Origin of the sequence: Citrobacter sp. wls706 (assembly GCF_005281305.1) — a bacterium.
In the GTDB taxonomy this organism is placed as follows: Bacteria; Pseudomonadota; Gammaproteobacteria; order Enterobacterales; family Enterobacteriaceae; genus Citrobacter; species Citrobacter werkmanii.
Genome location: NZ_SZXG01000038.1, coordinates 1 through 57,671 on the forward strand (window position 1 = coordinate 1; position 57,671 = coordinate 57,671).

Below are 57,671 nucleotides of genomic sequence, written 5' to 3' on the forward strand. Positions count from 1 at the left end.
GCCGGGTTGGTGATGGAGTCATCGTTGTTCAGTGTCCCGTTGCTATTGCTGAAGAACGTTGAGGCCATACTCAGGTGCGCTTTGGTGTTTTCGTTGGTTGTGCCACAGTCTACGGTAATATAGAACGGTTCTGGCTGAATACCGACGGCACTGCTCTGTACGCCAGGATCAGCTGCGATGGCTGACGTCTGGGCGGTGTTCAGTTGAACCTGCCCATCCTGGCTGCCGCCGTTAACATGTGGCGTACAGGTGTTGTCGCTCACCAGACCGGCAAAATCTACTTGCCCGCCATCAAGGGCGAATGCGGATGTTGAGAGTAGTACGGCAGAAAAAACGGTCGACAAGGCGATGATTTTTTTCTTCATGAGAATACCCTTATATCAAGTTACGGCAGTTAAATATGGGGTGAACCATATATTAATTCCGGGTTATTAGACCTTAAATATTCAGCTTTTGTAAAATTCATAGCGGATATGATTATTCGTCCATTTATTTTTATTATATATATTATATGATGGTTTTATTTGTGATGTTGAGGGCTTATTGATATATTATTTTATGAGGTTATTAATTTTTATCGCGTCATGCTGTAAATTGATGATTTGAGGGGGTGATAAATTGATGGTGTAAATTAAATAGAAAACAAAATAGAATGTTTGTATAATTGAGTCTTAGTAGAGAGCGAAATATAGAGGAAGTCTTTATCTTGATAATACATAATATTTATGAGTTGACTTAATTTAGATTTTTTAAATTTTGATTTTAAAAAATATAAGTCGGCAATAATTAAATGATAGCGCAAAATGTAAATTAAAAGCATCTAATATTATTTAATATAATTTTAAATCAAATCATTGTAATTCCAACATGTGCCTTAAGTGAGCGGGTATAAATCAATCTGTCCTGTTTATATTCCTGTGTTTGAGCAAAAAGATCTACCAGCGGTCAGGGCGGGGTGACATATAGCTCAGGCATTCAGCCAACGATTGATTGTCATCAGGAAAATGTAAATCAGGAGCGATCTCAAACAGCGGCCATAGCATAAAGCCCCGGTTTTTCATGTCGTAGTGCGGCACGGTCAGGCGCTCGGTGTTAATCACTTCATCGCCAAACAGCATAATGTCGAGATCCAGCGTTCGCGGACCCCAGCGTTCGGCCTTGCGCACACGCCCCTGTTGCAGCTCAATGCGCTGAGTATGGTTAAGCAATTCTTCTGGGGTGAGAGCGGTATCCAGCGCCACGGCGGCGTTCAGGTAATCGGGCTGATCCTGTGGGCCTAATGGCGGTGTGCGGTAAAATGAAGAGACGGCCATAATGCGGCTGTCGGGAATTTCACCGATCGCCTGTATGGCAGCATTCACCTGCTCCAGCGGGGAGGCGAGGTTGCTGCCAATAGCGATATAAACGACAGTCACGCACTTCCCTCGCGGCGTGGCGCGCGTTTACGTGGGCGACGATGACGACGACGTTCAGGCTCTTCATCCAGCTCGTTCAGCATGCCTTTTTGCTCCGGCGGCGCTGAAACCTGGAATTCACCCCACCATTGAGCCAGACGCTGCAGCTCGGCGTTGTTTTCCACTTCTGCACGCAGGGCCAGCAGGTCGTAGGCGGCGCGGAACTTCGGATGTTCCATCAGCTTCCAGGCGCGTTTGCCCTGACGACGGGACATGCGTAACTGCAACTGCCAGATATCACGGGTCAGCGAGGTTAATCGTTTCGGGATTGCCAGCGAGCGACAGGCTTCGTCGAGTACGTCATTCATTGCCAGTGCGAAAGCGTCGTAATAGGCCAGACCGCTTTCTTGCGCAATTTTCTGCGCGGCTTCCAGTAACGGATACCAGAACATGGCAGCGAACAAGAACGCCGGGTTAACGCGCATATCATTGTTAATGCGGTTATCGGTATTCTTCAGCACCTGCGCGATAATGCGCTCCATCGGGCTATCACCGTCTTCGGTGAAGTAGCGCGTAATGGTTGGGAACAGCGGCTGGAACAGGCTGTACTCACGCAGTTTTTTATAGGTTTCATACCCATAGCCCGCCTGTAATAGCTTAAGCGCTTCTTCAAACAGGCGTGCGGGAGGAATGTCGTTCAACAGCGTTGCCAGACGCGGGATCGGCTCCGCGGTTTCCGGGCTGATACGCATGTCGAGCTTGGCGGCAAAGCGCACGGCGCGGAGCATACGTACGGGATCTTCGCGATAGCGCGTTTCCGGATTACCAATCAGGCGAATGATGCCTTCTTCGAGATCCTGCATGCCACCGACGTAATCTCGCACGGTGAAATCGGCCACGCTGTAATACAGGCTGTTGATCGTGAAATCGCGACGCTGGGCATCTTCTTCAATGGAGCCAAAGATGTTATCGCGCAGCAGCATACCGTTTTGCCCGCGCTGTGAGGTTGTGCGATCGGACTCGCTGCCTTCATGATGACCGCGGAACGTTGCCACTTCGATAATTTCCGGGCCAAACATGACATGGGCCAGACGGAAACGGCGACCGACCAGGCGGCAGTTACGAAACAGTTTTCGCACCTGATCCGGCGTTGCGTTAGTGGTGACATCAAAATCTTTTGGCTTTTTGCCCAGCAAAAGATCGCGCACGCCCCCGCCAACCAGCCATGCCTCGTATCCGGCCTTATTGAGCCTGTACATTACCTTCAGGGCATTTTCACTGATATCTTTGCGGGAGATAGAGTGCTGCTCACGCGGGATTACCGTCATATGTGGACGGGCGACGGCAAGCTCGGCCTCGCGCTCCTCGCGGCTTAGCACCTTGCGGCAAAAATTAGCGACTCGGGTAAAAATAGTGCACCTCGGTAGTGTCAAACTTCAATCAGAACAAGTGTTGCTGTGTAAAAATAGCGGCTAATCATAGCTCAGCATGGCGCATTTGAGAATGGCGTATTTACGATCGCTGATTCTGGCACCGTTGTCAGACTCCAGTTTTCCACTGCAAACTGAAGGATCTGATCGACCTGCATCTCCTGCCACGCGATATCCACACGCTGGCCGAGAAAGCGCAGCGCGGCAATAATCACCGGACGTGGATCGCCTTGCGGCAGGGCAGGTGCATGATTTTGTTTGGAAAGTTTAGCGCCTTGTTTGTTAAGCGCCAGCGGCAGATGAATATAGTCTGGCGCCTGCCAGCCAAACTGCTGATACAACGAAATTTGCCGCACCGTCGGTTCTATGAGATCGGCGCCGCGCACAATTTCCGTCACGCCCTGGAAGTGGTCATCTACCACTACCGCGAGGTTATAGGCAAACAGCCCGTCGCGGCGGTGAATAATAAAATCTTCACCAGCAAGTTGCGGGTCAGCCTGAATCACACCGCGTAGCCGGTCAGTAAACTGCATCACGGGGTGGCGTTGTTTAATGCGGACTGCCGCCTGCTCTGGCCCGAGGCACAGCTCACGGCAGCGACCATCGTAAATGCCGCCGACGCTTTGAATACGCGCCCGCGTACAGGTGCAGTAATAGCTCAGATCCTGCTGATGCAGCCAGGCGAGCGCCTCGCGGTAGGCGTCATGGCGCTGGGATTGCCACAAAATGTCGCCATCCCAGTGCAGGCCGTAATGTTCCAGCTGACGCAGAATCGTATCTGCAGCACCGGGAACTTCACGAGGGGGGTCAATATCTTCAATGCGTACTCGCCAGATTCCACGCCGGGCACGAGCCTGCAGGTAACTGCCGAGGGCGGCAATCAGTGAACCGAAGTGCAGTTCGCCGGAAGGGGAGGGGGCGAAGCGGCCAATATAGTGTGAATCGCTCATTTTGCGGACTAACAAATAATAAGGCGGGAGAAACTCCCGCCTGTAGTAAACGTGGTAAAAATGACCGGAATTAACCTGCCATTTGTTTTTCGCGGATTTCTGCCAGCGTTTTGCAGTCGATACACAGATCGGCTGTCGGACGTGCTTCCAGACGGCGAATACCAATTTCTACGCCGCATGATTCGCAGTAGCCGAAATCTTCGTCTTCTACCTTCTTCAGCGTCTTCTCGATCTTTTTGATCAGTTTGCGCTCACGGTCACGGTTACGCAGCTCAAGGCTGAATTCTTCTTCCTGCGCGGCGCGGTCCACCGGATCAGGGAAGTTAGCCGCTTCGTCTTGCATATGAGATACGGTGCGATCGACTTCATCCCTAAGTTGATTACGCCATGCCTCAAGAATACGCCTGAAGTGCGACAGCTGGGCTTCGTTCATATACTCTTCGCCCGGTTTCTCCTGGTACGGCTCCACCCCAGCGATGGCGAGAATACTCAGGGACGATGTTTTACGGTTTTGCCCTTCTTGCATGTTGCTTCTCCTTAACACGCACTATCGATCCCCATGTTCGGGGGAAAAATCAGGTCGCTATAAATAGCAGATGCTTTTCCGGATAGCAATTATCTAAACGTAACACTTGACAACCCTGTGAGGAAAAGCGTATTTGCACACGCGCCCAGAATATTAATTAACCAGATGTTTACACCATTACAAGGTAATGGGCAACGGCTCTTTAAGAGTCATACCATGGGCAGAAAGTTCCGCTTTATAAACCAGAATTTCGACCCCCTTTTGCCGAGCTTCGACCAATAATTGCGCATATTTCGTATCAATATGGCGCGCGGGTGAAAACCGTGTAATGGCTGAATGTAGCACAGCGAAAAATATCACCGCCCGCTTACCTTCAGCCGCTACGCTCATCAATTCCCGAAGATGTTTCTGACCTCGTTCAGTGATGGCATCGGGAAAATAACCCTGATCTTTTTCCGCCAACGTGACTGATTTCACTTCAATATAGCAGTCAGGTCGGGAATCCGCCTGTAACAAAAAGTCTATACGACTCCCTTCGGCACCGTATTTTACTTCACTTTTCAATATGCTATAGCCTGAAACTTCTGAAATTAGCGACTGCTGAATCGCCTCTTTCGCTAATCTGTTCGCCCACAGCGTGTTAACACAAATAAATGCCCCGGATTGCGTTTGCGTTAATTCCCAGGTATGCGGATATTTCCGTTTGGTATTTTCTGATGTCGAATACCAGACGGTATCACCTGGTGTTGCGCATCCGGTCATCGCGCCGGTATTTGGGCAGTGTAACGTTAACGTTGTGCCATCCGGTGTGATCACATCCGCTAAAAAGCGCTTGTAGCGCTGGATGAGCGTAGACGGTTGTAAAGGTGGAGAAAATTGCATCAGCAGTCCCTTTGATTATTCAGTCAGCGTCCAGCGTTGCATCTGTGCGTAACGCGTGCGTCCTCGTGCAAATGAGGAGGAGTAAAGCGCAAATTCCGTGACCGGAAACGACCAGCCAAAGCCCGGTGGGGGGATGGGAACCGCGTGGCCGGCATCGCGCAGCAGCGTGATATGCGGGTGAAACGGTTGTGGGCTTTGGTAGCATCCGCTGCGCGCGGCCTGTGCCCGCAGCATATTCGCCAGTTGTAACAGTCCGCGCGGCGGCTGACGCATCCCCAGCCATACCACTCGCGAACGCAGCCATTGCCCGGCATCATCCAGTTTGAGCGTAAAACCTGGCTGGCGAATGCGTCCGGCTAGCTGCGACAACGCCTGTTGCTTCTCTGCGCTGACATCACCTAAAAAGGCCAACGTCAGATGCAGATTCTCGGCGGCGACGGGACGGCCTGCTTCAGGAGGGAACTGCGTAGCTCGCCAGTGGATTAACTGCTCCCGAACCCCGCCTGGCAATTCAATCGCAAAGAACAGCCTTTTTGGCTCAGACATGATGGATACTCGGTTATGAATTAACGCGATGCTACAATGCAGCGCGAAGAATGTTAACCCTCTGGAGCCATTTGTGACGTCGTTGCCCGTTGCCGCCGTAGTGCCTGAACTGCTTACCGCCCTTGATAACTCGTCGCAGGTGCTGCTGACCGCGCCGACCGGTGCCGGGAAATCGACCTGGTTGCCGTTGCGACTGCTTGAGCATGGTGGCATCAAGGGGCGGATTATTTTGCTGGAGCCGCGTCGTCTGGCGGCACGCAATGTCGCGCAGCGGTTGGCGGAGTTGCTGAACGAAAAGCCCGGTGAGACCGTGGGTTATCGCATGCGCGCACAGAACTGCGTGGGGCCGCAGACCCGGCTGGAAGTGGTGACGGAAGGCGTCCTGACGCGCATGATCCAGCGCGATCCCGAACTGACGGGCGTCGGGTTAGTGATCCTCGACGAATTTCACGAGCGGAGCCTGCAGGCCGACCTGGCGCTGGCGCTGTTGCTGGATGTACAGCAGGGACTGCGTGACGATCTGAAACTGTTGATCATGTCCGCAACGCTCGATAACGGGCGCTTGCAGCAGTTATTGCCTGATGCGCCCATGATTATCTCTGAAGGCCGCACATTTCCGGTCGAGCGACGGTATCAGCCGCTGGCGGCACATCTGCGTTTTGACGAAGCGGTGGCCATAGCCACGGCGGAGCTACTGCGCCATGAAAGCGGGTCGCTGCTGCTGTTTTTACCGGGCGTTGGAGAAATCCAGCGCGTGCAGGAGCAACTGGCAATGCGTGTGGGCCGCGATGTTGTGCTGTGCCCACTGTATGGCGCGCTGACGCTTGCCGAGCAGCGTCAGGCGATTTTGCCCGCGCCGCAAGGTAAGCGCAAAGTGGTGCTGGCCACCAATATTGCCGAAACCAGCTTAACGATTGAAGGTATTCGGCTGGTGGTAGACTGCGCTCAGGAGCGCGTGGCGCGCTATGATGCGCGCACTGGACTGACGCGACTGATTACCCAGCGCATCAGTCAGGCCTCGATGACGCAGCGAGCGGGACGCGCAGGGCGTCTTGAACCCGGAATTTGTCTGCATCTGCTTGCCAAAGAGCAGGCGGAAAGAGCGGCTTCGCAAGGGGAACCGGAGATATTACAGAGCGATCTGTCCGGGCTGCTAATGGAGTTGCTGCAATGGGGATGCACCAACCCTGAGCAACTAAACTGGCTGGATACGCCGCCCGCCATCAACCTGCAGGCGGCAAAACGACTGTTGCAGATGCTGGGCGCGCTTGAGGACGACAGGCTCAGCGCCACAGGGCAGAAAATGGCGGCGTTGGGTAACGACCCGCGATTAGCAGCTATGCTGGTTAGCGCCAACGATGACGATGAAGCGGCAACGGCGGCGAAACTGGCTGCGATTCTGGAAGAGCCGCCGCGCGGCGGCAGTACCGATCTGGCTGTGGCGTTTTCACGAAATCAGCCTGCCTGGCAGCAGCGCAGTCAACAGTTGCTGAAACGGCTTAACGTTCGCAGCGGACAGCCCGACAGCACACAACTCCCCCCGTTGCTGGCGCGGGCGTTTGCTGACCGGATCGCGCGTAGACGCGGGCAGGAAGGGCGTTATCAGTTGGCTAATGGTATGGGCGCAATGCTGGATGCTGATGACGCTTCCGGACGCCATGAATGGCTGATCGCCCCCCTGTTGCTACAGGGCAGCGCTTCGCCGGATGCACGTATTTTGCTGGCTCTGCCACTGGATATTGAGGCGCTAATGCAGGCATGTCCTGAGCTGCTGCAACAGTCCGACACCATCGAATGGGATGAGGCTCAGGGAACGTTAAAGGCATTGCGTCGCTCGCGCATTGGCCAGCTCACGGTAAAAGTCCAGCCGCTGGCTAAACCCTCGGAAGAGGAGTTGCACCAGGCGATGTTGAATGGCATTCGCGATAAAGGGCTAAGTGTGCTCAACTGGACGCCGGAAGCCGAGCAGTTTCGGCTGCGTTTGCAATGTGCGGCGAACTGGCTGCCAGAATACGACTGGCCTGCGGTAGATGAGGATTCTCTGCTGGCGACGCTGGAGACCTGGCTGTTGCCGCACATGAGCGGTGTGCACTCTTTACGCGCGTTAAAAGCATTAAATGTGGGTCAGGCGTTGCGCGGTTTGCTGGACTGGTCAATGCTGCAACGTCTGGATAGTGAACTGCCGGCGCATTACACTGTGCCGACGGGGAGTAGGATTGCCATTCGCTATCATGAAGATAATCCTCCGGCACTGGCGGTGCGGATGCAGGAAATGTTTGGCGAAGCGAAGACCCCAACCATCGCTCAGGGCCGCGTGCCGCTGGTGCTGGAGTTGCTGTCTCCGGCCCAACGACCGCTACAGGTGACCAGCGATCTGAGCGCGTTCTGGCAGGGATCGTACCGCGAGGTGCAAAAAGAGATGAAAGGACGTTATCCGAAACACGTCTGGCCGGACGATCCGGCGAATACCGCGCCAACGCGGCGCACCAAAAAGTATTCGTAATGAAACGGTAGGCCGGATAAGGCTTGTATGCCGCATCCGGCGAAAGAGCGGTAATAATTGAGAGATTTCTTCTTCTGTCGCAGGACGGAAGAACAGAGAATCGGGCCTTTGCGCCTGAATGTTGCGGAGAAAAAGCATGGCGGGGAATGACCGCGAGCCAATTGGACGTAAAGGGAAACCATCGCGTCCGGTAAAACAAAAGGTGAGCCGTCGTCAACTCAGAGATGAAGAGTATGACGACGATTATGATGATGATGATGATGACTATGAGGATGAAGAACCGATGCCGCGTAAGGGTAAGGGCAAAGGGCGTAAGCCTCGTGGTAAGCGCGGCTGGTTCTGGCTGCTGGTAAAACTGTCGATTGTCTTTTTGGTGCTGATCGCCATTTACGGCGTGTATCTGGACCAAAAAATTCGTAGCCGTATTGATGGCAAAGTCTGGCAACTTCCGGCGGCGGTGTATGGCCGCATGGTTAACCTTGAGCCAGAAATGCCCATCGGCAAGAATGAGATGGTGAAGCTGCTGGAGGCCACGCAGTATCGTCAGGTGACGAAGATGACGCGTCCGGGCGAATTCACCGTACAGGCGAAGAGCATTGAGATGATTCGTCGCCCGTTTGACTTCCCGGACAGCAAAGAAGGGCAGGTGCGCGCGCGTCTGACCTTTGACGGCGATCATCTGGACACCATCGAGAATATGGATAACAACCGCCAGTTCGGTTTCTTCCGTCTCGATCCGCGTCTGATCACCATGCTCTCTTCGCCTAACGGCGAGCAGCGCCTGTTTGTCCCGCGTAGCGGCTTCCCGGATCTGCTGGTGGACACGCTGTTAGCGACAGAAGACCGTCACTTCTATGAACACGACGGGATCAGTCTCTATTCCATTGGCCGTGCAGTGCTGGCGAACCTGACGGCAGGTCGTACGGTACAAGGGGCCAGTACGCTGACCCAGCAGTTGGTGAAGAACCTGTTCCTCTCCAGCGAGCGCTCCTACTGGCGTAAAGCCAACGAAGCCTATATGGCGCTGATCATGGACGCGCGTTACAGCAAAGACCGTATTCTTGAGCTGTACATGAACGAAGTCTATCTCGGTCAAAGCGGTGACAATGAGATCCGTGGCTTCCCGCTGGCGAGCCTGTATTACTTCGGACGTCCGGTTGAAGAGTTAAGTCTCGACCAACAGGCCCTGCTGGTTGGGATGGTGAAAGGGGCGTCGATTTATAATCCGTGGCGTAACCCGAAGCTGGCGCTGGAGCGTCGTAACCTGGTGCTGCGTCTGCTGCAACAGCAGCAGATTATCGACCAGGATCTGTATGACATGCTGAGCGCGCGTCCGTTAGGCGTGCAACCGCGCGGCGGGGTGATTTCACCACAGCCAGCGTTTATGCAGATGGTGCGTCAGGAGCTACAGGCGAAGCTGGGCGATAAAGTTAAAGATCTCTCCGGTGTGAAAATTTTCACCACCTTTGATTCCGTGGCGCAGGACGCCGCAGAAAAAGCGGCGGTGGAAGGCATTCCGGTGCTGAAGAAACAACGTAAGTTGAGCGATCTGGAAACGGCGATTGTGGTGGTTGACCGCTTTAGCGGCGAAGTTCGCGCCATGGTCGGCGGGGCAGAGCCTCAGTTTGCGGGCTATAACCGTGCGATGCAGGCGCGTCGTTCAATTGGTTCTCTGGCGAAGCCGGCGACCTATCTGACGGCACTTAGCCAGCCGAAGCTGTACCGCCTGAATACCTGGATTGCCGATGCGCCAATTGCGCTGCGTCAGCCGAACGGCCAGGTGTGGTCACCGCAGAACGATGACCGTCGCTATAGCGAAAGCGGTAAAGTGATGCTGGTGGACGCGTTAACGCGCTCAATGAACGTACCCACGGTAAATCTGGGGATGGCGCTGGGCCTGCCCGCTGTAACCGATACCTGGCTGAAGCTGGGTGCTCCGAAAGATCAGCTTAACCCGGTTCCGGCTATGCTGCTGGGGGCGCTGAACCTGACGCCAATCGAAGTGGCGCAGGCGTTCCAGACTATCGCCAGCGGCGGGAACCGCGCGCCGCTGTCGGCGCTGCGTTCGGTGATTGCCGAAGATGGCACGGTGTTGTACCAGAGCTTCCCGCAGGCTGAGCGTGCCGTTCCGGCGCAGGCGGCGTATATGACGCTGTGGACCATGCAGCAGGTGGTTCAGCGTGGTACGGGCCGCCAGCTTGGCGCGAAGTATCCAGGGTTGCATCTGGCAGGTAAAACCGGTACCACCAACAACAACGTCGATACCTGGTTCGCCGGGATCGACGGCAGCCAGGTGACCATCACCTGGGTGGGCCGCGATAACAACCAGCCAACCAAGCTGTACGGTGCCAGTGGCGCGATGTCGATTTACCAGCGTTACCTGGCCAACCAGACCCCGACACCGCTGGTGCTGACGCCGCCGGAGGATGTGGTGGATATGGGCGTAGACTACGACGGTAACTTCGTTTGCAGCGGCGGGATGCGTACGCTTCCGGTATGGACCACCGATCCGGATTCACTGTGTCAACAAGGTGAGATGATGCAGCAGTCGGGTAATCCGTTCGATCAATCTTCTCAGCAGCCGCAGCAACAGCAGCCTCAACAGCAGCCTCAACAGCAGCAACCGCCGCAGCAAGAGAAGAAGGACGGCGATGGCGTGGCCGGTTGGATTAAAGAGATGTTTGGCGGTAACTAACGCCTGCCTAAAAACCCGCTTCGGCGGGTTTTTCTTTATTCGCGCAAGATACTCACGCTGCTATTCAACTATCCGCCATTGTTTTGCCTGATGGCGCTACGCTTATCAGCCGTACAGTGCAAGGGCGTAACGCCACCTTTCAGCCTAATTTATTAACCCTTTCTTTTCATCTGGTTATTTCTTAACCCCTCAGTTTTAGTAGGGACGTGTATTGCTTGCTATCTCGTCAGAGTTTCGAATATTATGCTGCCGTTATAATAATAATTCTCGTTTACGTTATCATTTACTTTCATCAGAGAAATACCAATGGCGCGTCTTAAAACTGCTCAGCCAAGTTCATCACTGCGTAAAATCGCAGTAGTGGTAGCCACAGCGGTTAGCGGCATGTCTGTCTATGCACAGGCGGCGGTTGACCCGAAAGAAGAAACCATCACCGTAACTGCAGCGCCTGCTCCGCAGGAAAGTGCATGGGGACCTGCAGCAACCATCGCCGCGAAACGCTCTGCCACTGCCACCAAGACTGATACGCCTATCGAAAAGACCCCGCAGTCTGTTTCGGTTGTGACGCGTGAAGAGATGGATATGCATCAGCCAGGGTCGGTAAAAGAGGCTTTAGCCTATACCCCTGGTGCTGCCGTTTCTACGCGTGGCGCTTCCAGCACTTATGATTTCGTTATTATTCGTGGCTTCTATACGCCTGGCCCAACACCAAACAATTACCTTGATGGCGTCAAGCTACAGGGGGATTACTACAGCTCTGCCGTTGTTGATCCTTACATGCTTGAACGCGTCGAGCTTATGCGCGGGCCAACATCTGTCCTTTACGGGAAAAGTAATCCGGGCGGCTTGATCTCCATGGTTAGCAAAAGCCCGACATCAGAGCCGCTAAAAGAAATTCAATTCAAAATGGGTTCGGATAATCTGTTCCAAACCGGTTTTGATTTCAGCGATTCCCTGGATGACGACGGCGTGTACTCATACCGCCTGACAGGGTTGGCTCGTTCTAATGACGAACAACAGGATTTCGCGAAGCAGAAGCGTTATGCCATTGCTCCAGTGTTTAGCTGGAAGCCTGATGACCGAACCAACCTGACTCTGCGAGCAAACATTCAGAATGAACCGTCAACGGGCTATTACGGCTGGTTGCCGAAACAAGGTACGGTCGATCCGTTACCTGATGGTTCCCGTTTGCCAGTGAGCTTTACGGATTATGCGCCGAACAATACCTATTCGCGTTATGAGCGAATGGTTGGTTACAGCTTTGAACACAGTTTTGATGATACCTTCACTGTGCGTCAAAATTTACGTTATAGCCAAATCAAAACCTCTCAACAGAGTGTGTACGGTTTCGGCGCAGTGGGTAATCAGCTGACCCGTCAGATTATCGTCGCCGATGAACGCTATAATGATTTTGGCGTAGATACTCAATTGGAAAGCAAGTTCGCGACGGGAGATGTTGGACACACTCTGCTCACCGGCGTCGACTATTCGCGTCTGCGAAACGATATTGATAACGCCTACGGAAGTGCACCGCCTTTAGATATGAATAATCCGGTGTATGAAGATGTTGATTTCCCTGACGCGAAACCGTTCCAGCTTAACACGCAGCACCAAACTGGCGTGTATGTACAGGACCAACTGGAATGGAATAAATGGGTTGCAACACTGGGAGGCCGCTATGACTGGTCTCAGCAGGCAACCACTATTCGTTCCAGTAATCAGAAAGTTGAGCGTAACGATGAGCAGTTCACCTGGCGCGGCGGGATTAACTATCTCTTCGACAATGGTATTACGCCATACTTTAGCTACAGCGAATCATTCGAGCCGAACCCTTCAAAAGCATGGGCGGCAACACCTGCTGATAACGTTGCTTATGCGCCGTCAAAAGGTAAGCAATATGAAGCTGGCGTGAAATATGTTCCAAAAGATCTGCCCGTTGTTGTTACTGCCGCGGTATATGAGCTAACGAAAACGAATAACCTGACCACCGACCCGCTTAATCCGTTTGCGCAGGTTCCGGCGGGTGAAATACGTTCTCGTGGCGTTGAATTAGAAGCAAAAGCCGCAGTGAATGCGAACATTAACCTGACTGCGTCTTACACGTATACCGATGCGGAATATACAGAAGACACGACGCTTAAAGGTAAAACACCTGTTCAGGTACCAAAAAACATGGCCTCTCTGTGGGGGGATTACACCTTCTACGAAGGCCCGTTATCTGGGTTAACGCTGGGAACTGGTGGCCGTTATGTCGGTTCTAGCTATGGTGATCCTGGAAATACTTTCAAGGTGGGTAGCTCAACCGTGATGGATGCCGTCGTTAAATACGATCTCGCTCGTCTCGGTATGGCAGGTTCCAGCGTTGCAGTTAACGTTACTAATCTGTTTGACCGTGAATACGTTGCCAGCTGCTTTGATACCTATGGCTGCTTCTGGGGCGCAGAACGTCAGGTCGTTGCAACCGCAACCTTCCGTTTCTAATTTCTCTTTGGGCACGCTTTGCGTGCCCGTTTTACCAGTTGGCTGCCTAATTTCTCTTTGGGCACGCTTTGCGTGCCCGTTTTACAAGTTGGCTGCTATGCAGGAAAACAGATCCCATCCCGACACCACTTTTGCGTTGCGTAATGTCTCCTTTCGTGTGCCTGGCCGCACGCTTTTGCATCCCCTCTCGTTAACGTTTCCTGTGGGAAAAGTGACAGGACTTATCGGTCACAACGGTTCCGGAAAATCGACGTTACTGAAAATGCTGGGACGTCATCAGCCGCCGTCAGAAGGCGAAATCCTGCTAGACGACCAGCCGCTGGAGAGCTGGAGCAGTAAAGCGTTTGCCCGCAAGGTTGCTTACCTGCCGCAGCAACTGCCGCAGGCTGAAGGGATGACCGTCCGCGAGCTGGTGGCCATTGGCCGCTACCCGTGGCATGGCGCGCTGGGACGGTTTGGTGTGGCTGACCGGGAGAAAGTAGAAGAAGCCATTTCGTTGGTGGGCTTAAAACCTTTAGCGCATCGTCTGGTCGATAGCCTGTCCGGTGGGGAACGCCAGCGTGCGTGGATCGCCATGCTGGTGGCGCAGGACAGCCGCTGTCTGCTACTTGACGAACCGACCTCCGCGCTGGATATCGCCCATCAGGTTGACGTGCTGGCGCTGGTGCATCGCTTAAGCCAGCAGCGCGGCTTGACGGTGATTGCCGTACTGCACGATATCAATATGGCGGCCCGCTACTGCGATTACTTAGTTGCGCTGCGCGGCGGTGAAATGATTGCGCAAGGAACGCCGGCTGAACTGATGCGCAGTGAAACTCTGGAACAAATTTACGGTATCCCGATGGGCATCTTGCCGCATCCGGCCGGTGCCGCACCCGTGAGTTTTGTCTATTAATGATCGGATTACCTCATATTACCCGTCGGCGGCTGCTGACGGCGATGGCGCTGTCGCCGCTGCTGTGGCGGATGAATACGGCGCACGCGGCGGCGATTGATCCACAGCGTATTGTGGCGCTGGAATGGTTACCGGTAGAGCTGTTGCTGGCGCTGGGTATTACGCCGTATGGCATTGCAGATATCCCTAACTACAAGCTGTGGGTCAATGAGCCTCCATTGCCGGAGTCGGTGATTGACGTCGGGCTACGTACGGAACCCAATCTCGAACTGCTGACCGAAATGAAGCCCTCGTTTCTGGTGTGGTCGGCTGGTTATGGCCCCGCCCCCGAAAAGCTCGCGCGGATTGCCCCCGGGCAGGGATTTAATTTCAGTGATGGCAAAAAGCCGCTGGCCGTTGCGCGAAAATCGCTGCAGGAAATGGCGCAATTGCTGAATCTGTCAGCCTCCGCTGAACGCCATCTGGCCGAGTACGATCGTTTTATCGCCAGCCTGAAACCGCGCTTTATGCAACGTGGCGCGCGCCCCGTGCTCCTGACATCCCTGCTTGATTCGCGGCATATGCTGGTGTTTGGGCCGAACAGCCTGTTTCAGGAGGTGCTGGACGAATATGGGATCCCCAACGGCTGGCAGGGAGAAACCAACTTCTGGGGCAGCACTGCTGTGAGTATTGACCGTCTGGCTGCTTATAAGGATGTTGATGTGCTGTGCTTTGATCACGGCAACGATAAAGAGATGGCTGCGCTGATGTCTACGCCATTATGGCAGGCGATGCCGTTTGTCCGTGACGGACGTTTTCAGCGCGTGCCCGCCGTCTGGTTTTATGGCGCAACGCTGTCCGCGATGCATTTTGCCCGCATTCTGGATAATGCGCTGGGAGGCAAAGCGTGAGTAAACGAATTGCGCTGTTCCCAGCGCTTCTTCTGGCGGTTCTGTTTGTCGCTGCCTGCTGGCTCACCTGGGTTAACTTCTCTGTTTCGCTACCGCGCAGTCAGTGGCAACAGGCCATCTGGTCACCGGATATCGATGCCATTGAGCAGATGGTTTTCCACTACAGCTTGCTGCCGAGGTTGGCAATTTCGCTGTTGGTCGGTGCCGGGCTGGGCCTGGTCGGCGTGTTGTTCCAGCAGGTGCTGCGTAACCCACTGGCAGAACCCACTACGTTAGGTGTCGCAACCGGGGCGCAGTTAGGTATTACGGTCACGACGCTGTGGGCGATTCCGGGGGCGCTGACCGCGCAATTTGCAGCGCTGGCAGGGGCCTGTATCGTTGGGGCGCTGGTGTTTGGCGTCGCCTGGGGCAAACGTCTTTCTCCGGTGACGCTAATCCTTGCCGGTCTGGTGGTCAGCCTGTACTGCGGGGCGATTAACCAGTTGATGGTGCTCTTCCATCACGATCAGCTGCAAAGCATGTTTTTATGGAGCAGTGGCTCGCTGACGCAAACCGACTGGAGTGGCGTTCAGCGTTTGTGGCCGCAACTGCTGGGCGGCGTGATGTTGACGCTGCTGTTATTACGCCCAATGACGCTGATGGGACTGGATGACGGCGTGGCGCGCAACCTTGGGCTGGCGCTATCGCTGGCGCGCCTGGCGGCACTGACGCTGGCGATTGTCATCAGCGCCTTGCTGGTTAACGCAGTCGGAATTATCGGTTTTATCGGTCTGTTTGCGCCGCTGCTGGCAAAAATGCTCGGTGCCCGGCGCTTACTGGCGCGTCTGTTGCTGGCCCCGTTGATTGGCGCGCTGATCCTCTGGCTCTCCGATCAAATCATTCTGTGGCTAACCCGCATCTGGATGGAAGTCTCCACCGGTTCGGTGACGGCGCTGGTTGGCGCGCCGCTGCTGCTGTGGCTGCTGCCGCGCCTTAAAAGCATGAGCGCACCGGATATGAATGCCAGCAACCGCATCGCCGCTGAGCGTCAAAATGTACTGATGTTTGCGCTGGCGGGCGGTGCGATTTTACTGCTGGCGGTTGTCGTGGCGTTGTCGTTCGGACGTGATGCACACGGCTGGACATGGGCCAGCGGCGCGATGCTTGATGAACTGATGCCCTGGCGCTGGCCACGTATTCTGGCGGCGCTGATTGCCGGAGTGATGCTGGCGGTTGCGGGCTGTATTATTCAGCGTCTGACCGGAAATCCAATGGCCAGCCCGGAAGTCCTGGGTATTAGCTCCGGCGCGGCATTTGGCGTAGTGCTCATGCTGTTTCTGGTGCCCGGCAATGCCTTTGGCTGGCTACTCCCCGCCGGGAGCCTCGGAGCGGCGGTCACTCTGCTTATCATCATGGTTGCCGCCGGGCGCGGCGGTTTTTCGCCGCACCGTATGCTGCTGGCAGGGATGGCGCTCAGCACGGCGTTTACAATGCTGCTGATGATGCTGCAGGCCAGCGGCGACCCGCGCATGGCGGGCGTGTTGACCTGGATCTCTGGCTCAACCTATAACGCGACAGGCGAGCAGGTATTGCGTACCGGGATAGTGATGGTTTTCTTGCTGGTGCTGACGCCGCTGTGCCGTCGTTGGTTGACGATTTTACCGCTCGGCGGCGATACGGCGCGGGCGGTCGGTATGGCGTTGACGCCGTCACGCGTGGGATTACTGCTGTTGGCGGCGGGATTAACGGCGACAGCAACCATGACGATTGGGCCGTTGAGCTTTGTCGGGCTGATGGCGCCGCATATTGCTCGCATGATGGGTTTTCGCCGGGCGATGCCGCATATGCTGATTTCGGCGCTGGCGGGAGGCGTGCTGTTGGTCTTTGCCGACTGGTGCGGCAGAATGGTGCTGTTTCCGTATCAGATCCCGGCGGGATTACTGTCGACGTTTATCGGCGCGCCGTACTTTATCTATCTGCTGAGAAAGCAGAGCCGCTGAGGCTGATTCTTTTCATGTAGGCCGGATAAGACGCTCGCGTCGCCATCCGGCAATAAAAAAGCCGGGTGGCGGCTTCGCCTTACCCGGCCTACGTTGTTTCTGTACGTTCTCTTTTACAGTTTCGCAAACACCCGACGCGCGGCGTCGATGGTGTTATTGATATCTTCTTCGCTGTGCGCCACAGACATAAAGCCCGCTTCGAAGGCAGAAGGCGCCAGGTAAACCCCTTCATCCAGCATCATGTGGAAGAAACGCTTAAAGCGTTCAACGTCGCATGCCATCACATCCTGATAGCAGGTCACGGTTTCTGCATCGGTGAAGAAAATCCCGAACATCCCGCCCACATGGTTAACCACCAGCGGAATATTAGCGTCTTTGGCCGCTTCCAGCAGACCTTCCGCCAGACGCGTTGTCAGTTCGTTCAGCGTTTCATGAATACCCGGTTGGGCCACTTCGGTCAGACAAGCAAAGCCCGCCGCCATTGCAATCGGGTTACCGGACAGCGTACCCGCCTGGTAAACCGGACCGGTCGGCGCCAGCGCGTCCATCACATCACGACGGCCACCGAATGCGCCAACGGGCATCCCGCCACCGATGATTTTACCCAGGCAGGTCAGGTCCGGAACAACGCCGTAATAATCCTGCGCACCGGCCAGTGCCACGCGGAAACCGGTCATCACTTCATCGATAATCAACAGCGCGCCAAACTCATCGCACAATGCACGCAGGCCTGGCAGGAATTCTGGCAGCGGCGGGATGCAGTTCATGTTGCCGGCGACCGGCTCAACAATGATACAGGCGATCTCCTGCGGGTACTGTTCAAACGCTGCACGCACTGAAGAGAGATCGTTATAGGTGCAGGTCAGGGTGTGTTTCGCGAAATCAGCTGGAACGCCAGGGGAGTTCGGCTGGCCCAGCGTTAACGCGCCGGAACCGGCTTTGACCAGCAGGCAGTCAGCATGGCCGTGGTAGCAGCCTTCAAATTTGATGATCTTATCGCGACCGGTAAAACCGCGCGCCAGACGGATGGCGCTCATTGTCGCTTCCGTACCGGAGTTCACCATGCGCACCATGTCCATGGTCGGCACGAGTTCAGTGACCAGCTCCGCCATTTTCACTTCCATCTCGGTTGGCGCGCCGAAGCTTAAACCGCGTTCTGCGGCTTCAATCACCGCATTACGGATTGCCGGATGGTTGTGACCCAGTACCATCGGTCCCCAGGAACCGACGTAGTCGACATAGGCTTTACCATCGACATCGTACAGATACGCGCCGTCCGCTTTTTCGATAAACAGCGGAGTACCACCCACGCCAGTAAAGGCGCGAACGGGGGAGTTAACGCCGCCAGGGATAAGTTCGCGTGCTGCGCTGTAGAGATTTTCAGACTTACTCATGGATGGGGTCCTGGTTCGTAGAAAAAGTAAATGCCCGCTATTCTAGTTATTCAGAGAAGGTTATGAAAGTTTTACGCAATTGAAACAATGCGATTTGCAGGGGATTTTCGTGAAATGTGCGAGTAGAATGCCGATTCCGTATTTGTATTACCAATTAATGATCATCTGATGAAGACAGACACTCCCTCTTTTGAAGCACAGCAAATTGTGCGTTTACGCCGCAGGGATCAAATCCGTCGACTCCTGGAACGAGATAAAACGCCGTTGGCGATCCTCTTAATGGCCGCGGTAGTGGGTACCGTGACGGGACTTGTGGGCGTAGCCTTTGAGAAAGCGGTGACCTGGGTGCAGAATCAGCGCATAGGCGCGCTGGCTCAGGTTGCGGACCATGCCATTCTGCTGTGGCCGCTGGCGTTTATCCTCTCTGCATTGCTGGCGATGGTCGGCTATTTTCTGGTGCGTAAATTTGCACCGGAAGCGGGCGGTTCGGGGATCCCAGAGATTGAAGGCGCTTTGGAAGAGTTACGACCCGTGCGCTGGTGGCGCGTTCTGCCGGTGAAATTTATCGGCGGTATGGGCACACTGGGCGCTGGGATGGTGCTCGGGCGAGAAGGGCCGACCGTGCAGATTGGCGGCAACATTGGACGCATGGTGCTGGATATTTTCCGTATGCGCAGCGCCGAAGCGCGGCATACCCTGCTGGCTACCGGTGCCGCAGCGGGCTTGTCGGCGGCGTTTAATGCTCCTCTGGCGGGGATCCTGTTCATTATTGAAGAGATGCGTCCACAGTTTCGCTATAACCTCGTGTCGATCAAAGCCGTGTTTACCGGCGTCATCATGTCGAGCATTGTGTTTCGCGTTTTCAACGGTGAAGCCCCGATTATTGAAGTTGGCAAGCTCTCCAATGCGCCGGTGAATACGCTGTGGCTGTATCTGGTGCTGGGGATTATTTTTGGCTGCGTCGGACCATTGTTTAATACCATGGTGTTGCGTACCCAGGACATGTTCCAGCGTTTCCACGGTGGCGAGATTAAAAAATGGGTGCTCATGGGCGGTGCGATTGGCGGCCTGTGCGGGATCCTTGGATTAATTAAACCTGAAGCGGCAGGTGGCGGGTTTAACCTGATCCCGATTGCTGCGGCAGGCAATTTTAGCGTCGGTCTGCTGCTGTTTATCTTTATTACCCGGGTTATTACCACGCTGCTGTGCTTCTCGTCCGGTGCGCCTGGTGGGATTTTTGCCCCGATGCTGGCGTTGGGCACGCTGCTTGGTACCGCGTTCGGTATGGCCGCAGCGGCCTCCTTTCCGCATTATCACCTCGAGGCCGGGACCTTCGCCATCGCCGGAATGGGGGCTTTGTTGGCGGCGTCGGTAAGGGCGCCGCTCACCGGTATTGTGCTGGTGCTGGAGATGACCGATAACTATCAGCTCATTTTGCCAATGATTATTACCTGTCTTGGCGCAACACTATTAGCCCAATTTATGGGCGGAAAGCCGCTATACTCGACTATCCTTGCCCGCACGCTGGCAAAACAGGAAGCGGAGCAGGCGGCAAAAAGCCAGGGTACCGCCGCTGGCGAGAATACTTGAACGAAATACCAGGGTATTAGATAATGGCTTTAACCATTGGGTTATAATTTGCCCAATTGCCAATGTCGTTTGGAGCAAAATATGAGTGATGACGTAGCGCTGCCACTGCAATTTACTGAAGCAGCAGCCAATAAAGTAAAAAGCCTGATCGCTGACGAAGATAACCCGAACCTGAAATTACGCGTGTATATCACCGGCGGTGGTTGCAGTGGTTTTCAGTATGGTTTCACCTTTGATGATCAGGTGAACGATGGTGACATGACCATTGAGAAACAAGGTGTTGGTCTGGTGGTTGATCCGATGAGCCTGCAATATCTGGTGGGTGGTTCGGTTGACTATACCGAAGGTCTGGAAGGTTCCCGCTTCGTTGTGACTAACCCGAATGCTAAAAGCACCTGCGGGTGTGGTTCTTCTTTCAGCATCTGATTGCTGTTCGTTATGCCGGATGGCGACGCGAGCGTGTTATCCGGCCTACAGGAAAGATGTTCCAGGCCCGATAAGCGTAGCGCCATCGGGCAAAACAATATCAACGCCCGTTATCATCCAGCGCAAACGTCGGCAATTTCAAATGCCAGCGAATGGCGGCCAGCCGAATCAGCAGGGTGACAATCATCCCCATCATACTGGCGTTTTCCAGTGAAACATCAAAGGTATAAAACGCGGTCGCATGTACGATCCCGCCGATAATACAGGCTGTCGCGTAGATTTCGGTGCGCAAAATCATCGGTACTTCACGGGCTAATACGTCACGAATGATCCCACCGCCAACGCCGGTAATCACTCCCATACAAATCGCCACCAGAGGCCCTGTTCCGGCTATAAAAGCTTTGTTGACGCCAATGCCCACGAATACCGCCAGACCAACGGCATCCAGCACCGGCAGGATCCACTTCGGCAACCGTCGGGGCTGACGCACCAGCAGGATCGTCAGCATGCTGGTGATCATCGCCACCACCAGATCGGTAGGATCCTTAACCCAAAAAACCGGTCCGTTATCCAGCGCCATATCGCGGATCGTCCCGCCACCGACGGCTGTTACCACGCCTAAGACCAGAACGCCGAAGGGATCCATACGCAGTTTACCGGCAAGCAATACGCCAGAGATAGCAAATACCGCGGTACCGACAATATCCAGCCAATAGACGAGCATGTTTAAATCCTCACAACAAACCTGGTGGGGGCAGGCGCTAATTTACCTGTGAAAGCGCATTGCAGAGTTGTTTTGCGGCGAGGATAATACGCGGGCTCGCGCGTTCGAACCAGTCACTATTAAGTGTAATAATGGGTATTTTTAGCTGGTTTCCCCAGTATTGCTCAATTTTCAGCGTTTCGCCCGAACCACCGGTGGCAACGATAGCCTGCGGCGCTCTTGCCAGGACCTGTTCACGGCTAACCTGCGGCCATGGAACCCGACTGCCGGCAAAGATGTTTTCTCCACCGCATACCTCAAGAACCTCATGCTGAATGGAGCCTTTTCCACTGGTAAACAGAGGATTCGCCCCAAACTGCAGAAACACGCGTTTTTTCGGTTTGTTGGCATACTGAGATTTTAGTAAAGCATATTCATCAAGCAACGTTTTTGCTGCCTGTTTGGCCTGCTCTGGTCTGGGGCTCCATGGCGCCAACTGGCGTAGCGCATCGGCGACCTGCTCAATGGTAACAGCATCCACCCAGATAACCTTAACACCCAGCGCGGTCAGTTGATTTACCTGCCGCTCAGCATTTCCCCCGCGCCAGGCGACGACCAAATCCGGTTTCAGCGCCACAATGCGCTCCAGATTCATGCCTTGCCAGGTTGAGACCTCTTCAATATTTTTGGCCTCGGGCGGGTAATTTGAGTAGCTACTGACGCCAACGGGGGTAATGCCGGCGGCAAAGGCGAGTTCAGTATTGGCGGGAGAAAGCGTAACAACACGCGGTGCGGCGTAAAGGAACGCCGGGAGAGTGAAAAGCAGGGCGACCAGCGCCCTGGAGAGTAATTTAGCCATGCGCCAGTTTCTGTACCAGCGTTTCAACCATCAGGCTTGACTGCTTCGCGGCGACCACCAGGAACTCGTCAAAGCTGAGATGGGACTGCTGATCGGCGACGTCAGAAATGGCGCGAACCACGACGAACGGCACGTTAAAATTGTGGCAAACATGCGCAATCGCGGTTGCTTCCATCTCAACGGCAATCGCCTGTGGGAAGTTATGTTGAATTTTTGCCAGGCCAACAGAGCCATTAATGAAGGCATCGCCGCTGACGATAAGCCCACGGACAGCATTCAGATTCAGTTCTGCAATGCAGGCTTCTGCCGCAGCAATCAGTGCAGGATCGGCTTTGAAACCCGCCGGGCAACCCGGTAGCTGACCAAATTCATAGCCAAATGCCGTGACGTCGGCATCGTGATAGCGCGCTTCATCAGAAACCACGATATCGCCAACTTTCAGCGTAGAGGCCAGGCCGCCCGCTGAACCGGTATTAATGATGGCGTCCGGCTTGCAGCGTTCAAGCAGCAACGTAGCGCCCAGTGCAGCAGCGACTTTACCGATGCCTGATTTCAGTAGCGCAACCTCAGTACCGTTCAGTTGGCCGGTGTAAATTTCACAACCGCCGAGAGCGATGGTCTGACGGTTTTCGATTTTGTCACGCAGTAGCGTAACTTCTTCTTCCATTGCACCAATGATGCCGATTTTCATAGATTTACTCGCGATAAGCCAGATTTGAGGGCATAGTCTATCATGCGCTTAAGGGGTAGCGCATTTCTCAGGCGGGAGAGGACATGGCACAGATCGATTTCCGAAAAAAAATAAACTGGCATCGTCGTTACCGTTCGCCGCAGGGCGTGAAGACTGAGCATGAGATCCTGCGTATTTTCGAAAGCGATCGTGGACGTATTATCAATTCTCCGGCAATTCGCCGACTGCAACAAAAGACCCAGGTCTTTCCGCTGGAACGTAATGCGGCTGTGCGCACGCGTTTAACGCACTCAATGGAAGTTCAGCAGGTTGGCCGCTATATCGCGAAAGAGATCCTCAGCCGACTAAAAGAGCAAAAGTTGCTGGAGCAGTATGGCCTGGATGAACTGACGGGACCGTTTGAAAGTATTGTCGAAATGTCCTGCCTGATGCACGACATTGGCAATCCGCCGTTTGGTCACTTTGGTGAAGCGGCAATTAATGACTGGTTCCGCCAGCGACTGTATCCCGCAGATGCGGAAAGTCAGCCACTCAGCGATGACCGCTGTCTGGTGGCGGCATTACGTTTGCGCGAAGGCGAAGAGTCGCTGAATGATATTCGCCGTAAGGTGCGACAAGATTTATGTCATTTTGAAGGTAATGCGCAAGGGATTCGTCTGGTACATACCCTGATGCGCATGAATCTTACCTGGGCGCAGGTTGGCGGTATTTTGAAATATACCCGTCCGGCGTGGTGGCGTGGTAATGCGCCTGCAACACACAACTATTTAATGAAGAAACCAGGCTATTATCTTTCTGAAGAACTGTATATTGAGAGGTTACGTAAAGAATTATCATTAGCGCCTTACAGTCGCTTTCCATTAACCTGGATTATGGAAGCTGCCGATGATATCTCTTATTGCGTGGCCGATCTGGAAGATGCCGTTGAGAAAAGAATCTTTAGCGTCGAGCAACTTTATCACCATCTGCATGAGGCGTGGGGACACCACGAAAAAGGTTCCCTGTTCAGTCTGGTGGTAGAGAACGCCTGGGAGAAATCACGTTCAAATACATTAAGCCGGAGTACCGAAGATCAGTTCTTTATGTATTTACGCGTTAATACATTGAATAAACTGGTGCCGTACGCTGCTCAGCGATTTATCGATAACTTGCCGCAGATTTTTGAGGGATGTTTTAATCACGCGCTGTTAGAAGATGCCAGTAGCTTCAGCCAGTTGCTGGGGGTCTATAAAAATGTGGCGATAAAACATGTGTTTAGTCACCCAGACGTTGAGCAACTGGAGTTACAGGGCTATCGGGTGATCAGCGGGCTGCTGGAAATCTATCAACCGTTATTAAAAATGACTCAGTCAGATTTTACTGAACTGGTCGAAAATGAAAGAGTAAAACGTTTTCCTATCGAGTCCCGGTTATTTCAGAAGCTGTCCACTCGCCATCGCCTTGCTTATGTTGAGGCGGTCAGTAAAATATCGGTTGGCTGCGCTGAGTTTTCTGTTCTGGAATATTATTATCGCTGTCGTTTGATTCAGGATTATATCAGCGGGATGACAGATTTATACGCCTGGGATGAATATCGCCGGTTAATGGCAGTAGAACAATAAATAATCATTTGTAAAGGCCGACAATAAAATTTTACTTTTTCCTTAAACTTAAATCTGGAACTTAGCGCTATAAAACGACTCTGACGTATACAGCAATTTTGCGTTACCTGTTAATCGAGAACGAAACACATGAAAAAAACCACATTAGCAATGAGTGCACTGGCTCTGAGTTTAGGTTTGGCGTTGTCCCCCTTGTCTGCAACAGCGGCTGAAACGGCGTCTTCAGCAACGACCGCCCAACAGATGCCAAGCCTGGCCCCGATGCTTGAAAAAGTGATGCCATCGGTGGTGAGTATTAACGTCGAGGGGAGCACGACGGTGAATACGCCGCGCATGCCGCGTAATTTCCAGCAGTTCTTCGGTGATAATTCCCCGTTCTGCCAGGACGGTTCTCCGTTCCAGAGTTCCCCGTTCTGCCAGGGCGGCGCACCGGGCGCTGACAACGGCGGCGGCCAGCAGCAAAAATTTATGGCGCTGGGCTCCGGCGTAATTATTGATGCTGCGAAAGGGTATGTTGTGACCAACAACCACGTGGTGGATAACGCCACGGTAATTAAGGTTCAACTAAGCGATGGCCGTAAGTTTGACGCGAAGATCGTGGGTAAAGATCCGCGCTCCGATATCGCGCTGATCCAGATTCAGGATCCGAAAAACCTGACAGCAATTAAGCTGGCAGATTCTGACGCGCTGCGCGTGGGTGATTACACCGTGGCAATTGGTAACCCGTTTGGCCTCGGCGAGACCGTTACCTCCGGTATCGTTTCTGCGCTGGGCCGTAGCGGCCTGAATGCGGAAAACTACGAGAACTTTATCCAGACCGATGCTGCGATCAACCGGGGTAACTCCGGTGGCGCCCTGGTCAACCTGAACGGTGAGCTGATCGGGATTAATACCGCGATCCTCGCGCCGGACGGCGGTAATATCGGGATCGGCTTTGCAATCCCAAGCAACATGGTGAAAAACCTGACCTCGCAGATGGTTGAGTTCGGCCAGGTTAAACGTGGCGAGCTGGGCATTATGGGTACCGAGCTGAGCTCTGAGCTGGCGAAAGCGATGAAAGTTGACGCCCAGCGTGGCGCATTCGTCAGCCAGGTCATGCCGAACTCTTCCGCAGCGAAAGCGGGTATTAAAGCCGGGGATGTGATTACCTCCCTGAACGGTAAACCTATCAGCAGCTTTGCCGCCCTGCGTGCGCAGGTGGGAACTATGCCGGTAGGCAGCAAAATTAACCTTGGCCTGCTGCGCGACGGGAAGCCTGTTACAGTGAATCTGGAACTGCAGCAGAGCAGCCAGACCCAGGTTGATTCCAGCTCTATCTTCAAAGGCATTGAAGGTGCCGATATGAGCAACAAGGGTCAGGACAAAGGGGTCGTGGTAAGCGAAGTGAAACCGAATTCTCCGGCGGCACAGATTGGCCTGAAGAAAGGGGATGTGATTATCGGTGCTAACCAGCAACCGGTGAAAAATATCGCCGAACTGCGCAAAATTCTCGACAGCAAACCCGCTGTACTGGCGCTGAACATTCAGCGTGGCGACAGCTCCATCTATCTATTGATGCAGTAATCTCCCTCACCCCTTCCTGCACAGGAAGGGGTTTCTTTTTGTGATACCTCCCACAACTCCATACTTCTCTCTTGCGCTTTGTGCATTTGCACAATGTTGTCGTTTGTTATCTTCCTTATGCTTGAGCTCTGCACACAGGAGGGTTTATGGCTGGCTGGCATCTTGATACCAAAATGGCGCAGGATATCGTGGCGCGTACCATGCGCATCATTGATACCAATATCAACGTAATGGATGCCCGTGGGCGGATAATCGGCAGCGGCGATCGCGAACGAATTGGTGAATTGCACGAAGGCGCGCTGCTGGTGCTTTCTCAGGGGCGGGTGGTCGATATTGACGATGCGGTCGCACGGCATTTACACGGTGTGCGACAGGGGATCAATCTGCCGCTGCGTCTTGAAGGCGAAATCGTTGGCGTTATCGGTCTTACCGGCGAACCGGAACATCTGCGTAAATACGGTGAATTGGTGTGTATGACCGCCGAAATGATGCTGGAACAGTCACGTCTGATGCATCTTTTAGCCCAGGACAGCCGTCTGCGCGAAGAACTGGTGATGAACCTGATTCAGGCGGAAGAAAATACCCCGGCGCTAATGGAATGGGCGCAGCGTTTAGGCATCGATTTGAACCAGCCGCGCGTGGCAGCGGTAGTTGAAGTCGACAGCGGTCAGCTTGGCGTTGACAGCGCGATGGCTGAGCTACAGCAATTACAGAATGCGTTGACCACGCCAGAGCGTAATAATCTGATTGCGATTGTTTCCCTGACTGAGATGGTGGTGCTGAAACCCGCGCTCAATCAGTTTGGCCGCTGGGATGCCGAAGATCATCGCAAGCGCGTTGAACAGCTTATTACCCGGATGAAAGAGAACGGACAGCTGCGTTTTCGCGTCTCGCTCGGCAACTATTTTACCGGGCCTGGCAGCATTGCCCGTTCGTATCGTACGGCGCGTACCACCATGATGGTCGGTAAGCAGCGGATGCCGGAAAGCCGAAGCTATTTCTATCAGGATCTGATGCTGCCGGTACTGCTGGACAGCCTGCGCGGCGGCTGGCAGGCCAATGAGTTGGCGCGTCCGTTGGTACGGTTAAAAGCAATGGATAATAACGGCTTGCTGCGTCGGACATTGGCGGCATGGTTTCGGCATAACGTTCAGCCGCTGGCGACCTCAAAGGCATTGTTTATTCATCGTAATACGCTGGAATATCGCCTGAATCGTATTTCAGAACTGACCGGGCTGGATTTGGGGAATTTTGACGACAGACTGCTACTGTATGTGGCGTTGCAGTTAGATGAGCAGCATTGATTGCCTGATGGCGCTACGCTTATCAGGCAAAATGCCGGGTGGCGGCTTCGCCTTACCCGGCCTACGAATACATCCACTCGCGGTTATTTACGCGTCAGTTTTTCCAGATCGGCTTCAATTTCGCTGATCTTGTTGGTCACGACGCTTTCCAGATGACGTAAATCATCGAGGATCTTACGTTTAAGATCGACTTCGCTGCGATCGCGCTGGCAGATCTGATCCAGTTCATCGATCACATAGCGCAGGTTGGGGCTGATCTCCTGCACTTCTTTATAACCCTGGCCGACGCCATCGGCGACAACCGTTTTACGCTGGCGGGGATATTTGAACTTCACGCTCTTGGCAAAAAACTCGCCTTTATCCTTCTGGAAATAGATTTTCAGGATATCGTTGTTGGCTTCTTGCCGCAGGCTGTAACGATCGATCTCTTCAGGATTAGTAATGCCCAGACTTTTCAGATTGTCATACATAGCGGTACCCTTAAGCTCACTATAACCATTGAATAATTAACGAAAAGCCTTGTTTACGCCACTCGCAGATGTAAAAAAAGCGGGCTAAGCCCGCTTTTTCAAATTGCTGTTAGTCGATGGTGCGTAACAGTTCGTTGATTCCCACTTTGCCACGCGTTTTGGCATCAACCTTTTTCACTATCACCGCGCAGTACAGGCTGTATTTGCCATCTTTCGACGGCAGGTTGCCGGAAACGACAACGGAGCCCGCCGGAACGCGGCCATAATGCACTTCGCCAGTTTCGCGATCATAAATACGGGTGCTCTGGCCGATGTATACGCCCATGGAGATAACGGAGCCTTCTTCGACGATCACGCCTTCTACTACTTCAGAACGCGCACCGATGAAGCAGTTATCTTCAATGATGGTCGGGTTAGCCTGTAACGGCTCCAGTACGCCGCCAATGCCAACGCCGCCGGACAGGTGTACGTTTTTACCGATTTGCGCACAGGACCCGACAGTCGCCCAGGTATCAACCATCGTACCTTCATCAACATAAGCGCCGATGTTTACGTAAGATGGCATCAGCACGGTGTTACGGGCGATAAACGCGCCCTGACGCACGGCCGCAGGCGGAACCACGCGGAAACCTTCCTTCTGGAAGCGCGCTTCGTCATAGTCGGCGAATTTCATCGGCACTTTATCGAAGTAACGGCTTTCCGCACCATCGATAACCTGATTATCGTTAATACGAAAAGAGAGCAGGACCGCTTTTTTCAGCCACTGATGCGTGACCCACTGACCCTCAATCTTTTCTGCGACGCGCAGAGCACCGGAATCCAGTAAAGAAATAACCTGATTCACCGCTTCGCGGGTTACGGTATCCACATTTGCCGGAGTAATGTCGGCACGGCGCTCGAAAGCGGATTCAATAACGTTCTGTAACTGCTGCATTGTTAAACTCTTTCCATAATAAATAAAAACATCACCCTTTATCGTTTGGATTGAGGGCCTCTGTCAACCGTTGATGCACTTCCTGCTGCAGCTCATTATTAAGGGCGCGCCGGTCGGCGGTGGCGATTATGAATAAATCTTCTACTCGCTCGCCAATAGTTGTAATTCGGGCGCCATGCAGCGAAATTCCCAGATCGGCAAAAATCTGCCCGACCCTCGCCAGCAGTCCTGGCTGGTCGAGAGCAATAAGCTCGAGGAATGATTTTCGGTCGGTATGAGTTGGTAGAAAAGTCACTTCGGTATCGACGGTGAAATGACGTAATTTTGCCGGCTGGCGACGCGGTTGCGGCGGCTGCCAGCTACGCTGAGTGATCGCCTGTTCCAGCCCAAAACGGATCGCTTCGTGTCGGTCTGACGACAGCGGGCTGCCGTCCGGCTCCAGCACAATGAACGTATCCATCGCCATCCCATCACGGGTGGTGAAAATCTGCGCATCGTGGACGCTCAGATTACGCCGGTCCAGTTCGGCGCAAACGGCGGCAAACAGATACGGGCGATCCGGACTCCAGATAAAGATTTCCGTTCCTCCACGCGTTGCCTGCGGGCTAAGCAGAATGAGCGGCTCTTTGAGGTCATGTTGTAAGAGATGACGCGCATGCCAGGCCAGTTGATTTGGACTGTGGCGCACGAAATAGTTCGCCCGACAGCGTGACCAGATATGGTGCAGCGCTTCTTCATCAATGTTATCCATCCTCAATAACGCCAACGCCTGAAGCTGATGGTGACGCACGCGCTCGCGCATATCCGGCGTGTTTTGCATCCCACGCCGTAGCTGTTTTTCCGTGGCAAAGTACAGCTCGCGCAGCAGGCTTTGCTTCCAGCTATTCCACAGCGTTTCGTTGGTGGCGCAAATATCCGCAACGGTCAGGCACACTAAAAAGCGCAGGCGGTGTTCCGTTTGCACTTCTTCGGCGAATTGCTTAATCACTTCGGGATCCTGAATATCGCGACGTTGAGCGGTGACTGACATCAGTAAATGCTGGCGCACCAGCCACACGATCAGCTGTGTTTCGCGGGAGTTCAGGCCGTGCAGCTCGGCGAATTTGAGTACGTCCTGAGCACCGAGAACCGAATGATCGCCACCGCGGCCTTTGGCGATATCATGGAACAAAGCGGCAATCAGAATTAGCTCCGGCTGCCGCAGGCGCGGCCACAGATCCACACACAGTGGATGGCGCTGGCGGGTATCTTCGTTGGCAAAACTTTCCAGCTTGAGCATTACGCGAATGGTGTGTTCGTCCACCGTATAGGCATGAAACAGGTCAAACTGCATTTGGCCGACTATATGCGACCATTGCGGCATATAGGCCCACAATACGCTGTGGCGATGCATCGGCAGCAGGCCGCGGCTCACCGCGCCCGGATGGCGTAACATGCTGAGAAACAGCGAGCGCGCTTCCGGGATATAGCATAACGGCTGCGTTAAATGACGACGGGCATGGCGCAGATGGCGCAGCGTGGTGGAGTAAATCCCGCTGATTGCGCTGTTACGCACCATGATGTAAAACATCCGCAATATCGCTTCGGGTTTGCGGATAAACAGGTCATCGCTGCGCAGATCAATCAAGGAGCCGCGCAGTTGAAAGTCGTCATCAATCGGACGCGGCTTTTCGTCGGCGGGCATAGCGAGGATCGCCTCGTCGAACAGCTGCAACAGCATGTGGTTCAGTTCGCTGACCCGTCGTGTGACGCGGAAGTAGTCTTTCATCATCCGCTCGATAGGCTCATTGCCCTCGCCGCCGTAGTTTAGCCGTTGGGCTACGCTGAGCTGACGATCAAACAGCAGGCGGTTATCGTAACGACTCACGATCAGGTGCAGAGCAAAGCGTATGCGCCACAGGATATGCAAGCATTCATTCAGCTCGGCACGCTCCGCCAGCGTCAAAAAGCCGAAACCAACCATCTCATCCAGTGAGGTTGCGCCAAAATGGCGGCGGGCGACCCATTGTAGAGTGTGGATGTCGCGCAGGCCGCCGGGGCTGCTTTTGATATCGGGTTCCAGATTGTAGCTGGTGCCGTGATAACGCTGGTGGCGTTGGTTTTGCTCTTCCACTTTGGCGGCGTAAAACTTATCGGACGGCCAGAAACCTTCGCTAAAAATATGCTTTTGTAGCTCAAGAAACAGCGCCACGTCGCCAATCAGCAGGCGTGTTTCTATCAGATTAGTGGCGACGGTTAAATCTGATAAACCTTCCAGCAGACACTCTTCCAGCGTACGCACGCTGTGGCCCACTTCCAGCCTCACGTCCCACAACAGCGTTAACAGCTCACCGACTTTTTCGGCCTGCGCGTCAGGGAGCTTTTTACGGCTGAGGATCAACAGGTCAATGTCGGAAAGCGGGTGCAGTTCGCCGCGCCCGTAACCCCCAACGGCAACCAGCGCCAGGTCGGCAATTTGGCCAAAACCGGCTTCAATCCACAGGCGTTGTAGCAACTGGTCAATAAATTCGGTACGGGCCTCAATGAGCTGTTCAGCGGAAATTCCGCTGTCAAACGCTTCGCCTAACCAGCGCTGGAACGTGTCGATATGCGCTTTAATGCCGGCGCAGTTGAGATCATTCTGTGGCCAGGTTCCGGGGTTTTGCGGTTGGCCAGGCAGGGTGGGGAGGGCTGTATTTGCGTGCTGTTCAGGAAGAGTATTCATTATGCGCCACCCATTAAAAAGCCGGATGATGGCGTGAACGCCTTATCCGGCCTACGAAGTAGTACAATTTGTAGGCCTGATAAGATGCGGAGGCATCGCCATCAGGCAAAACATTATTCGTCGTGTGTGATGATCGCCGGGATGGTGTCATCCTTGCGTAACGTCAGGATCTCACAGCCGTTTTCCGTCACCACAATAGTATGCTCATACTGAGCAGACAAGCTGCGGTCTTTGGTTTTCACCGTCCAGCCGTCTTTCATGGTGCGGATGCGGTAATCACCGGCATTCAGCATCGGTTCTACGGTGAAGGTCATGCCCGGCTGCAGTACCACGCCGCCGTCGTCTGCATCGTAGTGCAGAACCTGAGGCTCCTCGTGGAAGCCTCGACCGATACCGTGACCGCAGTATTCACGTACTACAGAGAAGCCTTCGCCTTCCGCGTATTTCTGAATCGCTGCACCCAACGTGCGCAGGCGAATGCCCGGTTTAACCATCCGCAGCGCCAGATACAGGCTTTCCTGCGTTACACGGCACAGACGTTCGCCAAGAATGGTGGGCTTGCCGACGATAAACATTTTAGAGGTATCGCCGTGGAATTCGTCTTTAATCACGGTCACGTCGATGTTAACGATATCACCATCTTTCAGGTGCTTCGCGTCGTCCGGGATCCCGTGGCACACCACTTCGTTAATCGAGATACACACGGATTTAGGGTAACCGTGGTAGCCCAGGCACGCGGAAATGGCCTGCTGCTCATTAACGATGTAGTCATTACAGATGCGATCCAGTTCGCCGGTGCTGACGCCCGGTTTAATGAACGGTTCGATCATCTCCAGTACTTCCGCCGCCAGACGGCCAGCGACGCGCATTTTTTCGATTTCTTCAGGGGTCTTGATTGAGATAGCCATGAATTCTGTCCATCAGTGCCGATTATTTTCGGCAATAATTGTGTAAGTGCTGACAATGGTATCAGTCAGGGGTGTACCCTGCCAAATTGAGAATCATTCTGAACTTCGCCTTTCGTGCCACAGGTGCGTTGGCTACATTTTTTCACCCCGGTCACTTACTGGCCGTAAGCTCCCGGGGATTCAAAAATTTGCCGTCTGCCTGTAACACGAAATTCATCGTTCAATTCAGCACTGAGTGCCAACAATTATTGGTGTCGGTGGCGTATTTGTGGTATAAAGCGCGCCGGACTTCCGATCCATTCGAAGACTACACACGATGGACGGGAGCGACAAATCTCACTTTGTGTAACAACACACACGTATCGGCACATATTCCGGGGTGCCCTTTGGGGTCGGTAATATGGGATGCGTGGAGGCTTAACCCCAACTTTTATATATAGAGGTTTTAATCATGGCAACTGTTTCCATGCGCGACATGCTCAAGGCTGGTGTTCACTTTGGTCACCAGACCCGTTACTGGAACCCGAAAATGAAGCCGTTCATCTTCGGTGCGCGTAACAAAGTTCACATCATCAACCTTGAGAAAACTGTACCGATGTTCAACGAAGCTCTGGCTGAACTGAACAAGATCTCTGCTCGTAAAGGTAAAATCCTTTTCGTTGGTACTAAACGCGCTGCAAGCGAAGCGGTGAAAGAAGCTGCTAACAGCTGCGACCAGTTCTTCGTGAACCATCGCTGGCTGGGCGGTATGCTGACTAACTGGAAAACCGTTCGTCAGTCCATCAAACGTCTGAAAGATCTGGAAACTCAGTCTCAGGACGGTACTTTCGAAAAGCTGACCAAGAAAGAAGCGCTGATGCGTACTCGTGAGCTTGAGAAACTGGAAAACAGCCTGGGCGGTATCAAAGACATGGGCGGTCTGCCGGACGCTCTGTTCGTAATCGATGCTGACCACGAGCACATTGCTATCAAAGAAGCAAACAACCTGGGTATCCCGGTATTTGCTATCGTTGATACCAACTCTGATCCGGACGGTGTTGACTTCGTTATCCCGGGTAACGACGACGCAATCCGTGCTGTGACCCTGTACCTGGGCGCTGTAGCTACTACCGTTCGTGAAGGCCGTTCTCAGGATCTGGCTTCCCAGGCGGAAGAAAGCTTCGTAGAAGCTGAATAATAAGGCACGCTCGTTAGAGCCCTTATAGACCAGGTAGTATCACGTTTGGTTAGGGGGCCTGTATATGGCCCCCTTTTTCACTTTTAAATCTGTGCGGTTTCATGCCGGGCAGATCAAATCTTCCGAGGATTTTAGAATGGCTGAAATTACCGCATCCCTGGTAAAAGAGCTGCGTGAGCGTACTGGCGCAGGCATGATGGATTGCAAAAAAGCACTGACTGAAGCTAATGGCGACATCGAGCTGGCAATCGAAAACATGCGTAAGTCCGGCGCAATCAAAGCGGCGAAAAAAGCAGGCAACGTTGCTGCTGACGGCGTAATCAAAACCAAAATCGACGGCAACATCGCTTTCATTCTGGAAGTTAACTGCCAGACTGACTTCGTTGCTAAAGATGCTGGTTTCCAGGCATTTGCTGACAAAGTACTGGACGCTGCCGTTGCTGGCAAAATCACTGACGTTGAAGTTCTGAAAGCACAGTTCGAAGAAGAACGTGTTGCGTTGGTTGCTAAAATCGGTGAGAACATCAACATTCGTCGCGTGGCTTCCCTGGAAGGCGAAGTTCTGGGTAACTACCAGCACGGTGCGCGTATCGGTGTTCTGGTTGCTGCAACTGGCGCTGACGAAGAACTGGTTAAACAGCTGGCAATGCACGTTGCTGCAAGCAAACCAGAATTCGTTAAGCCGGAAGACGTTTCTGCTGAAGTGGTAGAGAAAGAATACCAGGTTCAGCTGGACATCGCCATGCAGTCTGGCAAGCCGAAAGAAATCGCAGAGAAAATGGTTGAAGGCCGCATGAAGAAATTCACCGGCGAAGTTTCTCTGACTGGCCAGCCTTTCGTTATGGAACCGAGCAAATCTGTTGGTCAGCTGCTGAAAGAGCACAATGCTGACGTAACTGGTTTCATCCGCTTCGAAGTGGGTGAAGGCATCGAGAAAGTTGAGACTGACTTTGCAGCAGAAGTTGCTGCGATGTCCAAGCAGTCTTAATTTTTAATGGAGCCGCCTGAGGGCGGCTTCTTTTTGTGTCTGGCTTGTAAATTCAGCGAACCGCTATAGTGGTCATGCTGAAAAGCGACATACAATGTCGCCGGAATTAACTCATCTCATTCGTTGACAGTCTCAGGAAAGAAACATGGCTACCAATGCAAAACCCGTCTACAAACGTATTCTGCTTAAGTTAAGTGGCGAAGCTCTGCAAGGTTCAGAAGGCTTCGGTATTGATGCAAGCATACTTGACCGTATGGCTCAGGAAATCAAAGAGCTGGTTGAGCTGGGTATTCAGGTTGGCGTAGTGATTGGTGGCGGTAACCTGTTCCGTGGCGCTGGTCTGGCGAAAGCAGGGATGAACCGCGTTGTGGGCGACCACATGGGCATGTTAGCCACCGTAATGAACGGTCTGGCGATGCGCGATGCGCTTCACCGCGCCTATGTGAACGCTCGCTTGATGTCCGCCATTCCTCTGAACGGCGTGTGTGATAACTACAGCTGGGCGGAAGCTATCAGCCTGCTGCGTAACAACCGCGTTGTTATTTTGTCTGCAGGTACCGGCAATCCGTTCTTCACTACCGATTCAGCAGCCTGTCTGCGCGGTATTGAAATTGAAGCGGATGTAGTACTGAAAGCCACCAAAGTGGACGGCGTATTTACTGCCGACCCGGCTAAAGATCCTACGGCGACCATGTACGAACAGTTGACCTACACTGAAGTACTGGATAAAGAGCTGAAAGTGATGGATCTGGCAGCGTTCACGCTGGCTCGTGACCACAAATTGCCGATTCGTGTCTTTAACATGAACAAACCGGGTGCGCTGCGCCGTGTTGTTATGGGTGAAAAAGAAGGCACGTTAATCACGGAATAATTCCCGTTGCGGCTAAATGCAGGTAATATTCCGCTTTAATGTCGCGGGATACGTCCCTCAAAATTAATCAAGACTATACTTGTCACACCTTGCGTGGTGGGTATGGTCTGACTGAAACGAGCTTTCAAGGATTCGTAACGTGATCAACGATATCAGAAAAGATGCTGAAGTACGCATGGACAAATGCGTCGAAGCGTTCAAAAATCAAATCAGCAAAATTCGTACGGGCCGTGCTTCTCCTAGCCTGCTGGATGGTATTGTCGTGGAATATTACGGCACGCCGACTCCGCTGCGCCAACTGGCAAGCGTAACGGTTGAAGATTCCCGTACCCTGAAAATCAACGTGTTTGACCGCTCCATGGGACCTGCCGTTGAAAAAGCAATTATGGCTTCCGACCTTGGTCTGAATCCAAGTTCAGCGGGTTCCGACATCCGCGTTCCGCTGCCTCCGCTGACCGAAGAACGTCGTAAAGATCTGACCAAGATCGTGCGTGGCGAAGCGGAAGGCGCGCGTGTTGCGGTACGTAACGTACGCCGCGATGCAAACGACAAAGTGAAAGCGCTGTTGAAAGATAAAGAGATCAGCGAAGATGACGATCGCCGTTCTCAGGACGAAGTACAGAAACTGACTGACGCAGCGATCAAGAAAGTTGATGCGGCGCTGGCAGAGAAAGAAACGGAACTGATGCAGTTCTGATTCATCTGTACGCTAAAAACGCCGCTTAGAAGGCCTGCAAGGGCTGGATGGCGGCGTTTTGCTTTTTCTGCCTATACCCTATTTTTCTGGATGTCTCATGAAGCAATTAACCATCCTGGGATCAACCGGTTCCATTGGTTGCAGTACGCTGGATGTAGTACGCCATAACCCGGAAAAATTTCGTGTTGCTGCGTTGGTTGCGGGTAAGAATGTTGCCCGTATGGTGGAGCAATGCCTGGAATTTTCTCCTCGCTATGCGGTAATGGACGATGAAAAAAGCGCGGCATTGCTAAAATCGGCTCTGCTGGAGCAGGGTAGCCGCACTGAAGTTATGAGTGGACAGCAGGCTGCCTGTGATATGGCCGCGCTGGATGATGTTGATCAGGTTATGGCGGCGATTGTCGGCGCAGCGGGCTTGCTGCCGACGCTTTCGGCGATCCGCGCGGGCAAAAGCATTTTGCTGGCGAACAAAGAGTCTCTGGTAACCTGCGGACGTCTGTTTATGGACGACGTGAAACGCCACAAAGCGCAGCTATTGCCGGTTGATAGCGAGCATAACGCGATTTTTCAGAGTTTACCGCAACCGATCCAACTCAATCTGGGATACGCTGACCTTGAGCAAAACGGCGTCGTGTCCGTGCTGCTTACCGGGTCTGGTGGCCCTTTCCGTGAAACGCCATTGCGCGATCTGGTTGCTATGACCCCCGATCAGGCATGTCGTCATCCGAATTGGTCGATGGGACGAAAAATTTCTGTCGATTCAGCCACCATGATGAATAAAGGTCTGGAATACATTGAAGCGCGTTGGTTATTTAATGCCAGCGCAAGCCAGATGGAAGTGCTGATTCATCCGCAGTCGGTTATTCATTCGATGGTTCGTTATCAGGATGGCAGCGTTCTGGCGCAGTTAGGGGAACCTGACATGCGTACACCTATTGCCCATACGATGGCATGGCCGGAACGTGTGAAGTCTGGCGTTAAGCCTGTCAACTTTTGCCAACTCAGTGCGTTGACGTTTTCCGCACCTGACTACCAGCGCTATCCGTGCCTGAAACTGGCGATGGACGCGTTTGAGCAAGGGCAGGCGGCGACGACCGCCCTGAACGCCGCGAATGAAATTACCGTTGCCGCATTTCTGGCGCAGCAGATTCGATTTACCGATATTGCCGATCTTAATTTATCCGTACTGGATAAGATGGATTTGCAGGAGCCGCAGAGCGTTGATGACGTACTGAAGGTTGATGCCATCGCGCGGGAAGTTGCCAGAAAAGCAGTGATGCGACTCTCAAGCTGATGATAATCCCTCTACGGAAGATCGTGCTATTTGTTAGCGTTGGGCTTCAGTGATATAGTCTGCGCCACTCGATCGCGGGTAGTTGCTTTTTGTCGGTCGGGTAAGCCGTGGTTTGACACGGCTTTTTTGTGTGAGGGCTTCAGTATTCCTGAGTACCGTAAATCCTTTCAGGGACTAAAAACGCGTTATGTTGTCTGCAACTAAACCATTAAGCGAAAATTTGCCAGCACATGGTTGCCGCCATGTAGCAATCATCATGGATGGCAATGGCCGCTGGGCGAAAAAGCAAGGGAAGATTCGCGCCTTTGGGCATAAGGCCGGAGCAAAATCCGTCCGCCGGGCTGTCTCTTTTGCTGCCAATAACGGTATTGATGCGTTAACGCTGTATGCCTTTAGCAGTGAGAACTGGAACCGACCTGCGCAGGAAGTGAGCGCGTTAATGGAACTGTTTGTGTGGGCGCTTGATAGCGAAGTGAAAAACCTGCATCGCCATAACGTACGTCTGCGTATTATCGGGGATATCAGTCGATTTAACTCACGTTTGCAAGAACGGATTCGCAAATCAGAAGCGCTTACCGCCCAGAATACCGGGTTGACGCTGAATATTGCAGCGAATTACGGTGGACGGTGGGATATTGTCCAGGGAGTCAGGCAACTGGCACAACAGGTGCAGGAAGGTCTGCTGCGTCCAGAGCAAATCGATGAAGAGATGCTTGGGCAGCAAATTTGTATGCATGAACTGGCCCCTGTGGATTTAGTGATAAGGACTGGGGGAGAGCATCGAATTAGTAATTTTCTGTTATGGCAAATTGCCTATGCCGAACTTTACTTTACGGATGTTCTCTGGCCCGATTTCGATGAACAAGACTTTGAAGGTGCGCTGCATGCCTTTGCTAATCGTGAGCGTCGTTTCGGCGGCACCGAGCCCGGTGATGAAAAAGCTTGATGGGGGTCGCTTTTGCTGAAGTATCGCCTGATTTCTGCTTTTGTTTTAATACCCGTTGTCATCGCGGCGCTGTTTTTGCTGCCGCCGGTGGGGTTCGCCATTGTTACGCTGGTCGTCTGTATGCTGGCCGCCTGGGAATGGGGACAGTTAAGCGGTTTTACCACGCGTACACAGCGAGTCTGGCTGGCGGTTTTGTGCGGGCTATTGCTGGCGCTAATGCTATTTTTACTGCCAGAATACCATCGCAATATTCATCAGCCGCTGGTTGAAGTATCGCTATGGGCGTCGCTGGGCTGGTGGATCGTCGCGCTGTTACTGGTACTGTTTTACCCAGGTTCGGCGTCGGTCTGGCGTAATTCCAAAACATTACGCATAATTTTCGGCGTACTAACCATTGTTCCTTTCTTTTGGGGAATGCTGGCGCTACGGGCATGGCACTATGATGAGAATCATTATAGTGGCGCGCTATGGCTGCTGTATGTCATGATCCTCGTCTGGGGAGCGGACTCTGGCGCGTATATGTTTGGTAAGCTGTTTGGCAAACACAAACTGGCGCCGAAGGTTTCTCCTGGTAAAACCTGGCAGGGTTTTATTGGCGGACTCGCTACTGCGGCCGTGATCTCATGGGGTTATGGCATGTGGGCGAATCTTGAAGTTGCGCCTGTCACCTTGCTTATTTGCTCCATCGTTGCAGCCCTGGCCTCCGTGCTGGGTGACCTGACTGAGAGTATGTTTAAGCGTGAAGCAGGTATTAAGGACAGTGGTCACTTAATTCCAGGACACGGCGGTATTCTGGATCGTATTGATAGCCTGACGGCTGCGGTACCGGTCTTTGCTTGCCTGTTGTTACTGGTATTCAGGACGCTCTAACGGATGGTCTTATGCTGAGTATTCTCTGGAATCTGGCTGCATTCATCGTCGCACTCGGTGTGCTTATCACCGTGCATGAATTTGGTCATTTCTGGGTTGCACGGCGCTGCGGAGTCCGCGTTGAGCGCTTTTCCATTGGCTTTGGAAAAGCGCTTTGGCGTCGTACCGATAAATTGGGTACAGAATACGTCATCGCTCTAATCCCCCTCGGCGGTTACGTCAAAATGCTGGATGAGCGCGCTGAACCGGTGGTACCGGAGCAGCGCCATTACGCTTTCAACAATAAAACGGTTGGGCAACGCGCAGCCATTATTGCCGCAGGTCCGATTGCAAACTTCCTTTTTGCTATTTTCGCTTACTGGCTGGTGTTTATCATCGGTGTCCCTGGCGTTCGTCCGGTTGTTGGTGAAATAACGCCCAACTCGATTGCTGCGCAGGCGCAAATTCAACCAGGTACGGAACTAAAAGCGGTTGATGGTATCGAAACCCCTGATTGGGATGCCGTGAGACTGCAGTTGGTTGCCAAAATTGGCGATGAGCATACGACGCTCAGCGTGGCGCAGTTTGGCAGTGACCAGCGGCAGGACAAAACGCTGGATTTACGCCATTGGGCATTTGAGCCAGACAAACAGGATCCCGTCTCCAGTTTAGGGATTCGCCCACGCGGTCCACAGATTGAACCAGTGCTGTCAGAAGTGCAGGTTAACTCGGCTGCAAGTAAGGCGGGTTTGCAAGCTGGCGACAGGATCGTTAAAGTCAATGGTCAGCCGCTGACGCAATGGATGACGTTCGTGACGCTGGTGCGCGATAATCCGGATGAGCCGTTAGCGCTAGATATTGAAAGACAAGGAAGTTCCTTGTCTTTAACGTTAACCCCAGATTCAAAACAGGTTAACGGGAAGGCAGAAGGTTTTGCGGGCGTGGTGCCTAAAATTATTCCTCTGCCTGATGAGTATAAGACTGTACGCCAGTATGGGCCCTTCAGCGCCATCCTCGAAGCCTCGGATAAAACGTGGCAGTTGATGAAGCTGACGGTCAGTATGCTGGGAAAATTGATTACCGGTGATGTAAAACTGAACAACCTCAGTGGGCCGATTTCTATCGCCCAGGGGGCTGGGATGTCAGCGGAGTTCGGGGTGATTTATTACCTGATGTTCCTTGCGCTTATCAGCGTGAACTTAGGGATAATTAACCTGTTTCCGTTGCCCGTTCTTGACGGGGGGCATCTGCTGTTCCTGGCGATTGAAAAGCTGAAGGGCGGTCCGGTATCCGAGCGGGTTCAAGACTTTAGTTATCGCATTGGCTCTATCTTGCTGGTGTTGTTAATGGGGCTTGCACTTTTCAATGATTTCTCTCGGTTGTAAGAGAGTGTTAGGAAGAACGCATAATAACGATGGCGATGAAAAAGTTGCTCATAGCGTCGCTGCTGTTTAGCAGCGCCACCGTATACGGTGCTGAAGGGTTCGTAGTGAAGGACATTCATTTCGAAGGCCTGCAGCGAGTCGCCGTTGGTGCGGCTCTCCTCAGTATGCCGGTGCGCACAGGCGACACGGTTAATGATGAAGACATCAGTAATACCATTCGTGCTCTGTTCGCCACCGGTAACTTTGAGGATGTCCGCGTCCTGCGCGATGGTGATACCCTTCTGGTTCAGGTAAAAGAACGTCCGACGATTGCCAGCATCACTTTCTCCGGTAACAAATCGGTGAAAGACGACATGCTGAAGCAAAACCTCGAGGCGTCTGGCGTACGTGTTGGCGAGTCTCTGGATCGCACCACGCTTGCCGATATCGAAAAAGGCCTGGAAGATTTCTACTATAGCGTCGGTAAGTACAGCGCCAGTGTGAAAGCGGTGGTAACGCCGTTGCCGCGTAACCGCGTTGACCTCAAACTGGTCTTCCAGGAAGGTGTTTCGGCGAAGATCCAACAGATCAATATCGTCGGCAACCATGCTTTCTCGACTGACGAACTTATCTCTCACTTCCAACTGCGTGATGAAGTGCCGTGGTGGAACGTGGTGGGCGATCGTAAATACCAGAAACAGAAACTCGCGGGCGATCTTGAAACCCTGCGCAGCTACTATCTGGATCGCGGTTATGCTCGTTTCAATATCGATTCTACCCAGGTCAGCCTGACGCCGGATAAAAAAGGTATCTACATCACCGTTAACATCACTGAAGGCGATCAGTACAAGCTTTCTGGAGTCGAGGTGAGCGGTAACCTGGCCGGACACTCCGCCGAAATTGAGAGCCTGACCAAAATCGAGCCAGGCGAACTCTATAACGGCACCAAAGTGACCAAAATGGAAGATGATATCAAGAAGCTTCTGGGGCGCTATGGCTATGCCTATCCGCGCGTTCAGTCGCAGCCTGAAATCAACGATGCCGACAAAACCGTTAAATTACGCGTAAATGTGGATGCGGGTAACCGTTTCTATGTGCGTAAGATTCGCTTTGAAGGTAACGACACGTCTAAAGATTCCGTTTTGCGTCGCGAAATGCGTCAGATGGAAGGCGCATGGTTGGGCAGCGATCTGGTCGACCAGGGTAAAGAACGTCTGAACCGTCTGGGTTACTTTGAAACCGTCGATACTGATACTCAGCGTGTTCCGGGCCGTCCGGATCAGGTTGATGTGGTCTATAAGGTGAAAGAGCGTAACACCGGTAGCTTTAACTTCGGCGTCGGTTACGGTACCGAGAGCGGCGTGAGCTTCCAGGCTGGCGTTCAGCAGGATAACTGGTTAGGTACCGGTTATTCCGTCGGTATTAACGGCACCAAAAACGACTACCAGACCTATACTGAGCTATCTGTCACCAACCCGTACTTCACCGTTGACGGTGTGAGCCTTGGCGGCCGCGTCTTCTATAACGACTTTGAAGCGGATGATGCAGATCTGTCCGACTATACCAACAAAAGTTATGGTACTGACGTAACGCTCGGCTTCCCGGTTAACGAATACAATACGCTGCGTGCTGGTCTGGGTTATGTACATAACAAACTGTCCAACATGCAGCCGCAGATTGCGATGGATCGTTATCTTGAGTCGATGGGACAACCTGCTGATACCAGCAGTTTTGCCGCTGATGACTTCACCTTTAACTACGGTTGGACATATAACAAGCTTGACCGTGGCTACTTCCCGACAGACGGTACGCGCGTCAACCTGAATGGTAAAGTGACCATTCCGGGTTCTGATAACGAATACTACAAATTGTCGATGGATACCGCGACCTACGTGCCGATTGATGACGATCACAAATGGGTTGTCCTGGGCCGTACCAAGTGGGGTTATGGTGATGGCATCGGTAGCAAAGAGATGCCGTTCTACGAGAACTTCTATGCTGGTGGTTCCAGTACCGTGCGTGGTTTCCAGTCGAATACTATCGGCCCGAAAGCGGTTTATAAAAATGGCGCCCACACTAGCTGGGACGATAATAATGATTACGAAGACTGTACCAAGGAAGCTGGCTGTAAATCTGATGATGCGGTAGGTGGTAACGCCATGGCTGTAGCCAGCCTGGAATTTATTACCCCAACGCCGTTCATCAGCGACAAGTATGCCAACTCGGTTCGTACCTCCTTCTTCTGGGATATGGGTACCGTTTGGGATACAAACTGGGATCCGTCATCTGCGCCGTCGGATGTACCGGACTATAGCGATCCGAGCAATATCCGTATGTCAGCAGGTATCGCTTTACAATGGATGTCCCCATTGGGGCCGTTGGTTTTCTCCTACGCCCAGCCGTTCAAGAAGTACGATGGAGACAAAGCGGAACAGTTCCAGTTTAACATTGGTAAAACCTGGTAATTGTTCTTCGCAAAGGAATGTAGTGGTAGTGTAGCGCTGACTTTAGGCGATCTTGCATGGGATCGCCTGGCCACGCAAAGAACTGTACCTACGGGTGCAAATGGGATGGTAAGGAGTTAATTGTGAAAAAGTGGTTATTAGCTGCAGGTCTCGGTTTAGCGATGGCAACGTCCGCACAGGCCGCTGACAAAATTGCAATCGTCAACATGGGTAGCCTGTTCCAACAGGTTGCACAGAAGACAGGTGTTTCCGCTACGCTGGAAAACGAGTTCAAAGGCCGTGCCAGCGAACTGCAGCGCATGGAATCCGATCTGCAATCTAAAATGCAGCGTCTGCAATCTATGAAAGCGGGTAGCGATCGTACCAAGCTGGAAAAAGACGTTATGGCTCAGCGCCAGACTTTCTCTCAGAAAGCTCAGGCTTTTGAGCAGGATCGTGCGCGTCGTTCCAACGAAGAACGTGGCAAACTGGTTACTCGTATCCAGACAGCTGTGAAATCTGTTGCTAACAGCCAGAGCATCGATCTGGTCGTTGACGCAAACACCGTTGCATACAATAGCAGCGATGTAAAAGACATCACCGCTGACGTACTGAAACAGGTTAAATAAGTAATGCCTTCAATTCGACTGGCTGATTTAGCAGAGCAGTTGGATGCAGAATTACACGGTGATGGCGATATCGTCATCACCGGCGTAGCGTCCATGCAATCTGCACAAACTGGCAATATCACATTTATGGTGAATCCTAAGTACCGTGAACACTTAGGCGTATGCCAGGCTTCTGCCGTTGTGATGACGCAGGACGATCTTCCTTTTGCTAAGAGTGCGGCGCTGGTAGTGAAGAATCCCTACCTGACCTATGCTCGTATGGCGCAAATTTTAGATACCACGCCGCAGCCCGCACAGAACATTGCACCGAGTGCAGCGATCGATGCGACGGCGAAGCTGGGTAAAAATGTCTCTGTGGGCGCAAATGCGGTCATTGAGTCTGGCGTAGAGCTGGGCGATAACGTTGTTATCGGCGCAGGCTGCTTCGTCGGAAAAAATACAAAAATCGGTGCAGGTTCGCGTTTGTGGGCGAATGTGACGATTTACCACGACATTCAGATCGGTGAGAACTGCCTGATCCAGTCCAGCACTGTCGTCGGATCGGATGGATTTGGTTACGCGAACGATCGTGGTAACTGGGTGAAGATCCCGCAGCTTGGTCGGGTGATTATCGGCGATCGCGTCGAGATCGGCGCTTGTACCACCATTGACCGTGGTGCTCTGGACGATACTGTGATCGGTAATGGTGTTATCATTGATAATCAATGCCAGATTGCACATAACGTTGTGATTGGCGACAATACGGCGGTAGCCGGTGGCGTCATTATGGCGGGTAGCCTGAAGATTGGCCGTTACTGCATGATTGGCGGCGCCAGCGTGATCAATGGGCATATGGAAATATGCGACAAAGTCACGGTAACTGGCATGGGTATGGTGATGCGTCCTATCACTGAACCTGGCGTCTACTCCTCAGGCATTCCGCTACAACCCAATAAGGTATGGCGTAAAACAGCTGCACTGGTGATGAATATTGATGATATGAGCAAGCGCCTCAAAGCGATTGAGCGCAAGGTTAATCAACAAGACTAAAGCACCTTTTTTGCATGTCTGACTTTTCGGCCTGTCCCATTCATACGATTGCGACAGGCCGTGTTATTATTGCCTTTTAGTATATTTTGACAGGAAGAGTATTTTGACTACTAACACTCATACTCTGCATATTGAAGAGATTTTAGAACTTCTGCCGCACCGTTTTCCGTTTCTGCTGGTTGACCGTGTGCTGGATTTTGAAGAAGGTCGTTTTCTGCGCGCAGTGAAAAATGTATCCGTTAATGAGCCTTTCTTCCAGGGCCACTTCCCGGGCAAACCTATTTTCCCTGGCGTACTGATTCTGGAAGCGATGGCGCAGGCCACTGGTATCCTTGCGTTTAAAAGCGTAGGAAAACTGGAACCAGGCGAACTGTACTATTTCGCGGGTATTGACGAAGCACGCTTTAAGCGTCCTGTCGTGCCGGGCGATCAGATGATCATGGAAGTGACTTTCGAGAAAACGCGCCGTGGCCTGACCCGTTTTAAAGGGGTTGCGCTGGTCGACGGTAAAGTTGTGTGCGAAGCAACGATGATGTGTGCCCGTAGCCGGGAGGCCTGATACGTGATTGATAAATCCGCCTTTATTCACCCTACCGCCATTGTGGAAGAGGGCGCCAGTATTGGCGCTAACGCTCACATTGGCCCATTTTGTATTGTTGGACCCCATGTTGAAATTGGTGAGGGTACCGTACTGAAGTCTCACGTTGTCGTGAATGGCCATACAAAAATTGGTCGCGATAACGAGATCTATCAGTTTGCCTCCATCGGCGAAGTTAACCAGGATCTTAAATATGCTGGCGAACCGACCCGCGTGGAAATTGGCGATCGCAACCGCATCCGCGAAAGCGTCACCATTCATCGTGGCACAGTGCAGGGCGGTGGAGTGACTAAGGTGGGCAGCGATAACTTACTGATGATTAATGCGCACGTCGCGCATGATTGTACGGTAGGCAACCGCTGTATTCTGGCGAATAACGCCACGCTTGCCGGACATGTTTCGCTGGATGATTTTGTTATCATCGGCGGTATGACTGCGGTGCATCAATTCTGCATCATCGGCGCGCATGTGATGGTTGGCGGCTGTTCTGGCGTTGCTCAGGATGTGCCACCGTACGTTATCGCCCAGGGCAACCACGCGACGCCGTTTGGCGTCAACATCGAAGGTCTGAAGCGTCGTGGGTTCACCCGCGAAGCGATTACCGCGATTCGTAATGCCTACAAAGCGTTGTACCGTAGCGGTAAAACGCTGGAAGAAGTGAAGCCGGAAATCGCCGAACTGGCGAAACAGTACCCCGATGTCCAGGCTTTCAGCGACTTCTTTGAGCGCTCAACGCGTGGTCTGATTCGTTAATGACTGAGCAGCGTCCTTTAACGATTGCCCTCGTCGCCGGAGAAACCTCCGGCGATATTCTTGGTGCAGGGCTAATTCGCGCACTCAAAGCTCGTGTTCCCAATGCGCGTTTTGTTGGCGTGGCGGGGCCGCTAATGCAGGCCGAAGGCTGTGAAGCCTGGTACGAAATGGAAGAACTGGCGGTTATGGGCATTGTTGAAGTGCTCGGACGTCTGCGCCGTTTACTGCATATTCGTGCCGATCTCACTCGTCGATTCACCGATCTCAAGCCGGATGTATTCGTTGGTATTGATGCGCCTGATTTCAATATTACCCTTGAAGGGAACTTGAAAAAGCAGGGCATAAAAACCATTCATTATGTCAGTCCGTCCGTCTGGGCGTGGCGACAGAAACGCGTTTTCAAAATAGGCAGATCCACCAATATGGTGCTGGCCTTTCTGCCTTTCGAAAAAGCGTTTTATGACAAATTTAACGTCCCGTGCCGCTTTATCGGCCACACCATGGCGGATGCCATGCCGTTGGATCCGGATAAAAACGCGGCACGTGATATTCTGGGTATTCCCCACGATGCTCACTGCCTGGCGCTGCTGCCTGGAAGCCGTGGCGCTGAAGTGGAGATGCTCAGCGCCGATTTTCTGAAAACGGCGCAGCTGTTACGTCAGCATTACCCGGATCTCGAAGTGGTGGTGCCGCTGGTCAATGCCAAACGCCGGGAGCAGTTTGAGCGTATCAAGGCTGAGGTTGCGCCGGAGCTTTCCGTGCATCTGCTTAATGGCATGGGACGTGAAGCGATGGTGGCCAGCGACGCCGCACTGCTGGCTTCAGGCACCGCTGCGCTGGAGTGTATGCTGGCAAAGTGTCCGATGGTGGTCGGCTACCGCATGAAACCCTTCACCTTCTGGCTGGCGAAGCGTCTGGTGAAAACGGATTACGTTTCGCTACCTAACCTGTTAGCGGGAAGAGAACTGGTTAAAGAGCTGTTGCAGGAAGAGTGTGAGCCGCATGCGCTGGCGCAAGCGCTGTTGCCGTTACTGGCGAATGGCAAAACCAGCCATGCGATGCACGACACATTCCGTGAACTGCACCAGCAGATCCGTTGCAATGCCGATGAGCAGGCAGCGGATGCAGTCCTGGAGTTAGCGCAATGATTGAATTTGTTTATCCGCATACGCATTTAGTGGCGGGTGTGGATGAAGTCGGGCGTGGTCCTTTGGTCGGTGCGGTTGTTACTGCTGCCGTTATTCTGGATCCGGCTCGCCCGATTATCGGTCTTAACGACTCAAAAAAACTGTCAGAAAAACGTCGCCTGGCGCTGTTTGATGAAATCAAAGAAAAAGCGTTAAGCTGGAGCGTAGGCCGTGCAGAACCGCATGAAATCGACGATCTGAATATTTTGCATGCCACCATGCTGGCGATGCAGCGTGCGGTCGCGGGTCTGCATATTGCGCCAGAATACGTACTGATTGACGGCAATCGTTGCCCGGCATTACCGGTACCGTCGATGGCGGTAGTCAAAGGTGATAGCCGCGTTGCGGAGATTAGCGCAGCGTCAATACTGGCAAAAGTGACCCGCGATGCTGAAATGGCTGCGCTGGATACGGTTTTTCCGCAGTATGGTTTTGCACAGCACAAAGGCTATCCAACTGCTTTTCATCTGGAAAAATTGGCACTGTATGGCGCGACAGAGCACCATCGCCGCAGTTTTGGCCCCGTCAAACGCGCACTGGGACTCACGTCCTGATTCTTGTGTCGAAGGAATCTGAAGATGTCTGAACCACGTTTCGTCCACCTCCGGGTGCACAGCGACTACTCCATGATCGATGGGCTGGCGAAAACCGGGCCGCTGGTGAAGAAGGCGGCCGCGTTAGGCATGCCCGCGCTGGCGATTACCGATTTTACCAACCTCTGTGGTCTGGTGAAGTTTTACGGAGCGGGTCACGGCGCCGGTATTAAACCGATTGTTGGTGCAGATTTTCATGTCCGCAGTGAGCTATTGGGTGATGAACTCACGCAACTCACCGTGCTGGCCGCTAACAATACCGGCTATCAGAATCTGACGTTGTTGATATCAAAAGCCTATCAGCGCGGTTATGGCGCAGAAGGGCCGGTCATCGACAGGGACTGGCTGGTCGAGCTAAAAGAAGGTTTGATTTTGCTCTCCGGCGGTCGCATGGGCGACGTCGGACGTAGCTTGTTGCGCGGTAATAGCGCCCTGGTTGACGAATGCGTGGCGTTTTACGAAGCGCATTTTCCGGATAGCTACTTCCTTGAGCTGATCCGTACCGGCAGACAAGATGAAGAAAACTATCTGCATGCCGCGGTAGAACTGGCCGAAAGGCGTGGTTTGCCGGTGGTGGCGACCAACGATGTTCGCTTCCTGGAAACCGGTGATTTCGACGCGCATGAAATCCGTGTGGCGATCCACGACGGATTCACCCTTGACGATCCCAAACGTCCGCGTAACTACTCCGCGCAGCAGTATATGCGCAGCGAAGACGAGATGTGCGAACTGTTCTCCGATATCCCGGAGGCGCTGCAAAACACCGTCGAAATCGCCAAACGCTGTAACGTCACGGTGCGCCTTGGCGAATATTTCCTGCCGCAGTTCCCGACCGGCGATATGACCACCGAGGACTTCCTCGTGGCCAAGTCGAAAGAGGGTCTGGAAGAGCGACTGGAGTTCCTCTTCCCGGATCCGGAAGAGCGCGCCAGGCGCCGTCCGGAATATGATGAACGTCTGGATGTTGAGCTACAGGTTATCAACCAGATGGGATTCCCAGGCTACTTCCTGATCGTTATGGAATTTATCCAGTGGTCGAAGGATAACGGTGTACCAGTCGGCCCGGGACGTGGTTCCGGCGCAGGTTCGCTGGTGGCCTATGCGCTAAAAATTACCGACCTGGATCCGCTGGAATTTGACCTGCTGTTCGAACGTTTCCTCAACCCGGAACGTGTATCAATGCCCGACTTCGACGTTGACTTCTGTATGGAGAAACGCGACCAGGTTATTGAACACGTGGCGGAAATGTACGGTCGTGACGCGGTTTCGCAGATTATTACTTTCGGTACGATGGCGGCAAAAGCGGTTATCCGTGACGTGGGCCGCGTGCTGGGGCACCCGTACGGCTTCGTGGATCGTATTTCGAAACTGGTGCCGCCCGATCCGGGCATGACGTTGGCGAAAGCCTTCGAAGCTGAACCCCAACTGCCGGAAATCTATGAGGCGGATGAAGAGGTTAAAGCGCTGATCGATATGGCGCGTAAGCTGGAAGGCGTCACGCGTAACGCCGGTAAGCACGCCGGTGGTGTGGTTATCGCCCCGACCAAAATTACCGATTTTGCGCCGCTATACTGCGATGAACAGGGGCTACACCCGGTTACTCAGTTTGATAAGAACGACGTGGAATACGCCGGCCTGGTGAAGTTCGACTTCCTGGGTCTGCGCACGCTGACCATCATCAACTGGGCGCTGGAGATGATCAACGCCCGCCGTGAAAAGAACGGCGAGCCGCCGCTGGATATCGCGGCCATTCCGCTTGACGATAAGAAAAGCTTCGACATGCTGCAACGCTCGGAGACCACCGCGGTATTCCAGCTTGAATCCCGCGGCATGAAGGATCTGATCAAACGTCTGCAGCCTGACTGCTTCGAAGATATGATCGCACTAGTGGCCCTGTTCCGCCCAGGCCCGCTACAGTCGGGGATGGTAGATAACTTTATCGACCGTAAGCATGGCCGCGAAGAGATTTCCTACCCGGACGTACAATGGCAGCATGAGTGTCTGAAGCCGGTACTGGAGCCGACCTACGGCATTATCCTGTATCAGGAACAGGTTATGCAGATTGCCCAGGAGCTATCCGGTTATACGCTTGGCGGCGCGGATATGCTGCGTCGTGCGATGGGTAAGAAAAAGCCGGAAGAGATGGCCAAGCAGCGCGGCACCTTTGAAGAAGGGGCGAAAAAGCGCGGCGTCGACGGCGAACTGGCGATGAAAATCTTTGACCTGGTGGAGAAATTCGCCGGTTACGGATTTAACAAATCACACTCCGCTGCCTATGCGCTGGTCTCTTACCAGACGCTGTGGCTGAAGGCACATTACCCTGCCGAGTTTATGGCGGCGGTAATGACGGCCGATATGGATAACACCGAGAAAGTGGTCGGGCTGGTGGATGAATGCTGGCGCATGGGGTTAAAAATCCTGCCGCCAGACATTAACTCCGGGCTTTACCATTTCCACGTTAACGATGATGGCGAGATTGTTTACGGCATCGGCGCGATAAAAGGCGTGGGTGAAGGGCCAATTGAAGCTATTATTGAGGCGCGCAACGAAGGCGGTTACTTCCGCGAGCTGTTTGATCTCTGTGCGCGTACGGATATCAAAAAACTCAATCGCCGGGTGCTGGAAAAACTGATTATGTCCGGGGCGTTTGACCGCCTTGGCCCACACCGCGCGGCGTTGATGAATTCGCTGAATGATGCGCTAAAAGCCGCCGATCAGCATGCGAAGGCCGAGGCTATTGGCCAGGCTGATATGTTTGGCGTGCTGGCGGAAGAGCCGGAACAAATTGAACAGTCTTATGCCAACTGTACACCGTGGCCTGAGCAGGTAGTATTAGACGGTGAGCGTGAAACGTTAGGGCTTTACCTGACGGGACACCCCATCAACCAGTATTTAAAAGAAATTGAGCGCTATGTTGGAGGCCACAGGCTGAAAGACATGCATCCGACAGAACGTGGTAAAGTCACCACGGCTGCGGGGCTCGTCATTGCCGCGCGGGTAATGGTCACCAAGCGCGGTAATCGTATCGGCATCTGTACACTGGATGACCGTTCCGGGCGTCTGGAAGTTATGTTGTTTACCGATGCCCTGGATAAATACCAGCAATTGCTGGAAAAAGACCGCATACTTATCGTCAGCGGACAGGTCAGCTTTGATGACTTCAGCGGCGGGCTTAAAATGATGGCCCGTGAAGTCATGGATATTGACGAAGCCCGGGAAAAATATGCTCGCGGGCTTGCTATCTCGCTGACGGACAGGCAAATTGATGACCAGCTTTTAAACCGACTCCGTCAGTCTCTGGAACCCCACCGCTCGGGGACAATTCCAGTACATCTCTACTATCAGAGGGCGGATGCACGTGCGCGGTTGCGTTTTGGCGCGACGTGGCGTGTCTCTCCGAGCGATCGTTTGCTAAACGATCTCCGCGGCCTTATTGGTTCGGAGCAGGTGGAACTGGAGTTTGACTAATACAGGAATACTATGAGTCTGAATTTCCTTGATTTTGAACAGCCGATTGCAGAGCTGGAAGCAAAAATCGATTCTCTGACTGCGGTTAGCCGTCAGGATGAGAAACTGGATATTAACATCGATGAAGAAGTGCATCGCCTGCGTGAAAAAAGCGTAGAACTGACGCGTAAAATCTTCGCCGATCTTGGCGCATGGCAGGTAGCCCAACTGGCGCGCCATCCACAGCGTCCGTACACCCTGGATTATGTCCGCCTGGCGTTTGATGAATTTGATGAGCTGGCGGGCGATCGTGCCTATGCGGATGACAAAGCTATCGTCGGCGGTATCGCGCGTCTGGATGGCCGTCCGGTGATGATCATTGGTCATCAGAAAGGCCGTGAGACCAAAGAAAAAATTCGTCGTAATTTCGGCATGCCAGCGCCGGAAGGCTATCGCAAAGCGCTGCGTCTGATGGAAATGGCTGAACGTTTCAACATGCCGATCATTACCTTCATCGACACCCCTGGGGCTTACCCGGGCGTGGGCGCTGAAGAACGTGGTCAGTCTGAAGCCATCGCGCGTAACCTGCGTGAAATGTCGCGTCTGAGCGTACCGGTCATCTGCACCGTTATCGGTGAAGGTGGTTCCGGCGGCGCGCTGGCGATCGGCGTAGGCGATAAAGTGAACATGCTGCAATACAGCACCTATTCCGTTATCTCCCCGGAAGGTTGTGCTTCCATTCTGTGGAAAAGCGCGGATAAAGCGCCGCTGGCCGCTGAAGCGATGGGCATTATCGCGCCGCGTCTGAAAGAGCTGAAGCTTATCGACTCTATCATTCCTGAACCGCTGGGTGGCGCGCACCGCAACCCGGAAGCCATGGCGGCGTCACTGAAAGCGCAACTGCTGACCGATCTCGCCGATCTTGATGTGTTAGGTAAAGAAGATCTGAAAAACCGTCGTTACCAGCGTCTGATGAGCTACGGCTACGCGTAAACTGCATTCATTCTGAAAAGGGCCACAATGCTGTGGCCCTTTTTTTACCTGTTGTTTGACCAGGCTATGCTTAACTAAGGTTTTTCCAGGAGGAACGCATGAATATCATTGCCATCATGGGACCGCATGGCGTCTTTTATAAAGATGAGCCCATCAAGGAACTTGAGCGTGCGCTACAACAGCAGGGTTTTCAGATTATCTGGCCGCAGAATAGCGTTGACCTGCTGAAGTTTATCGAACATAACCCGCGAATTTGCGGCGTCATTTTTGACTGGGATGAATACAGTCTCGATCTGTGCAGTGAGATCAACCAGCTAAACGAATATCTTCCGCTCTACGCCTTTATTAATACCCATTCGACTATGGATGTCAGCGCCCATGATCTGCGCATGGCGCTGTGGTTTTTTGAGTATGCGCTGGGCCAGTCTGAAGACATTGCCACCCGCATCCGCCAGTACACCAGTGAATATCTGGATAACATCACGCCGCCTTTTACCAAAGCGCTATTTACCTATGTGAAGGAAGGAAAGTATACCTTCTGCACGCCCGGTCATATGGCGGGAACGGCATACCAGAAAAGCCCGGTCGGCTGCTTGTTCTATGATTTCTTTGGCGGCAATACGCTGAAAGCCGATGTGTCCATTTCTGTGACCGAGCTGGGTTCGCTGCTGGATCATACCGGCCCGCACCTGGAAGCGGAGGAGTATATCGCGCGCACTTTTGGCGCCGAGCAGAGCTATATGGTGACCAACGGCACGTCCACCTCCAATAAAATTGTTGGTATGTATGCCGCACCAACCGGCAGTACGCTGTTGATTGACCGCAACTGTCATAAGTCGTTGGCGCATTTGCTGATGATGAGCGATGTGGTGCCAATCTGGTTGAAGCCGACGCGTAATGCGTTGGGTATTCTGGGTGGTATCCCCCGAAGGGAATTTACCCGTGCAAGCATTGAAAGCAAGATAGAGGAGACCCCCCAGGCGCAATGGCCTGTGCATGCGGTGATCACCAACTCTACCTATGACGGCCTGCTGTATAACACCAACTGGATCAAGCAAACGCTGGATGTGCCCTCTATCCATTTTGATTCAGCCTGGGTGCCATATACCCATTTTCATCCGATCTATCAGGGGAAAAGCGGGATGAGCGGTGAGCGCGTGCCGGGGAAGGTGATTTTTGAAACCCAGTCTACCCACAAGATGCTGGCGGCGTTGTCACAGGCTTCTCTGATCCATATTAAGGGTGACTACGACGAAGACACCTTCAACGAAGCCTTTATGATGCACACATCCACTTCGCCGAGTTACCCGATTGTTGCCTCGATAGAAACCGCAGCGGCCATGCTGCGAGGCAATTCAGGCAAGCGGTTAATCAATCGTTCGGTGGAGCGGGCGCTGCATTTTCGTAAAGAAGTGCAGCGGTTGCGTGAAGAGTCGGATGGCTGGTTTTTTGATATCTGGCAGCCGGAAAGGGTGGATGAAGCAGAATGCTGGCCGGTAGCGCCTGGTGAAGACTGGCACGGATTTGTCGATGCTGACGCCGACCACATGTTCCTCGACCCGGTGAAAGTCACTATTCTGACGCCGGGGATGGATGAACAAGGAAATATGAGTGAAGAGGGGATCCCCGCCGCGTTGGTGGCGAAATTCCTTGATGAACGCGGCGTGGTTGTCGAAAAAACGGGACCGTATAATCTGTTGTTCCTGTTCAGCATCGGTATTGATAAAACCCGGGCGATGGGCCTGCTGCGCGGCCTGACGGAATTTAAGCGTTCGTACGATCTGAATTTACGCGTGAAAAACATGCTGCCGGATCTCTATGCCGAGGATCCCGACTTTTATCGCAATATGCGTATTCAGGATCTGGCGCAGGGGATCCATAGGCTTATTCGCCAGCACGATCTCTCCGGGCTGATGCTGCGGGCATTTGATACCTTACCGGAAATGAAAATGACGCCGCATCAGGCCTGGCAGCGGCAGATCAAAGGTGAGGTTGAAACGGTGGCGCTTGATCAACTGGTGGGGCGCGTTTCCGCCAATATGATCCTGCCTTATCCGCCCGGAGTACCGCTCTTGATGCCTGGTGAAATGATCACGGAAAAAAGCCGGGCTGTACTCGATTTCCTGCTGATGCTGTGTTCAGTGGGCCATCATTATCCTGGATTTGAAACCGATATCCATGGCGCTAAACTGGGTGAGGATGGCGTGTATCGTGTGAGAGTCTTAAAAATGGCATAACGACTTGCCTGAACCCATTACGCACGAGTAACGTGCTGAAAGAACAAACGAAAGAGGCGATGACGCTATGCTGGGATTAAAACAGGTTCACCATATTGCCATTATTGCGACGGACTACGTGGTGAGTAAGGCATTTTACTGCGATGTGCTGGGCTTCACCCTGATGAGCGAAGCCTACCGGGAAGAGCGTGACTCCTGGAAAGGCGATCTGGCATTGAACGGTCAGTATGTGATTGAGCTCTTTTCTTTCCCATTTCCACCTTGCCGCCCGAGTCGACCGGAAGCCTGTGGTTTACGTCATCTGGCGTTCAGTGTGGATGATGTAGAGAAAGCGATCGCGCATCTGGAGGCTCGCGATGTGAAGTGTGAGGCGGTACGCATCGATCCTTTTACCGGCAAACGCTTTACGTTTTTTAACGATCCCGACGGATTACCGCTCGAACTGTATGAGCTGTAAGGCTTGTTATTGTGGCGTTAGCCCGGTAACGTGCCGGGCAATGCCATTGTAAGTAACCATCATGACAACACTCACGCTGAATACTTCACTGCTGAATTCTCAATCGATTCTGGTCGCCTTTAGCGGCGGGCTGGACTCCACCGTGCTGCTGCATCAGTTAGTGCTGTGGCGAGCACAGCACCCTGACGTTACGTTGCGCGCAATCCATATTCATCATGGACTAAGTCCCCATGCGGACAGTTGGGTGCAGCACTGTGAATCGATATGCGCGCAGTGGCAGGTGCCGTTGGTGGTTGAACGGGTCCGTCTGGAGGATGATGGCCTGGGTATAGAAGCTCAGGCGAGGCGGGCGCGCTATCACGCATTTGCACAGACGTTACTGCCGGGCGAGGTACTGATGACCGCCCAGCATTTGGATGACCAGTGCGAAACCTTTCTGCTGGCACTTAAGCGCGGCAGTGGTCCTGCCGGGCTTTCCGCCATGGGGGAAAGCTCACCGTTCGCCGGAACCCAACTGATCCGACCGCTGCTGGCGCAAACACGAGAGGCGCTGGAAGGGTGGGCGCGACAGCACCAATTATGCTGGATCGAAGATGAAAGTAATCAGGATGATACCTACGATCGCAATTTCCTCAGATTGCGCGTTACTCCCTTGCTGCAACAGCGTTGGCCACACTTCGCGCAAGCTACAGCCCGCAGCGCAGCGCTGTGCGCCGAGCAGGAGAGCTTGCTGGATGAATTGCTTGCCAGCGATCTAGCCGACTGTGTCACGGCCCAAGGCACACTGTTGCTGGCGCCGCTTATGATGATGAGCGATGTGCGGCGCGCTGCGCTGCTTCGCCGCTGGCTGGCGGGATTACATGCGCCAATGCCTTCCCGTGACGCTCTGGAACGTATCTGGCAGGAAGTCGCGCTGGCACGAGAGGATGCTTCCCCCTGTTTTCGCCTTGGAGGGTTCGACATTCGTCGCTACCAGTCGCAACTGTGGTGGGTGAAACCGGTCGACGGGCACAGCGAAACCGTCATTCCTTGGCCATGCTGGCAAACGCCGCTGACGCTGCCCGTTGGGCTGGGATCGGTGCAGTTAATCTCCGCAGGCGAATTGCGCGTGCCTAAAGCGGACGAGCTGGTCAGTATTCGTTTTAAAGCGCCAGGCGTATTACATATTGTCGGGCGTAACGGTGGACGTAAATTAAAGAAAATCTGGCAGGAGCAGGGGATTCCACCCTGGCGACGAGATACCACGCCGCTGCTTTTTTATGGTGAAACGTTGATTGCGGCTGCGGGTGTTTTTGTGACGCGTGAGGGAATAGCAGAAGATGAAGAAGGTGTGAGTCTGATTTGGCATGCCTGATGGCGCTGCGCTTATCCGGCCTACGTATCGCATGGACCGTAGGCCGGATAAGGTGCTTGCACCGCCATCCGGCAACAAAATAATCAGGATTCGCTGACTACCACGGTACCGATTTGTGGGTGGCTGAAGCTGGCAATTTTGTCGAGGCGAAGCTCACGGGTTTCACCTGCGACCTCTGCGACCAGATATTCCACGTTTTTGCGGGAAACCAGATCGTTTGCCTTCGCCTGCAAAACTTCGCCATCTTTTAACGCCAACGTCAGTAACAAATGGTGCTGGCAGGCGAGTTCAAGATTGTCGTAATCATCACAGTTGATGGGTTGATACGTTTCATTCATTGACATAATCGCTCACCAGTAAGTTCGCGGCAGCATAGGCCGCTTTTTCCCTGACCGACTCTGAAAGGGCGCTGTCTGCCGCCACTTCATTAAGCACCTTCAATACGCAGCCCAGCGCATCCGGGACATACCCTAAGTCTCCGCTGGCGATTTCCGCGTACCGCTTGCGTATTAACTCACAATATTTTTCCACATGCCCTCCTGTCAGCACTCTGACTTAACCGTGGATGCAAGTCTAAGCCTACGAAGATAAACTCTGTTTAGCAAGGTGACTATACCATACTCATTCAGGCAATATCAGCGCCTTGATAGAGGCGCTGTTAGCAGCCTTTTGCCGTGGTTTTCGCTACAATGTGCGCCTGATTCGAAAGGAGTTCTCAAATGGCGCTTAAAGCGACAATCTATAAAGCTGTAGTCAATGTGGCGGATCTTGACCGCAACCAATTCCTTGACGCAGCCTTGACGCTGGCGCGTCACCCTTCAGAAACCCAGGAGCGCATGATGCTGCGTCTGCTGGCGTGGATTAAATATGCCGATGAGCGCCTGCAGTTTACGCGGGGCCTGAGTGCGGAAGATGAACCGGAAGCATGGCTGCGAAACGACCATCTGGGCATTGATTTATGGATTGAACTCGGCCTGCCGGATGAGCGCCGTATTAAGAAAGCCTGCACTCAGTCTGCTGAGGTGGCCCTGTTTACCTACAACAGCCGTGCGGCCCAGATCTGGTGGCAACAAAACCAGAGTAAGTGCGCGCAGTTTAAAAATCTTACCGTGTGGTATCTGGATGACGAACAGCTGGCACAACTGAGTGAATTTGCTGGTCGCACCATGGCGCTGCAGGCGACGATCCAGGATGGCGCGATCTGGTTGTCCGATTCTCAGAACAATCTGGAAATTCATCTGACCGCGTGGCAGCCGCGTTCATGATTGTTATCTCCCGAAACGTCTCTATCCCTGACAATGAGCTGGAAATCACGGCGATTCGGGCGCAGGGCGCGGGCGGTCAGCACGTTAACAAGACCTCGACGGCTATCCATTTGCGCTTTGACATTCGGGCCTCTGGCCTGCCAGAGTATTATAAGGAACGACTGCTTGCCGCCAGCCATCA

General features: G+C 53.2%; 49 protein-coding genes and 2 pseudogenes (1 of these 51 running past the window's edge). 34 read left to right on the forward strand and 17 right to left on the reverse strand.

What is annotated here, in order from left to right; translation table 11 throughout:
• From FDW92_RS19230 to thpR, 7 genes and pseudogenes are all read right to left on the reverse strand, one after another.
• Positions 1 to 365 (reverse strand): annotated as a pseudogene (locus FDW92_RS19230) (fimbrial protein); the annotation flags it as partial.
• Positions 366 to 935: 570 nt separating this feature from the next.
• Positions 936 to 1,415: a 2-amino-4-hydroxy-6-hydroxymethyldihydropteridine diphosphokinase gene (folK, locus tag FDW92_RS19235; protein WP_042312222.1), complete on the reverse strand. Its 480-nt coding sequence runs from the start codon at positions 1,413 to 1,415 to the stop codon at positions 936 to 938.
• The gene (pcnB, locus tag FDW92_RS19240) at positions 1,412 to 2,806 is read right to left on the reverse strand and encodes a polynucleotide adenylyltransferase PcnB (protein WP_208616126.1); all 1,395 of its coding nucleotides are present in this window, start codon (positions 2,804 to 2,806) and stop codon (positions 1,412 to 1,414) included. Before pcnB ends, folK begins: the two co-directional genes overlap by 4 nt.
• Positions 2,807 to 2,877: 71 nt before the next feature.
• Entirely contained in the window at positions 2,878 to 3,774 is an 897-nt protein-coding gene (gene gluQRS, locus FDW92_RS19245) for a tRNA glutamyl-Q(34) synthetase GluQRS (protein ID WP_042312217.1), read from the reverse strand.
• Between the two features lie 70 nt (positions 3,775 to 3,844).
• Positions 3,845 to 4,300 (reverse strand): RNA polymerase-binding protein DksA, encoded by a 456-nt coding sequence (dksA, locus tag FDW92_RS19250; RefSeq protein WP_003018625.1) that lies wholly within the window; start codon positions 4,298 to 4,300, stop codon positions 3,845 to 3,847.
• 177 nt (positions 4,301 to 4,477) lie between these two features.
• Entirely contained in the window at positions 4,478 to 5,182 is a 705-nt protein-coding gene (gene sfsA / locus FDW92_RS19255; protein ID WP_042312214.1) for a DNA/RNA nuclease SfsA, read from the reverse strand.
• A gap of 15 nt (positions 5,183 to 5,197) precedes the next feature.
• Entirely contained in the window at positions 5,198 to 5,728 is a 531-nt protein-coding gene (thpR, locus tag FDW92_RS19260) for an RNA 2',3'-cyclic phosphodiesterase (RefSeq protein ID WP_042312211.1), read from the reverse strand.
• Positions 5,729 to 5,801: 73 nt separating this feature from the next.
• On the opposite strand from thpR, the gene hrpB reads away from it, so the two are divergent.
• The 6 genes from hrpB to fhuB all read left to right on the forward strand — a co-directional run bounded on the left by hrpB (position 5,802) and on the right by fhuB (position 17,171).
• On the forward strand, positions 5,802 to 8,231 hold the full coding sequence (gene hrpB, locus FDW92_RS19265) for an ATP-dependent helicase HrpB (RefSeq protein WP_042312209.1): 2,430 nt from the start codon (positions 5,802 to 5,804) through the stop codon (positions 8,229 to 8,231).
• 136 nt (positions 8,232 to 8,367) lie between these two features.
• Positions 8,368 to 10,926 (forward strand): bifunctional glycosyl transferase/transpeptidase, encoded by a 2,559-nt coding sequence (mrcB, locus tag FDW92_RS19270; RefSeq protein ID WP_042312207.1) that lies wholly within the window; start codon positions 8,368 to 8,370, stop codon positions 10,924 to 10,926.
• A gap of 306 nt (positions 10,927 to 11,232) precedes the next feature.
• Positions 11,233 to 13,407 carry a ferrichrome porin FhuA gene (gene fhuA, locus FDW92_RS19275; RefSeq protein ID WP_042312205.1) on the forward strand — a complete coding sequence of 725 codons (2,175 nt, stop codon included), beginning with the start codon at positions 11,233 to 11,235 and terminating at the stop codon, positions 13,405 to 13,407.
• A 97-nt stretch (positions 13,408 to 13,504) separates the two neighbouring features.
• A complete protein-coding gene (fhuC, locus tag FDW92_RS19280) occupies positions 13,505 to 14,302 on the forward strand; it encodes a Fe3+-hydroxamate ABC transporter ATP-binding protein FhuC (protein WP_042312203.1) in 798 nt (265 codons plus the stop codon).
• On the forward strand, positions 14,302 to 15,192 hold the full coding sequence (gene fhuD / locus FDW92_RS19285; protein ID WP_042312201.1) for a Fe(3+)-hydroxamate ABC transporter substrate-binding protein FhuD: 891 nt from the start codon (positions 14,302 to 14,304) through the stop codon (positions 15,190 to 15,192). Before fhuC ends, fhuD begins: the two co-directional genes overlap by 1 nt.
• Positions 15,189 to 17,171, forward strand: a complete 1,983-nt coding sequence (fhuB, locus tag FDW92_RS19290) for a Fe(3+)-hydroxamate ABC transporter permease FhuB (protein ID WP_042312198.1) — start codon at positions 15,189 to 15,191, stop codon at positions 17,169 to 17,171. Before fhuD ends, fhuB begins: the two co-directional genes overlap by 4 nt.
• 113 nt (positions 17,172 to 17,284) lie before the next feature.
• Here the strand turns inward: fhuB and hemL are convergent, their stop codons facing one another.
• On the reverse strand, positions 17,285 to 18,565 hold the full coding sequence (gene hemL / locus FDW92_RS19295) for a glutamate-1-semialdehyde 2,1-aminomutase (RefSeq protein WP_042312195.1): 1,281 nt from the start codon (positions 18,563 to 18,565) through the stop codon (positions 17,285 to 17,287).
• 168 nt (positions 18,566 to 18,733) lie between these two features.
• On the opposite strand from hemL, the gene clcA reads away from it, so the two are divergent.
• The 3 genes and pseudogenes from clcA to erpA all read left to right on the forward strand — a co-directional run bounded on the left by clcA (position 18,734) and on the right by erpA (position 20,581).
• Positions 18,734 to 20,155 carry a H(+)/Cl(-) exchange transporter ClcA gene (gene clcA, locus FDW92_RS19300; RefSeq protein WP_042312194.1) on the forward strand — a complete coding sequence of 474 codons (1,422 nt, stop codon included), beginning with the start codon at positions 18,734 to 18,736 and terminating at the stop codon, positions 20,153 to 20,155.
• A 23-nt stretch (positions 20,156 to 20,178) separates the two neighbouring features.
• Positions 20,179 to 20,244 (forward strand): annotated as a pseudogene (yadW, locus tag FDW92_RS23140) (small protein YadW).
• Positions 20,237 to 20,581, forward strand: coding sequence for an iron-sulfur cluster insertion protein ErpA (erpA, locus tag FDW92_RS19305; RefSeq protein ID WP_006686771.1), 345 nt, complete (start codon positions 20,237 to 20,239; stop codon positions 20,579 to 20,581). The pseudogene yadW and the gene erpA overlap by 8 nt, the downstream one beginning before the upstream one ends.
• Before the next feature lie 100 nt (positions 20,582 to 20,681).
• Here erpA and FDW92_RS19310 read toward each other — a convergent pair whose 3' ends face one another.
• From FDW92_RS19310 to mtnN, 3 genes are read right to left on the reverse strand one after another with little or no spacing between them, the layout of a single operon-like run.
• Positions 20,682 to 21,305 carry a TRIC cation channel family protein gene (locus FDW92_RS19310; RefSeq protein WP_038637378.1) on the reverse strand — a complete coding sequence of 208 codons (624 nt, stop codon included), beginning with the start codon at positions 21,303 to 21,305 and terminating at the stop codon, positions 20,682 to 20,684.
• Between the two features lie 37 nt (positions 21,306 to 21,342).
• The gene (gene btuF, locus FDW92_RS19315; protein WP_042312193.1) at positions 21,343 to 22,143 is read right to left on the reverse strand and encodes a vitamin B12 ABC transporter substrate-binding protein BtuF; all 801 of its coding nucleotides are present in this window, start codon (positions 22,141 to 22,143) and stop codon (positions 21,343 to 21,345) included.
• Complete coding sequence (gene mtnN, locus FDW92_RS19320; RefSeq protein ID WP_042312191.1) at positions 22,136 to 22,834, reverse strand: 5'-methylthioadenosine/S-adenosylhomocysteine nucleosidase; 699 nt, start codon at positions 22,832 to 22,834, stop codon at positions 22,136 to 22,138. The genes btuF and mtnN overlap by 8 nt, the downstream gene beginning before the upstream one ends.
• Positions 22,835 to 22,917: 83 nt before the next feature.
• Here mtnN and dgt point away from each other — a divergent pair, with 83 nt between their 5' ends.
• From dgt to cdaR, 3 genes are all read left to right on the forward strand, one after another.
• The gene (gene dgt, locus FDW92_RS19325; protein ID WP_042312189.1) at positions 22,918 to 24,435 is read left to right on the forward strand and encodes a dGTPase; all 1,518 of its coding nucleotides are present in this window, start codon (positions 22,918 to 22,920) and stop codon (positions 24,433 to 24,435) included.
• Between the two features lie 129 nt (positions 24,436 to 24,564).
• On the forward strand, positions 24,565 to 25,998 hold the full coding sequence (gene degP, locus FDW92_RS19330) for a serine endoprotease DegP (protein WP_042312187.1): 1,434 nt from the start codon (positions 24,565 to 24,567) through the stop codon (positions 25,996 to 25,998).
• Positions 25,999 to 26,144: 146 nt separating this feature from the next.
• On the forward strand, positions 26,145 to 27,302 hold the full coding sequence (gene cdaR, locus FDW92_RS19335; RefSeq protein ID WP_042312184.1) for a DNA-binding transcriptional regulator CdaR: 1,158 nt from the start codon (positions 26,145 to 26,147) through the stop codon (positions 27,300 to 27,302).
• An 83-nt stretch (positions 27,303 to 27,385) separates the two neighbouring features.
• On the opposite strand, the gene FDW92_RS19340 is transcribed toward cdaR, so the two are convergent.
• The 4 genes from FDW92_RS19340 to map all read right to left on the reverse strand — a co-directional run bounded on the left by FDW92_RS19340 (position 27,386) and on the right by map (position 32,318).
• On the reverse strand, positions 27,386 to 27,772 hold the full coding sequence (locus tag FDW92_RS19340) for a DUF3461 family protein (RefSeq protein WP_003018562.1): 387 nt from the start codon (positions 27,770 to 27,772) through the stop codon (positions 27,386 to 27,388).
• A gap of 109 nt (positions 27,773 to 27,881) precedes the next feature.
• Entirely contained in the window at positions 27,882 to 28,706 is an 825-nt protein-coding gene (dapD, locus tag FDW92_RS19345) for a 2,3,4,5-tetrahydropyridine-2,6-dicarboxylate N-succinyltransferase (RefSeq protein ID WP_006686779.1), read from the reverse strand.
• 31 nt (positions 28,707 to 28,737) lie between these two features.
• Entirely contained in the window at positions 28,738 to 31,410 is a 2,673-nt protein-coding gene (gene glnD / locus FDW92_RS19350; RefSeq protein WP_042312181.1) for a bifunctional uridylyltransferase/uridylyl-removing protein GlnD, read from the reverse strand.
• A gap of 113 nt (positions 31,411 to 31,523) precedes the next feature.
• A complete protein-coding gene (map, locus tag FDW92_RS19355) occupies positions 31,524 to 32,318 on the reverse strand; it encodes a type I methionyl aminopeptidase (protein ID WP_038637400.1) in 795 nt (264 codons plus the stop codon).
• 451 nt (positions 32,319 to 32,769) lie between these two features.
• On the opposite strand from map, the gene rpsB reads away from it, so the two are divergent.
• The 20 genes from rpsB (at position 32,770) to tilS (ending at position 56,225) form a co-directional block, all read left to right on the forward strand.
• A complete protein-coding gene (gene rpsB, locus FDW92_RS19360) occupies positions 32,770 to 33,495 on the forward strand; it encodes a 30S ribosomal protein S2 (protein ID WP_003018553.1) in 726 nt (241 codons plus the stop codon).
• Between the two features lie 136 nt (positions 33,496 to 33,631).
• On the forward strand, positions 33,632 to 34,483 hold the full coding sequence (gene tsf, locus FDW92_RS19365; RefSeq protein WP_003018551.1) for a translation elongation factor Ts: 852 nt from the start codon (positions 33,632 to 33,634) through the stop codon (positions 34,481 to 34,483).
• Positions 34,484 to 34,628: 145 nt separating this feature from the next.
• Positions 34,629 to 35,354, forward strand: coding sequence for a UMP kinase (gene pyrH / locus FDW92_RS19370; RefSeq protein ID WP_003018549.1), 726 nt, complete (start codon positions 34,629 to 34,631; stop codon positions 35,352 to 35,354).
• Between the two features lie 139 nt (positions 35,355 to 35,493).
• Positions 35,494 to 36,051, forward strand: a complete 558-nt coding sequence (gene frr, locus FDW92_RS19375) for a ribosome recycling factor (RefSeq protein ID WP_006686783.1) — start codon at positions 35,494 to 35,496, stop codon at positions 36,049 to 36,051.
• A gap of 97 nt (positions 36,052 to 36,148) precedes the next feature.
• Positions 36,149 to 37,345, forward strand: coding sequence for a 1-deoxy-D-xylulose-5-phosphate reductoisomerase (gene ispC, locus FDW92_RS19380; protein ID WP_042312180.1), 1,197 nt, complete (start codon positions 36,149 to 36,151; stop codon positions 37,343 to 37,345).
• Positions 37,346 to 37,532: 187 nt separating this feature from the next.
• On the forward strand, positions 37,533 to 38,291 hold the full coding sequence (gene ispU, locus FDW92_RS19385; RefSeq protein WP_032940405.1) for a (2E,6E)-farnesyl-diphosphate-specific ditrans,polycis-undecaprenyl-diphosphate synthase: 759 nt from the start codon (positions 37,533 to 37,535) through the stop codon (positions 38,289 to 38,291).
• Between the two features lie 12 nt (positions 38,292 to 38,303).
• On the forward strand, positions 38,304 to 39,161 hold the full coding sequence (gene cdsA / locus FDW92_RS19390; protein ID WP_038637406.1) for a phosphatidate cytidylyltransferase: 858 nt from the start codon (positions 38,304 to 38,306) through the stop codon (positions 39,159 to 39,161).
• Between the two features lie 11 nt (positions 39,162 to 39,172).
• A complete protein-coding gene (gene rseP, locus FDW92_RS19395) occupies positions 39,173 to 40,525 on the forward strand; it encodes a sigma E protease regulator RseP (RefSeq protein WP_042312175.1) in 1,353 nt (450 codons plus the stop codon).
• 29 nt (positions 40,526 to 40,554) lie between these two features.
• A complete protein-coding gene (gene bamA / locus FDW92_RS19400) occupies positions 40,555 to 42,969 on the forward strand; it encodes an outer membrane protein assembly factor BamA (RefSeq protein ID WP_042312173.1) in 2,415 nt (804 codons plus the stop codon).
• Between the two features lie 122 nt (positions 42,970 to 43,091).
• Positions 43,092 to 43,577: a molecular chaperone Skp gene (gene skp / locus FDW92_RS19405; RefSeq protein WP_016151765.1), complete on the forward strand. Its 486-nt coding sequence runs from the start codon at positions 43,092 to 43,094 to the stop codon at positions 43,575 to 43,577.
• A gap of 3 nt (positions 43,578 to 43,580) precedes the next feature.
• Positions 43,581 to 44,606 (forward strand): UDP-3-O-(3-hydroxymyristoyl)glucosamine N-acyltransferase, encoded by a 1,026-nt coding sequence (lpxD, locus tag FDW92_RS19410; protein WP_042312169.1) that lies wholly within the window; start codon positions 43,581 to 43,583, stop codon positions 44,604 to 44,606.
• A gap of 103 nt (positions 44,607 to 44,709) precedes the next feature.
• Positions 44,710 to 45,165 carry a 3-hydroxyacyl-ACP dehydratase FabZ gene (gene fabZ / locus FDW92_RS19415; protein WP_003018528.1) on the forward strand — a complete coding sequence of 152 codons (456 nt, stop codon included), beginning with the start codon at positions 44,710 to 44,712 and terminating at the stop codon, positions 45,163 to 45,165.
• A gap of 3 nt (positions 45,166 to 45,168) precedes the next feature.
• The gene (gene lpxA, locus FDW92_RS19420; protein WP_042312166.1) at positions 45,169 to 45,957 is read left to right on the forward strand and encodes an acyl-ACP--UDP-N-acetylglucosamine O-acyltransferase; all 789 of its coding nucleotides are present in this window, start codon (positions 45,169 to 45,171) and stop codon (positions 45,955 to 45,957) included.
• Entirely contained in the window at positions 45,957 to 47,105 is a 1,149-nt protein-coding gene (lpxB, locus tag FDW92_RS19425; protein ID WP_042312164.1) for a lipid-A-disaccharide synthase, read from the forward strand. The genes lpxA and lpxB overlap by 1 nt, the downstream gene beginning before the upstream one ends.
• A complete protein-coding gene (gene rnhB, locus FDW92_RS19430; protein WP_038637421.1) occupies positions 47,102 to 47,698 on the forward strand; it encodes a ribonuclease HII in 597 nt (198 codons plus the stop codon). The genes lpxB and rnhB overlap by 4 nt, the downstream gene beginning before the upstream one ends.
• Positions 47,699 to 47,722: 24 nt before the next feature.
• A complete protein-coding gene (gene dnaE / locus FDW92_RS19435) occupies positions 47,723 to 51,205 on the forward strand; it encodes a DNA polymerase III subunit alpha (RefSeq protein WP_042312162.1) in 3,483 nt (1,160 codons plus the stop codon).
• Between the two features lie 12 nt (positions 51,206 to 51,217).
• Entirely contained in the window at positions 51,218 to 52,177 is a 960-nt protein-coding gene (accA, locus tag FDW92_RS19440; RefSeq protein ID WP_042312159.1) for an acetyl-CoA carboxylase carboxyl transferase subunit alpha, read from the forward strand.
• Positions 52,178 to 52,275: 98 nt separating this feature from the next.
• The gene (gene ldcC / locus FDW92_RS19445; RefSeq protein WP_042312156.1) at positions 52,276 to 54,414 is read left to right on the forward strand and encodes a lysine decarboxylase LdcC; all 2,139 of its coding nucleotides are present in this window, start codon (positions 52,276 to 52,278) and stop codon (positions 54,412 to 54,414) included.
• A 67-nt stretch (positions 54,415 to 54,481) separates the two neighbouring features.
• Complete coding sequence (locus FDW92_RS19450; RefSeq protein ID WP_042312154.1) at positions 54,482 to 54,871, forward strand: VOC family protein; 390 nt, start codon at positions 54,482 to 54,484, stop codon at positions 54,869 to 54,871.
• Positions 54,872 to 54,932: 61 nt separating this feature from the next.
• Positions 54,933 to 56,225, forward strand: coding sequence for a tRNA lysidine(34) synthetase TilS (tilS, locus tag FDW92_RS19455; protein ID WP_042312152.1), 1,293 nt, complete (start codon positions 54,933 to 54,935; stop codon positions 56,223 to 56,225).
• Positions 56,226 to 56,308: 83 nt separating this feature from the next.
• Here the strand turns inward: tilS and rof are convergent, their stop codons facing one another.
• The gene (gene rof / locus FDW92_RS19460; RefSeq protein ID WP_032940409.1) at positions 56,309 to 56,569 is read right to left on the reverse strand and encodes a Rho-binding antiterminator; all 261 of its coding nucleotides are present in this window, start codon (positions 56,567 to 56,569) and stop codon (positions 56,309 to 56,311) included.
• Entirely contained in the window at positions 56,556 to 56,756 is a 201-nt protein-coding gene (locus FDW92_RS19465; RefSeq protein ID WP_005132083.1) for a YaeP family protein, read from the reverse strand. The genes rof and FDW92_RS19465 overlap by 14 nt, the downstream gene beginning before the upstream one ends.
• Before the next feature lie 188 nt (positions 56,757 to 56,944).
• Here FDW92_RS19465 and FDW92_RS19470 point away from each other — a divergent pair, with 188 nt between their 5' ends.
• Positions 56,945 to 57,490, forward strand: coding sequence for a YaeQ family protein (locus FDW92_RS19470; protein ID WP_042312149.1), 546 nt, complete (start codon positions 56,945 to 56,947; stop codon positions 57,488 to 57,490).
• Positions 57,487 to 57,671, forward strand: partial view of an alternative ribosome rescue aminoacyl-tRNA hydrolase ArfB gene (arfB, locus tag FDW92_RS19475; protein ID WP_042312146.1) — the 5' end (the start) only. It continues 238 nt past the right edge of the window; 185 of the gene's 423 nt are visible here — the first part of the coding sequence; it begins with the start codon at positions 57,487 to 57,489; its stop codon lies off the right edge, out of view. The genes FDW92_RS19470 and arfB overlap by 4 nt, the downstream gene beginning before the upstream one ends.

Coding starts and splice junctions, on each gene's coding strand:
- gluQRS (WP_042312217.1), bottom strand. CDS start 3,774: ATGAGCGATTCACACTATATTGGCCGCTTCGCCCCCTCCCCTTCCGGC.
- dksA (WP_003018625.1), bottom strand. CDS start 4,300: ATGCAAGAAGGGCAAAACCGTAAAACATCGTCCCTGAGTATTCTCGCC.
- sfsA (WP_042312214.1), bottom strand. CDS start 5,182: ATGCAATTTTCTCCACCTTTACAACCGTCTACGCTCATCCAGCGCTAC.
- thpR (WP_042312211.1), bottom strand. CDS start 5,728: ATGTCTGAGCCAAAAAGGCTGTTCTTTGCGATTGAATTGCCAGGCGGG.
- mrcB (WP_042312207.1), top strand. CDS start 8,368: ATGGCGGGGAATGACCGCGAGCCAATTGGACGTAAAGGGAAACCATCG.
- fhuA (WP_042312205.1), top strand. CDS start 11,233: ATGGCGCGTCTTAAAACTGCTCAGCCAAGTTCATCACTGCGTAAAATC.
- fhuC (WP_042312203.1), top strand. CDS start 13,505: ATGCAGGAAAACAGATCCCATCCCGACACCACTTTTGCGTTGCGTAAT.
- fhuD (WP_042312201.1), top strand. CDS start 14,302: ATGATCGGATTACCTCATATTACCCGTCGGCGGCTGCTGACGGCGATG.
- hemL (WP_042312195.1), bottom strand. CDS start 18,565: ATGAGTAAGTCTGAAAATCTCTACAGCGCAGCACGCGAACTTATCCCT.
- clcA (WP_042312194.1), top strand. CDS start 18,734: ATGAAGACAGACACTCCCTCTTTTGAAGCACAGCAAATTGTGCGTTTA.
- erpA (WP_006686771.1), top strand. CDS start 20,237: ATGAGTGATGACGTAGCGCTGCCACTGCAATTTACTGAAGCAGCAGCC.
- FDW92_RS19310 (WP_038637378.1), bottom strand. CDS start 21,305: ATGCTCGTCTATTGGCTGGATATTGTCGGTACCGCGGTATTTGCTATC.
- btuF (WP_042312193.1), bottom strand. CDS start 22,143: ATGGCTAAATTACTCTCCAGGGCGCTGGTCGCCCTGCTTTTCACTCTC.
- mtnN (WP_042312191.1), bottom strand. CDS start 22,834: ATGAAAATCGGCATCATTGGTGCAATGGAAGAAGAAGTTACGCTACTG.
- dgt (WP_042312189.1), top strand. CDS start 22,918: ATGGCACAGATCGATTTCCGAAAAAAAATAAACTGGCATCGTCGTTAC.
- degP (WP_042312187.1), top strand. CDS start 24,565: ATGAAAAAAACCACATTAGCAATGAGTGCACTGGCTCTGAGTTTAGGT.
- cdaR (WP_042312184.1), top strand. CDS start 26,145: ATGGCTGGCTGGCATCTTGATACCAAAATGGCGCAGGATATCGTGGCG.
- FDW92_RS19340 (WP_003018562.1), bottom strand. CDS start 27,772: ATGTATGACAATCTGAAAAGTCTGGGCATTACTAATCCTGAAGAGATC.
- dapD (WP_006686779.1), bottom strand. CDS start 28,706: ATGCAGCAGTTACAGAACGTTATTGAATCCGCTTTCGAGCGCCGTGCC.
- glnD (WP_042312181.1), bottom strand. CDS start 31,410: ATGAATACTCTTCCTGAACAGCACGCAAATACAGCCCTCCCCACCCTG.
- map (WP_038637400.1), bottom strand. CDS start 32,318: ATGGCTATCTCAATCAAGACCCCTGAAGAAATCGAAAAAATGCGCGTC.
- rpsB (WP_003018553.1), top strand. CDS start 32,770: ATGGCAACTGTTTCCATGCGCGACATGCTCAAGGCTGGTGTTCACTTT.
- tsf (WP_003018551.1), top strand. CDS start 33,632: ATGGCTGAAATTACCGCATCCCTGGTAAAAGAGCTGCGTGAGCGTACT.
- pyrH (WP_003018549.1), top strand. CDS start 34,629: ATGGCTACCAATGCAAAACCCGTCTACAAACGTATTCTGCTTAAGTTA.
- ispC (WP_042312180.1), top strand. CDS start 36,149: ATGAAGCAATTAACCATCCTGGGATCAACCGGTTCCATTGGTTGCAGT.
- ispU (WP_032940405.1), top strand. CDS start 37,533: ATGTTGTCTGCAACTAAACCATTAAGCGAAAATTTGCCAGCACATGGT.
- rseP (WP_042312175.1), top strand. CDS start 39,173: ATGCTGAGTATTCTCTGGAATCTGGCTGCATTCATCGTCGCACTCGGT.
- bamA (WP_042312173.1), top strand. CDS start 40,555: ATGGCGATGAAAAAGTTGCTCATAGCGTCGCTGCTGTTTAGCAGCGCC.
- lpxD (WP_042312169.1), top strand. CDS start 43,581: ATGCCTTCAATTCGACTGGCTGATTTAGCAGAGCAGTTGGATGCAGAA.
- lpxB (WP_042312164.1), top strand. CDS start 45,957: ATGACTGAGCAGCGTCCTTTAACGATTGCCCTCGTCGCCGGAGAAACC.
- rnhB (WP_038637421.1), top strand. CDS start 47,102: ATGATTGAATTTGTTTATCCGCATACGCATTTAGTGGCGGGTGTGGAT.
- dnaE (WP_042312162.1), top strand. CDS start 47,723: ATGTCTGAACCACGTTTCGTCCACCTCCGGGTGCACAGCGACTACTCC.
- accA (WP_042312159.1), top strand. CDS start 51,218: ATGAGTCTGAATTTCCTTGATTTTGAACAGCCGATTGCAGAGCTGGAA.
- ldcC (WP_042312156.1), top strand. CDS start 52,276: ATGAATATCATTGCCATCATGGGACCGCATGGCGTCTTTTATAAAGAT.
- FDW92_RS19450 (WP_042312154.1), top strand. CDS start 54,482: ATGCTGGGATTAAAACAGGTTCACCATATTGCCATTATTGCGACGGAC.
- tilS (WP_042312152.1), top strand. CDS start 54,933: ATGACAACACTCACGCTGAATACTTCACTGCTGAATTCTCAATCGATT.
- rof (WP_032940409.1), bottom strand. CDS start 56,569: ATGTCAATGAATGAAACGTATCAACCCATCAACTGTGATGATTACGAC.
- FDW92_RS19470 (WP_042312149.1), top strand. CDS start 56,945: ATGGCGCTTAAAGCGACAATCTATAAAGCTGTAGTCAATGTGGCGGAT.